Origin of the sequence: Acholeplasma granularum ATCC 19168 (assembly GCF_000526235.1) — a bacterium.
In the GTDB taxonomy this organism is placed as follows: Bacteria; Bacillota_I; Bacilli_A; order Acholeplasmatales; family Acholeplasmataceae; genus Acholeplasma; species Acholeplasma granularum.
In genome coordinates, this window is the sequence record NZ_JAFR01000006.1 from 1 (window position 1) to 57,671 (window position 57,671).

General features: G+C 30.1%; 41 protein-coding genes (1 of these 41 running past the window's edge). 36 read left to right on the top strand and 5 right to left on the bottom strand.

Annotated elements, in window-relative coordinates; genetic code table 11:
- The first annotated feature begins 308 nt into the window (after positions 1-308).
- On the top strand, positions 309-812 hold the full coding sequence (locus tag G324_RS0100525) for a transposase (RefSeq protein WP_156921259.1): 504 nt from the start codon (positions 309-311) through the stop codon (positions 810-812).
- A gap of 615 nt (positions 813-1,427) precedes the next feature.
- Here G324_RS0100525 and G324_RS0100535 read toward each other — a convergent pair.
- Complete coding sequence (locus G324_RS0100535) at positions 1,428-3,428, bottom strand: beta-propeller domain-containing protein (RefSeq protein WP_025724443.1); 2,001 nt, start codon at positions 3,426-3,428, stop codon at positions 1,428-1,430.
- Position 3,429: 1 nt separating this feature from the next.
- On the bottom strand, positions 3,430-3,930 hold the full coding sequence (locus G324_RS07535; RefSeq protein ID WP_025724444.1) for a LytTR family DNA-binding domain-containing protein: 501 nt from the start codon (positions 3,928-3,930) through the stop codon (positions 3,430-3,432).
- Positions 3,931-4,116: 186 nt separating this feature from the next.
- On the opposite strand from G324_RS07535, the gene priA reads away from it, so the two are divergent.
- The 17 genes from priA (at position 4,117) to G324_RS07540 (ending at position 34,011) form a co-directional block, all read left to right on the top strand.
- The gene (gene priA / locus G324_RS0100545) at positions 4,117-6,387 is read left to right on the top strand and encodes a replication restart helicase PriA (protein WP_025724445.1); all 2,271 of its coding nucleotides are present in this window, start codon (positions 4,117-4,119) and stop codon (positions 6,385-6,387) included.
- A gap of 155 nt (positions 6,388-6,542) precedes the next feature.
- The gene (gene fmt, locus G324_RS0100550) at positions 6,543-7,457 is read left to right on the top strand and encodes a methionyl-tRNA formyltransferase (RefSeq protein WP_035357008.1); all 915 of its coding nucleotides are present in this window, start codon (positions 6,543-6,545) and stop codon (positions 7,455-7,457) included.
- Positions 7,450-8,028: a phosphatidylglycerophosphatase A family protein gene (locus G324_RS06985; protein ID WP_051457506.1), complete on the top strand. Its 579-nt coding sequence runs from the start codon at positions 7,450-7,452 to the stop codon at positions 8,026-8,028. Before fmt ends, G324_RS06985 begins: the two co-directional genes overlap by 8 nt.
- A gap of 6 nt (positions 8,029-8,034) precedes the next feature.
- The gene (locus G324_RS0100560) at positions 8,035-9,354 is read left to right on the top strand and encodes an HD-GYP domain-containing protein (protein ID WP_025724448.1); all 1,320 of its coding nucleotides are present in this window, start codon (positions 8,035-8,037) and stop codon (positions 9,352-9,354) included.
- A gap of 234 nt (positions 9,355-9,588) precedes the next feature.
- On the top strand, positions 9,589-10,749 hold the full coding sequence (gene metK / locus G324_RS0100565; RefSeq protein ID WP_025724449.1) for a methionine adenosyltransferase: 1,161 nt from the start codon (positions 9,589-9,591) through the stop codon (positions 10,747-10,749).
- 51 nt (positions 10,750-10,800) lie between these two features.
- Positions 10,801-11,340 carry a LemA family protein gene (locus tag G324_RS0100570; protein WP_025724450.1) on the top strand — a complete coding sequence of 180 codons (540 nt, stop codon included), beginning with the start codon at positions 10,801-10,803 and terminating at the stop codon, positions 11,338-11,340.
- A gap of 251 nt (positions 11,341-11,591) precedes the next feature.
- A complete protein-coding gene (gene secA / locus G324_RS0100575; RefSeq protein ID WP_035357009.1) occupies positions 11,592-14,057 on the top strand; it encodes a preprotein translocase subunit SecA in 2,466 nt (821 codons plus the stop codon).
- Between the two features lie 2 nt (positions 14,058-14,059).
- Positions 14,060-15,157, top strand: coding sequence for a peptide chain release factor 2 (gene prfB, locus G324_RS0100580; RefSeq protein WP_025724452.1), 1,098 nt, complete (start codon positions 14,060-14,062; stop codon positions 15,155-15,157).
- Positions 15,150-16,019: a YitT family protein gene (locus G324_RS0100585; RefSeq protein ID WP_162146764.1), complete on the top strand. Its 870-nt coding sequence runs from the start codon at positions 15,150-15,152 to the stop codon at positions 16,017-16,019. The genes prfB and G324_RS0100585 overlap by 8 nt, the downstream gene beginning before the upstream one ends.
- Positions 16,016-16,582 carry a regulatory protein RecX gene (locus G324_RS0100590; RefSeq protein ID WP_025724454.1) on the top strand — a complete coding sequence of 189 codons (567 nt, stop codon included), beginning with the start codon at positions 16,016-16,018 and terminating at the stop codon, positions 16,580-16,582. The genes G324_RS0100585 and G324_RS0100590 overlap by 4 nt, the downstream gene beginning before the upstream one ends.
- Before the next feature lie 143 nt (positions 16,583-16,725).
- Complete coding sequence (locus tag G324_RS0100595) at positions 16,726-17,283, top strand: helix-turn-helix domain-containing protein (RefSeq protein ID WP_162146765.1); 558 nt, start codon at positions 16,726-16,728, stop codon at positions 17,281-17,283.
- 82 nt (positions 17,284-17,365) lie between these two features.
- A complete protein-coding gene (locus tag G324_RS0100600) occupies positions 17,366-18,475 on the top strand; it encodes an ABC transporter ATP-binding protein (RefSeq protein ID WP_025724456.1) in 1,110 nt (369 codons plus the stop codon).
- A gap of 30 nt (positions 18,476-18,505) precedes the next feature.
- The gene (locus G324_RS0100605; RefSeq protein WP_025724457.1) at positions 18,506-19,606 is read left to right on the top strand and encodes a mandelate racemase/muconate lactonizing enzyme family protein; all 1,101 of its coding nucleotides are present in this window, start codon (positions 18,506-18,508) and stop codon (positions 19,604-19,606) included.
- Positions 19,607-19,636: 30 nt separating this feature from the next.
- Positions 19,637-20,596, top strand: a complete 960-nt coding sequence (locus G324_RS0100610; RefSeq protein WP_025724458.1) for an aldose epimerase family protein — start codon at positions 19,637-19,639, stop codon at positions 20,594-20,596.
- Between the two features lie 206 nt (positions 20,597-20,802).
- Positions 20,803-25,491, top strand: a complete 4,689-nt coding sequence (locus G324_RS0100615) for an InlB B-repeat-containing protein (RefSeq protein ID WP_025724459.1) — start codon at positions 20,803-20,805, stop codon at positions 25,489-25,491.
- Positions 25,492-25,601: 110 nt separating this feature from the next.
- Positions 25,602-29,105, top strand: a complete 3,504-nt coding sequence (locus G324_RS0100620; RefSeq protein WP_025724460.1) for a pectinesterase family protein — start codon at positions 25,602-25,604, stop codon at positions 29,103-29,105.
- Between the two features lie 172 nt (positions 29,106-29,277).
- Positions 29,278-34,011, top strand: a complete 4,734-nt coding sequence (locus tag G324_RS07540) for an InlB B-repeat-containing protein (protein WP_025724461.1) — start codon at positions 29,278-29,280, stop codon at positions 34,009-34,011.
- A 45-nt stretch (positions 34,012-34,056) separates the two neighbouring features.
- Here the strand turns inward: G324_RS07540 and G324_RS0100630 are convergent, their stop codons facing one another.
- Entirely contained in the window at positions 34,057-35,193 is a 1,137-nt protein-coding gene (locus tag G324_RS0100630) for a glycoside hydrolase family 88/105 protein (protein ID WP_025724462.1), read from the bottom strand.
- 155 nt (positions 35,194-35,348) lie between these two features.
- On the opposite strand from G324_RS0100630, the gene G324_RS0100635 reads away from it, so the two are divergent.
- Together G324_RS0100635 and G324_RS0100640 are read left to right on the top strand one after the other, a co-directional pair.
- Positions 35,349-38,735, top strand: a complete 3,387-nt coding sequence (locus tag G324_RS0100635; protein WP_025724463.1) for an immunoglobulin-like domain-containing protein — start codon at positions 35,349-35,351, stop codon at positions 38,733-38,735.
- 70 nt (positions 38,736-38,805) lie between these two features.
- Positions 38,806-40,209 (top strand): MATE family efflux transporter, encoded by a 1,404-nt coding sequence (locus tag G324_RS0100640; protein ID WP_025724464.1) that lies wholly within the window; start codon positions 38,806-38,808, stop codon positions 40,207-40,209.
- Positions 40,210-40,337: 128 nt separating this feature from the next.
- On the opposite strand, the gene G324_RS06995 is transcribed toward G324_RS0100640, so the two are convergent.
- Complete coding sequence (locus tag G324_RS06995; RefSeq protein ID WP_162146766.1) at positions 40,338-41,210, bottom strand: pectinesterase family protein; 873 nt, start codon at positions 41,208-41,210, stop codon at positions 40,338-40,340.
- 80 nt (positions 41,211-41,290) lie between these two features.
- On the opposite strand from G324_RS06995, the gene G324_RS0100650 reads away from it, so the two are divergent.
- From G324_RS0100650 to kduD, 16 genes are all read left to right on the top strand, one after another.
- Positions 41,291-41,851 (top strand): hypothetical protein, encoded by a 561-nt coding sequence (locus G324_RS0100650; RefSeq protein ID WP_162146767.1) that lies wholly within the window; start codon positions 41,291-41,293, stop codon positions 41,849-41,851.
- On the top strand, positions 41,848-42,936 hold the full coding sequence (locus tag G324_RS0100655) for an ABC transporter permease (RefSeq protein ID WP_025724467.1): 1,089 nt from the start codon (positions 41,848-41,850) through the stop codon (positions 42,934-42,936). Before G324_RS0100650 ends, G324_RS0100655 begins: the two co-directional genes overlap by 4 nt.
- A 9-nt stretch (positions 42,937-42,945) precedes the next feature.
- Positions 42,946-43,815 carry a carbohydrate ABC transporter permease gene (locus G324_RS0100660; RefSeq protein ID WP_025724468.1) on the top strand — a complete coding sequence of 290 codons (870 nt, stop codon included), beginning with the start codon at positions 42,946-42,948 and terminating at the stop codon, positions 43,813-43,815.
- 31 nt (positions 43,816-43,846) lie between these two features.
- Positions 43,847-45,976, top strand: a complete 2,130-nt coding sequence (locus tag G324_RS0100665; RefSeq protein ID WP_025724469.1) for a type 2 periplasmic-binding domain-containing protein — start codon at positions 43,847-43,849, stop codon at positions 45,974-45,976.
- A 75-nt stretch (positions 45,977-46,051) separates the two neighbouring features.
- Positions 46,052-47,611 (top strand): hypothetical protein, encoded by a 1,560-nt coding sequence (locus tag G324_RS0100670; RefSeq protein WP_025724470.1) that lies wholly within the window; start codon positions 46,052-46,054, stop codon positions 47,609-47,611.
- Between the two features lies 1 nt (position 47,612).
- A complete protein-coding gene (locus tag G324_RS0100675) occupies positions 47,613-48,743 on the top strand; it encodes an ABC transporter ATP-binding protein (protein WP_025724471.1) in 1,131 nt (376 codons plus the stop codon).
- A complete protein-coding gene (locus G324_RS0100680) occupies positions 48,727-49,533 on the top strand; it encodes a hypothetical protein (RefSeq protein ID WP_025724472.1) in 807 nt (268 codons plus the stop codon). Before G324_RS0100675 ends, G324_RS0100680 begins: the two co-directional genes overlap by 17 nt.
- Positions 49,523-50,056: a hypothetical protein gene (locus tag G324_RS0100685; protein ID WP_025724473.1), complete on the top strand. Its 534-nt coding sequence runs from the start codon at positions 49,523-49,525 to the stop codon at positions 50,054-50,056. Before G324_RS0100680 ends, G324_RS0100685 begins: the two co-directional genes overlap by 11 nt.
- 2 nt (positions 50,057-50,058) lie before the next feature.
- Entirely contained in the window at positions 50,059-51,597 is a 1,539-nt protein-coding gene (locus G324_RS0100690; RefSeq protein WP_025724474.1) for a glycoside hydrolase family 28 protein, read from the top strand.
- A 100-nt stretch (positions 51,598-51,697) separates the two neighbouring features.
- Positions 51,698-52,339: a bifunctional 2-keto-4-hydroxyglutarate aldolase/2-keto-3-deoxy-6-phosphogluconate aldolase gene (locus G324_RS0100695; protein WP_025724475.1), complete on the top strand. Its 642-nt coding sequence runs from the start codon at positions 51,698-51,700 to the stop codon at positions 52,337-52,339.
- Position 52,340: 1 nt separating this feature from the next.
- Positions 52,341-53,336 (top strand): sugar kinase, encoded by a 996-nt coding sequence (locus G324_RS0100700; RefSeq protein ID WP_025724476.1) that lies wholly within the window; start codon positions 52,341-52,343, stop codon positions 53,334-53,336.
- Between the two features lie 34 nt (positions 53,337-53,370).
- The gene (locus G324_RS0100705) at positions 53,371-54,393 is read left to right on the top strand and encodes a sugar kinase (RefSeq protein WP_035357054.1); all 1,023 of its coding nucleotides are present in this window, start codon (positions 53,371-53,373) and stop codon (positions 54,391-54,393) included.
- Positions 54,390-55,091 carry a helix-turn-helix domain-containing protein gene (locus G324_RS07545; RefSeq protein ID WP_025724478.1) on the top strand — a complete coding sequence of 234 codons (702 nt, stop codon included), beginning with the start codon at positions 54,390-54,392 and terminating at the stop codon, positions 55,089-55,091. The genes G324_RS0100705 and G324_RS07545 overlap by 4 nt, the downstream gene beginning before the upstream one ends.
- The gene (locus G324_RS0100715; protein WP_162146768.1) at positions 55,078-55,905 is read left to right on the top strand and encodes a sugar phosphate isomerase/epimerase family protein; all 828 of its coding nucleotides are present in this window, start codon (positions 55,078-55,080) and stop codon (positions 55,903-55,905) included. The genes G324_RS07545 and G324_RS0100715 overlap by 14 nt, the downstream gene beginning before the upstream one ends.
- Before the next feature lie 4 nt (positions 55,906-55,909).
- Positions 55,910-56,746, top strand: a complete 837-nt coding sequence (kduI, locus tag G324_RS0100720; protein WP_025724480.1) for a 5-dehydro-4-deoxy-D-glucuronate isomerase — start codon at positions 55,910-55,912, stop codon at positions 56,744-56,746.
- A 17-nt stretch (positions 56,747-56,763) separates the two neighbouring features.
- The gene (kduD, locus tag G324_RS0100725) at positions 56,764-57,537 is read left to right on the top strand and encodes a 2-dehydro-3-deoxy-D-gluconate 5-dehydrogenase KduD (RefSeq protein ID WP_025724481.1); all 774 of its coding nucleotides are present in this window, start codon (positions 56,764-56,766) and stop codon (positions 57,535-57,537) included.
- 106 nt (positions 57,538-57,643) lie between these two features.
- On the opposite strand, the gene G324_RS0100730 is transcribed toward kduD, so the two are convergent.
- Positions 57,644-57,671: the final stretch of an HAD family hydrolase gene (locus tag G324_RS0100730; protein WP_025724482.1), read on the bottom strand. It continues 785 nt past the right edge of the window; 28 of the gene's 813 nt are visible here — the last part of the coding sequence; its start codon lies off the right edge, out of view; its stop codon occupies positions 57,644-57,646.

A 57,671-nucleotide genomic window follows, 5' to 3' on the forward strand; every position in this document is an offset into this window, starting at 1 on the left:
CGAGGTTATCGCATATAATTCAATGTTTAAGTATAGTTATGATCATGAAAAAATTATAAATATAAGAGATACTTATTCCCCAAAAGAATTTGAAGATTTTATTTTAAAATGGAAAACTAAATAAAATGCATTAGCCACATGTGAAGAACCACATGATTTAAGCAAGTTGTCCGGAAAAAGCTTAGTATTCCTATGTGCATAACGTGGCTATACTAAGCCTAAGTTATCGCTTACTGAACTGTGTCTAAAAGTTGACTTGTTGGCTCTATGAAGATGATTTATTTTAAAAATACGGACTAGATATAATTATGCTGGGTTACAGGCACATGACTCCAGTGATGTATATTGATAGGGACGGAAACTTTGCAATTTCAATTTTCATAGCAGGCTTTATAATTGGTGGCATATTAGGTGGTTATACAAGAGTTCAAAACGGAGCTGAAGTTTGGAGTGAGGATTTTTGGATAGGCGTAGGAACAGGAGCATTAATTGGTGCAGCGGTTGGAACAGTCGCTGGCCTAGGCGTTGCATATTTAATGGGTGGATTGGCTTCTGTCGGAAACAAATTAATTTCAGATGTCACATCCTCAGTTTTCTATGGAACTAACAATTTTGGTTCATGGGAAGATTATGCTGTGGCATTTGTTATTGGGGGACTCATTAAAGGTAGGCGTATATCAAATGGTCCTATTGAATCTACAAACTCTAAAATAAAGACAATTATTAAAGCTTCTAATGGTATTAGAAACTTCAGAAGATTACGCAATAAATTTATGTATTCTATTAATAAAGATACACCACTAAAAAACTAAAAATAATAATAAGTATATCGTTATGGCTAAAGAAAAAGGAGGTACCACCACATTTTAGAAAGGTGGGGTGTACCTCCAAATTTTTTATAGCCCTACACGGATTAAACCTCCAAATTATTTAAAGGGCCATTTTTTTAACCTAAAACCATGAAAATACATCGGATATGTTTGACAGAGTGGACAACTTATATTATCTTTTAGTAACTTTAGATGAAGTGTAAGTACTTCACCCATCTATTGTGGTATCAAGTGATTCTATTATTGAATTTATGTTTTCTAATTTATATAGTTTTGTGATATTATCATACATGAAGAACTCCTTTGTTTTTTTAGTTACGACTAACTATATTATAAAAGGTGTTCTTCATTTTTTATATATTTATTTCTGTCTTTAAAAAAGATGGTGTACTACCACCACCTAATTGAAAGGTGTTTTTTTACACCAACTATTTTAAATACCTAGAAAATTAAGCAAATACTGCTTCATTAACTATTTGGTCCTTTTTCTTTATCTATAGTTTAAAAATATAAATAGATAAATTGTAAAAAATAAAAAAAGGGCCTTACCTTAGTAATAAATACTTTGATAAAGCCCTTTTTGGTGTTAAATGAATATTAATTTAGTACATTATTTAAGGTGATTGTTTGTGTAACTGTATCATAAATAACTATTGAACTTGAAGAGAATGTATAAACTTTTCCATTAATATATATACCACGGTCTATTTGATTTTCATAAAGTGTTGTATCATGACTAATTAATATTGGATCAGTTATAATTGGGTCTTTTGTAAAGTCAATATAAAACAGATAGAAGAAACTATTAAATTCATAATTACCAGTAATATTATTATAATTAGAACGATTTACTGCAAACCCTACAAAACCATGACTTGGTGAGATTAAGATTGCTTTATGATTGTTTAATGCCTCACTATAATTCCAACTATAATTTTCACCTCCATTATTTGGTTTACTAACATTATAAGTTTCAAGTGGTAAATTCGTATCAATGGTAGAATAAACTGATAATTTTACGCCAAAGTTTTCATCGTAACCAAGACCAAGTAAATGATTATTACCCCATACATGTAGGTAAGTATTGTAACCCGGTTCTTCAATTTCATTAATAATTATAGGATTACTTGGATTGGATAAATCAATTGTATAAAGTGGATCGATTTGTCTAAAGGTTACAATATAAACCTCATCTTCATTAAATCTAACACTTGTTACGCGTTCTTCAGGTTTACCAATACCTTCATCTAATAAGCCTATCATATCAAATGTGTCATTTTCACTATTTTCTTTTAGAATATATAATCTATTTTTATCTGACATATTCCATGATCTTGATGTGACAACACGTAAGTAACCATCATATTCGTCTAGCCAAAATTGATTTTCAACACGACCTTCTAATTTAATAGAAGCACTATAATTAATTGTGGATTTTTCATGATTCAAACTGAATTTTATAATGTGTGTACCACTTACTGTTGTATTAAAGAATGGATAGTAATTAAAACTACCAAATGTGTATATTGCATCATGTGTGACATAAATAGATGATGCAACACCTACAGCAGATTCAGAATAACTTAATTTTGATTCAATATTGATTGCTGTTACTGTAATCATTTGGTAGGCTGGAACATTATTAAAGTAGATAATCTTATCATAATCCACATAATTAGTTAGTGTTGTACCATCAATTGTTTCTTCAAATTTAGGTCTTAAATCTTCTATGCTTACTCGATTATAAGAAACCATATAAAACATATCATCAATTAAGCGGTGTGTTTCTATATTACCTTCTGTTACTAATTCATATTCAAGTTCTAAATTAATACGATCATAAATTCTTATCGTGCCACTATATTGAGTATAAATATAATAAGGAATATATAAAGCATCCACATCATCTCTATAGAAATTTTCGGATTTCATTGTTTTAAGGGTATAACCTACTACAACTAATCGATCATCTGTTAAATAAAATGAAGAAACGATAAAATCATCAAATTCTAGTGTATCTACTAAAGTTAAATCACCATCTAAATCAACATCAAACTTATATATTTTATTAGAATGGTATCGTGGTGTGTAAAAGACATTATATCCATCTGTTTTAACAATATCTCCTTCATCAACACCTTCTACTTGTAGATTCGTACCTACAACATCTGGGTTTTTTGGCTCACCAAAAGCATCTTCTAAACCAGCATCAGGCATAGCATTCATATCATCTTGGCTAGCACTAAAAAAAGGAAAGAAGTTTGAAAAACTAAAACCATCACCAATATTTAATTTAACTTTTAAGTCTTGATAACTATTTGCAGTTCTAGCATTTAATAATGTTTTATCATTAAATATTTCAGGTAGACTAAATATACCAGTTGCAACTATTACAAACACAGATACCGCAGCAGTTAGAAGTGTAAGTACACGTCTAAAGTTAACAACAACTCTTTTAGTGTTAAAAGTTCTAATATTATGTTTGGACTGATATGTATTCAAACGTTTATTCCAAACATAATCTCTAATTAATTGGACTAATATAAATACAAATATAAGTCCTAATAAAGAAATAATAATTATTCCAGGTGTTTTCATATTAACCTCCTATGCCTAAGGCATTTTTAAAGGATTTTACATAACTGCGAGTCACATCTAATTTTAAGCCACCAATAAGCTCTAATTCTAGTTTGGCATTAAGCTTTGTTTTTATATAGACGACCTTAGATAAATTGACCAAAAAAGATTTTCCGATTCGAATAATATGATAAGGATTTAATAATTCTTCGAGTTGATATAATGTATGTTTTACTAGAACTTTCCCATCATATAATGTATGTATGATAATATCAGTCCCAAATGATTCTATATATAAGATATGACCAATATTTAACTTAACCCAACCATCACTTGTTTGAAAAAGATAATTCTTTTTATTTATCTGTATCTTTTTTAGAATCAATTCTAAAGCATTATAACTATTTTCATCTAATACTAGTGCAACCTCATTATCGTTTAAATTAGAGACTAAAATATTGGATGATTTTATGTCTTCATCGATAATTGATAAGTCGTCTTTATTTAGTATGACCTTAATCACAATTACTTTCCCCCTATATCTAGAGTTTAATATAAATATTTTTTTAATAAAGTAAATTCAAATAACTTACATGTTATGAGCAATAACTTACAGCAATGTTTTTTATAGCCTCATTTTACCAAACAAACCTTGAATTTACTTCATATATCATATGAAAATGCTATAATATTTATGGAAGGTGAATAAATGATTGCATCTGTCATTATAGATATTAAACACCAAAATATTAATCGTCAATTTGATTACTTTGTTTTAGATGAAGATAAACACAGAATTAAAAAAGGAATGAGAGTTTTAGTACCTTTTGGTGAAGGTAACCATTTAAGACTTGGTTTTGTCTATGAAATTAAAAATGATTCAGTTACGGCAACAAAGCATGTTGCTGAAATACTAGATATAGAACCAATCTTCAATGAAGAACTTTTTTTGCTTATGGAGCACTTAAGTTTTAATCCAAATACAATCATAGCTCAAGCATTTGAAACACTATTACCTAAAACTTTATTGATGTTTTATGAAAAAGAAGTAACACTACATAAAAAAGATGAAATCGATGAATCATTAAAACCATTTTTTAAAAATGGAAAATGGATATTAAAGAAAAAAGATGAAAAATATTATTCTAAACTTAAAACATACGAAAAAAATCAAATTGTAAAAATTGCTACAATACTAAAACCTAGAAATAAAAAAAGATACCTTAATTATGTAAGAATCAACAATCCAAATTATGAAGGTACATTAAAACAACAAGATGCCCTACTTTTATTAAAAGATCATGGACAAATGTTAAAAAGTGAGCTAGTCTTACAAACAAGTAGTCATATTGTAAATTACCTAATAAAAAAAGATGTCATTGAATCGTTTGAAGTTGAGGATAAATTAGTTAATAAATATGACTATCTTCATTTAAATTTTCAGAATTTAAATGAAGATTTAAAAGACTATTTAAATGAAATATCAAATACAAATCATGATCATACTTTTGTAATTGATCAAAAAAATAGTGATGTAGATTTATTACTTTTCCATGTCATTTTAGAAAAGATTAAAAATAATCAACAAGTATTAATTATGGTACCAGAGACATTTATGATTCCTAGATATAAGAAGATGTTTGAACAAAAATTCATTAATGAAATGGTTATTTCTTTAGAATCCAGTCAAACAGATAAATCTTTATATATGGCTTACGAAGCTATTTTAAGTGGTGAATCTAAAATAGTTATAGGTGCTAGAAAAAGTATTTTTACACAGTTTAATAATCTAGGACTCATACTTATTTATGATTCAAATGATTCAAGTTATCAATCATTTGAAGGTATATACTATGATGCGGTTTTATTAAGTCAAATACGTTCTAAGTTCTTAAATATACCTAGAATATTAGTGGATAGTTCAAAATCACTTATGAATCAAAAACTTACTTTAGAAAATAAAGTTACATATTTAGAATTAGATAATCATAATAATGATAAAATAATTGAAATCATAGATATGAAAGAAGAACTTAAAAAAGGTAATACAAAACTTATTTCACTAAAGCTTAAAGAAACACTTGATGATTATTTAAATAAGGGTAAGAAAGTATTACTTATATTAAATCAAAAGGGCTATGCACCTTTTGTAATGTGTAGAACTTGTTCATATGTACCACTAGATCCTGAGACAAATATACCATTAAGGTATGATGAAAAACAGGGTATTCTAAAGTCTAATCAAACAAAATATGAGGAGTTTTTCACTAAAGTTTGTCCAAAGTGTGGCAGTCATACTGTTAAATCTGTGGGAAGTGGAATTGACCAACTCATTACTTATTTGCATAAAGTATATCCTAAAAAAGAAATATTAAAAGTTGATAAGGATTCTATAACAAATAAAAAATTATATGAATCTTTTGATGATTTAGAAGATATACAATTAATTGTAGGTACTAAAATGGCTTTAAAATCGATTTTAAAAGATAAAGTTTCTCTAGTAGCGATATTAATGATTGATCAATGGCTTAAACTACCTATTTATAATGCCCATGAAGAAACTTATGAAATATTAAATCAAGCTAAATCAATTACAAAAGAAAGTTTATTTATACAAAGTTATGATCCAAGCCACTATGTTTTACAATCAGTTAAAGAAAACAATGATATGTATTATAAAAAAGAGTTATCAATTAGAAAACAAGCTAAACTACCACCATACTATAAAATTTTGCAGTTAAAAATTGAAGGTAGTAGTTACTTAAAAACGTATCAGTTTGCACAAAACTTAAAAATCGAACTAGAAAACCATGGACTCATTACATTAGGTCCAACACCATCTGTTGTATTAGTTGAAAATAACCAATATAGATTATTACTATTAATTAAGTATCAAAAGATTTCAAATGAAGTAAGAAATTTACTTCAAAACACGAAGGATATAAAAATATATATGAACCCATCGATGATGTGGTATTAGTGATTTAAAAATAGGAACTGTGGTAAGAAAATTCATATGTTGTCAAGCGAAAAATATGAAACAAATACACACTACCTATTAAAATTAAAAAATGAATGAAAGGAAGTTATATTCAATATCAATCAAATGCTACATATTGAATATACAAGTAAATTATGATTGTATTCATGGGAACACCTGAATTTTCAGTACCAATATTAAAGATGTTAATTGAAGAAAAATATAATGTAGGTTTGGTTGTAACACAACCCGATAGACTTGTTGGTAGAAAAAAGATCTTAACGCCATCTTTGGTTAAACAAGTCGCACTAGAAAATAATATAGAAGTTTTTCAACCGGAAAATTTAAGAAGGAATTATCAGTATATTATAGATTTAAAACCGTCTTTAATTATTACTGCAAGTTATGGACAAATTTTGCCTAAAGAATTACTTGAGAAGATACCAGCTGTTAATATACATGGTTCTTTATTACCTAAATATAGAGGTGGTGCACCTATTCAGTATGCACTTTTCAATGGAGATGATAAAACAGGCATTACATTAATGGAAATGGTTTATAAGATGGATGCTGGTGATATGATTGAAAAATCAGAAATCGAAATTGATTCAAATGATGATTATGGTTCACTATCAGAAAAATTATCTATTGTAGGATCTAATTTACTTAAGAAAAGATTACCAGATATTTTAAGTAATAATTATACTAAAACACCACAAAATGAAGAAGAAGTAACATTTGCTTTCACATTAAAATATAGTGATGAAGCACTAGATTTTAATCAAACAAGCAAATGGAATCATCAAAGAATTAAAGGATTAAGTCCAAATATCGGTGCACATCTCATAATAGATAATGTTGTAGTTAAGGTGTTTAAATCACAATTGAGTGATATAATAGATATCAAACCACATGAAATTAAAATTGAAAACAAAAGATTATTTATTGGATGTAGTGATAAAGCAATAGAAATTTTAGAATTACAACAAGCTGGTAAAAAAAGACTTTCAACAAAAGATTACTTAAATGGACAAAATTTATTCATTAACGGGGGTATGACAAATGAGTAAACCAAAATTATTATATAACAGAGATGAGATGTTAAAACTTAACATCGAAGTCTTAAAGAATCGTTGTGATGTAACAGTATTAGATATTGCTAAAATTGCTCAACAACAGCAATCTAAGTATTATCCTAATATTGATATTAACTTATGTATTGAATCCGTTGAAAAGATTTTAACATTTAGAGATGTTTTTCATCATATTCAATTTTCAGCAGAAGTTGATAGACTAGCACAAGAAAAAATGTTTAAAGGACCAATCCAAGATATTTTATATTACGATTTAGGCTTATTTGGTTTGGATGAAACATTAGGACTTGATGTTGCTAGAAATTATGGTGCAATTGGCCAAACAAACTTTGGTGATATTGATGTAAATAAACATGGTATTGTAAAAAGACTAAATGATGCAGGCAAATCTGGCGGTATGGTACATACAATGATGGATGATATTGTCGGTGCAATTGCTGCTGCAGCATCTACACGTGTTGCACAAGTTATGAATGAAGATTTAGCTCTTGAAAATCCAACTTACCAAAAAATTAGTTTGTTTGATGTTAAAAAAAGGAAAAGATAATTTATTATGGGATTAAATAACCAAAAAAGGAAAATAAAGAGCTTCGGCAAAAAGCTTTTTTCAAAATATTTTGGTTTTGAAACAGGTATCGATATCACAAATGATGTCGCTGTTTTGTATAGAAGAAATGTAGTTATTAAAAATATCGTATTTATATCAAACCTTCTATATTCTTTAGTGTTTTTCGTATTAGGATTTAGTGTTGCAAATCCAACTACTGACTGGATATTTGCTATTGCTGCTTTACCTATTACTTATACAGTAGGTAAATTACAATCTAAGCTTATAGATTTAGACCATAATGATCTTACAAAACAGCAAATAGCAATGTATGTTTCAAGTTTTTGGATATTTATTTCTGCAGTCTTAGTCTATATTAGAATTTATGCTGTTGGACAAAATGCACCTTTTGAAACAGCAAGTTACGTATTAATATATTATGCACTTGTTCAAATTTCTCTTTACCAAGATAAAAGATTATTATCAAATTCATTTGTATCATTATTAGGTTTTATTACATTAATTCATATTGCTGTGACATATAATTTCTTTACCCTTGGATTAACCTGGCAAGAATTTGCAAGTCAACTATTTAAAGACCCAATACTTGCTACACAAATTGGTGATTTAGCATTAAGAACAGTCATTTTCGCTTTATTTTATTTAGTTAATTATATTATTGTTTCAATCGGACAATCTATTCAAGAAGAAAGAAAAAGTGAATTATCTAAAAGACGTGAAGTTCAAAAAGATTTTTCACATATCGTACGTTCTTTATTTAATGTTGTTTTTCAATCTGCAAACACTTTATTAGATGCTAAACACGCTTATAGAGTTGCAAGTGTTGCAAATAGAATTGCTACTTATTACCATCTAAATGAAACAGATAAACTTGAAATGGAAAAGTATGCGTTATTACATTTAAGATTTGATGAAATTAAAGATTTAATGGTTGAAACTGAAAATTATGATGAACAAACTTATGAAATATTAAAACAAAAAACAGATTTAGGTTCAAAAATTGGTAAAAGAATACAACTTGCTCAAAAATGTAATGATATTATTAGAGCACATTACGAAGGTAATGCAGATGAACAATTTATTGAACAAATGGTAAATATCCAAAAAGAAATTCCAAACCAAATTATATTACTTGCAGATTGTTATGTTTCTTTAAGGAGTTTATCTACATATTATCATCCGAATAATCATCCTCAAACTCTTAATATATTTAAAAAAGAATTAACTCCTTATTTTGACTATGACTTACGAGAAACATTCTTAAAGTATAATACAGAAATTGATCAACTTTATCACGATTTATAACATAATTTCGCATCTTAGTTTACAAATAAAAGAAAATAGGTTACTATAGTTAAGCAATTAAATAAAAACTTATTCAGAGCAGGCGAGGTGATCAGTCTTATGACCCTGCAGCAACCTACTTAAATTAGGTGCTTTACTGACAGGGGAAAAGTCCCACCAATAAGGAAACTATTTTATGCACTTCCTTGTTGGGAAGTGTTTTTATTTAAAATATATTTATAAGAGGTAAAAATAATGAGTTATATATTTTCAAGCGAAAGTGTCTCTAAAGGACATCCTGATAAAGTATCTGATTATATTGCAGATTCTATTTTAGACTACATATTATCAAAAGATAAAAATGCACGTAGTGCTGTGGAGGTTGCGCTTGCACATACTACAGTATATATATTTGGAGAAGTATCCATAAACTTTGAATTGAATGAAAAAGAAATTATTAATGTTGCAAAAGATGCAATTAAATTTTGTGGATATAATGATCCAGTCTTTATCTTTAATGCAGATACAGCAACATATCATGTAAACTTGCATAAACAAAGTTCTGATATTGCATTAGGTGTTGATGAAACAGAAAATAAAGAACAAGGTGCAGGTGACCAAGGTATTATGTTTGGCTATGCAAAAGATGATACAGATGCACTCATGCCATTACCCATACACTTAGCACATGAGCTAACATCAAAACTTGCGCTTGTAAGAGAAAACAAAACTGTACAAGGTTTAGGACCAGATGGAAAATCTCAAGTATCTGTTTTATATGATGAAAACAATCAACCTGTTGAGGTTACTGCAATTGTTTTATCAACTCAACATCTTGAAGAAAAATCCCTAGAATCTGTTAAAAAAGATGTACTTGAATACGTCATTAAACCTGTAATACCTGAAAAACTATTAACCGAAAACACAAAATACTTTATTAACCCAACAGGGCGATTTGTTATTGGTGGACCTGTAGGTGATAGTGGCTTAACAGGAAGAAAAATCATAGTTGATACATATGGTGGTTTTGCAAGGCATGGTGGTGGTGCATTCAGTGGTAAAGATGCTTCTAAAGTGGACAGATCTGCATCGTATATGGCAAGATATTTAGCAAAACAAGTTGTAGGTAGTGGTATTGCAAAGACCTGTGAGATTCAACTTGCTTATGCAATTGGTGTTGCTAAACCAGTAAGTTTATATGTTAATACATTTAATACATCTAAAGTGTCTGATGAATTAATCAAACAAACCATCGAAGAAAATTTTGATTTAAGACCAAAGGCAATTATAGAAAAACTAGGATTAAAGCGACCAATTTTCAAATATACGACACATAATGGTCATTTAGGGAAGCTAGATCCTATCTTTACATGGGAACAACTAGATTCAATTGAAATATTTAAGAAATTAATATAAAATACATTAGAAGCCAATTTTTAAATTGCACACGAAGGAGTGATTTTCTAGATGGAAAAATTATTATGGTTATGGATTATATTAGGTGTTGTAGTATTGTTTTTTCTAATTAGTATTATTTATTTAATCCTTTCAAATAGCTACTACAAAAAAATAAATACAAAAATTAAAGAAACCTTAATAGATTTAGATTCATTGTTAGCAAAAAAATATGAAATTCACAAAAATTATGTAGAACAAACAAAAAGACATTTCCCAAATGAAGCTAAAAACTATGAAGAAATTGAATCACTTGATCCACCACAAGGACTAGTTTCAATTAAAGAAAAGCAAATCATATCCACAAAGATAGATTTAAATATACTTCTAATGAACTCATTTATCAATTCAGATGATTACTTTAGAGAAAAACAAGATATTATTGATTTAATGAATCACTTTACTGAAACCAAAGAAAATTTTGAATCGGTACGCCGAATATATAATGCATATACTTCGCTTTATAATCAAAAAATAGTGGTTTTTCCTTCAAATATCATAGCAAGCATAAAAAAATATTCAAAAAAAGAGTTCTTTGAATCAACTTACTAAGTTAAATAAAAGATTATTATAATGAGCAGAAAACTAATAAATCGTTTTCTGCTTTTTATATGAAATAACCCGAAATTCTTGGAGATTATACACAAAATATGGTATCATGTGGTGATATCATCTATAGATGATGTTAAATTCTACTTAAAAAAAATATTAAATATACCCAATATAAATGATTTGGTTATGAAACCAAATCATTTTAAGATATAAAAATTCAATATAAAAACTTAAAAAAGGAAGTGATGCATATGTTAGGATTGTTTGATTCCACTAAAAAAGCATTAAAAAAATATAAAAAAATAGCTGAAAAAATAATGTTACTTGAAGATGAAATGAAAAAATTATCAGATCTTGAACTAAAAAGTAAAACTGAAATATTTAAAGAACGCATTCAAAATGGAGAAACTTTAGATGATTTATTAGTTGAAGCTTTTGCTGTTGTAAGAGAAGCATCAACAAGAGTTACAGGACTTACTCCATATTTTGTTCAATTACTTGGAGGTATGGCAATACACGAAGGTAATATTGCTGAAATGAAAACTGGTGAAGGTAAAACTTTAACAGCTGTTTTACCTGCGTATTTAAATGCTTTAAGTGGTAAAGGTGTGCATATTGTCACAGTTAACGAATACCTTGCAAAACGTGAGGCTGAAGGGGAAATTGGATCACTATTTAGATTTTTAGGATTAACTGTTGGTTTAAACTTAAGAGATTTAGACCGTGAACAAAAAAAGGAAGCTTATGCATGTGATATCATGTATTCAACAAATGCTGAGTTAGGATTTGATTACCTAAGAGATCACATGGTCTTATACCATAAAGATATGGTTGCTCAAAGAGGATATCCTTATGCAATTATTGATGAGGTTGACTCAATTTTAATTGATGAGGCTAGAACACCTTTAATCATTTCAGGTCCAGCAAAGCAAACCCAAAATTTATATCAACAATCAGACCGATTCGTTAAATCATTAAATGATCATGAATACGAACTTGATTTAGAAGCAAATACAGTCGAACTTACACCAGAAGGTATAACAAAGGCTGAAAGTTTATTTGGTATTGATAACTTATATGATTTAAAACATGTATCATTACTACATCATATTAACAACGCCTTAAAAGCTAATTTTACGATGTTTAAAGATAAAGAGTATATGGTTGTTGAAGGAGAAGTTTTAATTATCGACCAGTTTACAGGTCGTGTATTAAAGGGACGTCAATTTAGTGAAGGACTACACCAAGCATTAGAAGCTAAAGAAAATGTCGAAATTAAAAAAGAAACTGTTACAGTAGCAACAATTACTTACCAAAACTTTTTTAGAATGTATCAAAAACTATCAGGTATGACAGGGACTGCAAAAACTGAAGAAGATGAATTTGTAGAAATATATAATATGAGTGTTATAGAAATTCCTACAAATAAACCAGTTATTAGACAAGATGCTAAAGATTATTTTTTTGTAACATCCGAACAAAAATATGATGCATTATTAGAAGAAATTAAAGAAAGACATACAAAAGGTCAACCACTATTAATTGGTACAATTGCAGTAGAAACATCCGAACACTTAAGTTTTTTACTAAGAAAAAACAGAATCAATCATGAGGTATTAAACGCAAAAAATCATGAAAGAGAAGCTGAAATTATTGCAAAAGCCGGACAGGTTGGTGCAGTAACGATTGCAACCAATATGGCTGGTCGTGGTACTGACATAAAATTAGGACCTGGTGTTGTAGAATTGGGTGGATTAGCAGTATTAGGATCTGAAAAACATGATGCAAGACGTATTGATAATCAGCTAAGAGGACGCTCAGGACGTCAAGGTGATCCTGGATTTTCTAGATTTTATTTATCTGCAGAAGATGAATTAATGGTACGCCGTGGTGGAGATAGATTTAAAACGATTATTTCAACACTAGAAAAAGCTCAAGATTCTAACAAACCTGTTACATCTAAAATGATATCAAATCTAATTACAGGCGCTCAAAAACGTAGCGAAGGTGTTAACTCTGAAATTAGAAAGAACGTTTTAAGATATGACGATGTTTTAAGACTACAAAGAGAAATCATTTATGCAGAACGTACAATGATTTTAACTAAAGATTCAGTAGAAGAAGAAATTATTAAATTCATTCATGATATTGTAGAATCCGAAATTGAAGAATTTATTATACCTGTAGGAAAAAATAAATTTGAAATAAAAGATGAAGCAATTATTCATCATTTTGAAAGTTTCTTAATTCCAAAAGGGTTAATAAAACTTTCAGAAATTGAAAATTTAGATGAAGATGAAATTATTAATCACTATAAAAATATAGCAACAAAACTTTTGACTGATAAGAAAAATGAAGTACCAATTGAAGTTTATAATGAATTCTTAAAAGTTATTATGTTACGTGTAATTGATACTTATTGGATGCGTCATATTGATGTGATGAGTGAATTAAGACAAGGTGTTAGACTACAATCATACGGTCAACAAAACCCACTTATCACATATCAAAGAGAAGGTAAACGTATGTTTGATGAAATGCGTTATAACATTTCAAAAGATATTTCACGTTATGCAACACTTGGTAGAATTCAATTAAATGTTAGTCGTGAAGCGGTTGTAAAAAATACGAATACAAACCAAGGTGAAGAGGTATCTAAAAAGAAAAAATCACCTAAACGTATACATGCAAATCAGTTACCTTGGAATCGAAGATAATTATGGAAAAATATGAAGTAAATAAAGTTTTAGAAAGTTTTGGAACTAAAATTGAAGACTTAGAAAATGCATTAGATATTAACTATATTGAAAATAGACTTAAAGAGTTAGTTCCTATTATGGGAGATCCTAATTTTTGGAATGATTCCAATCATGCAAAAAAAATAAGTTTAGAATCAAATCAACTCACCGATAAACTATCAAGAATCCGTGCGATGAGAAATCAGTATGAAGATCTACTTATTTGGCTTGAAGATGCAAAAGAAGGCACTGAAAGCTGGGTCATTTTAGAAGATGAGATCAAAGACTTAGATGAAAAAATATCTGAATTTGAAATTGAAGTATTATTAAATGGTGAATATGACCAAAATAATGCAATCATCGAATTACATCCTGGTGCAGGTGGTACTGAGTCAATGGACTGGTGCAGTATTTTAATGCGTATGTATCAACGTTATGCAAATAGAAAAAACTACAAAGTGGAAATACTAAACTATTTAGCAGGTGAAGAAGCAGGTGTTAAATCTGTAACATTAAAGATTAGTGGACCCTTTGCTTATGGTAATTTAAAATCTGAGCGTGGTGTACATAGACTAGTAAGAATATCACCTTTTGATTCAAACAAACGTCGTCATACATCTTTTGTATCTTGTGATGTAGCACCTGAAATACTTGATCAAACAGATATAGAAATTAAAGATGAAGATATTAGAACAGATACATTTCAATCATCTGGTGCAGGTGGTCAATCTGTAAATACAACATACTCTGCAGTAAGAATTACACATATACCTTCAGGAATTGTTGTAAGTATTCAAAACGAACGTAGCCAAATTAAGAATAAAGAAGCTGCTATAAATATTTTAAAATCAAAACTCATTCAATTAAAACTTGAAGAAAAACAAAGAGAATTAGATGCCCTTAAGGGAGAAAAAAGTGATATCGGATGGGGTAGTCAGATTAGATCTTATGTGTTCCAACCCTATCAAATGGTAAAAGACCATCGTACAAACTATGAAGTTGGAAATATCCAATCTGTTATGGACGGTGAAATAGATGGTTTTATAAATGCCTATTTAAAGAGTAAAGCATATGAATAAAAATTTTATTAAATCCTATTTATGGATTACAATTGGTGTAATTATATTTAACTTCGCATTCTATTTCTTTTTAAAACCAATGAATTTAATAACAGGTGGAATGTTAGGTTTTAGTTTATTTTTAGAACCATTCATACCAATTACTGTAGGTCTTGCATATTTTATTTTAAATATGATTACATTACTTATAGGTGCAATTTTGTTAGGAAAAGACTTTTTAATAAAGACAGTTTATGCAAGTATTATCTCACCACTTATTGTTACATTACTAGAATTATTACATATTAGTGATATGTTAGTATTAAGTCAAATTGATGCACACTATCAGATGCTTGTTGCATCCATTGCTGCAGGCGTATTATCGGGTTTAGGTATTGGTATTGTCTTAAGATACAATGCAACAACTGGTGGCATGGATATAGTTCAAAAAATAATTAACAAATACTTGAAAGTACCTTTTTCTGTTGCAGTTTATTTAACGGACGGATTAGTTATTTTACTGGGTGCTTATATAAGTATTCAAAGTGGATTATTTGCAACACTAGCAATGCTTTTAACTGCATACATGATAGAAAAAATTGCAGTTTTTGGAAGAAGTTCATTTGCGCTTATGATTATTACACAAAAACACGAAGAAATTAAAAACGAAATATATAAAAGTATCAACCGTGGTGTGACAAGACTTCGTGCTGTTGGTGGCTATTCGGGTATTGAAAAAGAACTTATTTTAACAACCGTAACAAGACAACAACTATATAGCGCAAAAGACCTAATTACAAAGGTTGATCCCAATGCATTTACTTTGATTATTTCAACTAAAGAAGTTTTAGGTCAAGGTTTTCACAGGGATGATTTTTCATGAAAGTAAAAACTATCGAAAAAAGTAAGGGTAATTATAAAGTCACATTTGATAATAATTTTTGCTTATTTGTAGATGAAGATACACTTGTAAAATTTAAACTCATACCCAATCAGGAAATAGAATCACTTGATCCTATTTATAAGTCTATTGAAATGATAAAAATATATAAAAAAGCAGAACGCTTTGCTCTATATGGGAAGTCAGAAAATCAAGTTATCAAATATTTAAATGACTTAGGTGTAGAAAATACATATGACATGATTATCAAATTAAGAAAAAATCATATTCTAAATGATTTTCGTATGATACGAAATCTTCAAAATAAAGGTTATTCGTATTTAAAATTAGAAGAAAAACTTAAATTTTACCAGTTTGATCAAAAAGATATTGATCAAGCACTGATAAATTATGATGAACAAATACCCCTATATAAAGAGTTTAAGACTGCTTTAAAAAAGTATGAAAAAGAAGAATATAAAAAGAAACAACAAAAAATATATAGATATTTAGTATCTAAAGGGTTTAATGAAGACAAAGTAATGTCTTTAATGAATATAAATTAGATTTCAATAGACAGTTTTCTAACTACCAAAGAACTGTCTATTTTTTTATTAAAATTGTATTAAAAACGTAAAGAATTTAATAATGGTATGGACAATACCAAAACCTTAAAGTATAATGTCTATATAGGAGTCTATATATGCGTATGGCGTTTATAATTATAGAAACTAAAGAAAATATTCAAAATAATAAAAATATTATCTTAGATATATTATCTAAGTCTTTAAGTATGAGATTAGTTGAGGAAACTAATAATACACTAATTATTCAAACTGATTCAGTAGATAAAGTAGATAAAGAAGTTTTTTTAGGCATAGCCTCTGAAATATATGCGGATTTAAGAGTTTATATCAGTAGTGAAACACCTAGGTTTAATCTACAAACAATTGAAACTTGGTTTAAAATGATTCCGTTTAATCAAACAGTTGTTTACACTGATCAAACAATATTGTTAAAAAGAATTGAGTTTCCTATAAATAATGAACTAAAGAAAATCGTATTAAAAACTGTTTATGAAGATAATGATTTACTTCATACAATTAAAATATATTTAGAAAATAATCAAAATACATCTCAAGCAAGTAAAGTTTTATATCTACATAGAAATACACTTATACAACGACTAGATAAATTTTATAGTAGAACTGGTCTTGATTGCAGAAGTTTTATTGATGCATTTATTGTATATGCAATCATCAAATAATAAATGTGTGCATTTTGCATATACATTTAAACCATACGAAGATTTATAATTGAATCAGTAACAAGTTGGGAGACACTTTATTATGGCAGTATTAAAATTAGACAAAATAAATAAAATCTATCCAAATGGCGTACAAGCTGTATTTGATTTCAATCTAGAAATTAAAGACAGAGAGTTTATTGTACTTGTAGGACCATCTGGATGTGGTAAATCAACAACACTACGTATGATTGCAGGATTAGAAGAAATCACTGCAGGTGATTTTTATATTGATGGTGTTCGAGTTAATGAAAAAGCACCTAAAGAACGTGATGTTGCGATGGTGTTTCAATCTTATGCACTATATCCACATATGACAGTTTATGACAATATTGGTTATGGGTTAAAATTACGTGGTATGGAACCAGAAGAGATAGAAGAAAAGGTAACGGAAGTTGCTGATATTCTAGAACTTACACCATATCTACATAGAAAACCTAAATCACTATCAGGTGGACAAAGACAACGTGTAGCTTTAGGTAGAGCAATTGTTCGAGAAGCAAAAGTGTTTTTATTAGATGAGCCACTTTCAAACCTAGATGCAAAATTAAGAGTTCAAATGCGAACGGAACTTATAAAAATTCACGAAAAGATTTCTGAGAAATTCGATACATCTACTATTTATGTTACGCACGATCAAATTGAAGCGATGACGATGGGAGACCGTATTGTTGTAATGCGTGATGGATATATTCAACAAGTTGCATCACCTAAAGAAATTTATAATGAACCTGTAAATATGTTTGTTGCAGGATTTATGGGAACACCTCCAATGAACTTTATTAAAGGTTCAGTAGATAAAGATGGTTGGTTTTGCTTTGGGGACCACAAATTACAAGTACCTCTAGGTAAAATTAAAGTTTTAAAAGAAAAAGGTTATATTGATCAAGCAATATTTTTAGGTATTAGACCAGAAGATATTCATAATGATCCTGTTGTTTGTGAAACATATCCAAACTCTAGCTTAAATATTAAAGTAGATTTGGTTGAATTATTAGGTTCTGAAACAAACCTATACTTCACACTAGATGAGCAAACTGCAGTTGCAAGTATACCAACTCAAAAAATTGAGAGAAATCAAGAACTTAAACTTGCATTTGATATGAATCAGTGTCATTTCTTTGATACTGTAACAGAACTAGCTATTAAATAATTTATTAATCAAAAAAGAAGGAGAATTATCATGTCAAAAATTAAAGACGTTATTGTAGAATTTTATCGCATCCCACTTCCTGAATTGGTAAGTGATGCTAAGCACGGTGTGCATACACACTTTGAAGTACCTATTGTTAGAATCTTAACAGATGATGGTAGAGAAGGTGTAGGTTATACTTACACAGGTGGATTTGGTGGTAGAAGTATTTCTAAATTAATCCAAGTTGAACTTAGAAACGTATTATTAGGAAAAGATCCTGCATGTGTTGAAGATTTATGGGAACAAATGCAAACAGGTGTACACTATGTAGGACATGGTGGATTAGCTTCTTTTGCAATCTCAGCATGTGATATTGCATTATGGGACTTACGTGCGAAAAAAGCTGGAGAACCATTATGGAAGTTACTAGGTGGTCACAATAAAGAAGTTAAAGCTTATGGTGGAGCAATTGACCTTGCATTCCCATTAGAAAAACTATTAAAACACCACAAAAATTATTTAGATATGGGATTATCTGCAATTAAAATCAAATTAGGTCAAAAAACCTTAGATGAAGATATTGCACGTGTTAAAGCTTTAAGAGAATTAATCGGACCAGATGTTGAGTTTATGGTTGATGCTAATATGGGTTGGACTGTTGCTGAATCTATTCGTGCTGCTCGCGAATTATTAAAATATGATATTTTATTCTTAGAAGAACCAATTGATCCAAATAACTATGAAGGTCATAGAATCATTGCTGATAGAAGTGGAATGGCGATTGCTGCAGGTGAAAACTTACGTAACGTTAAAGAATTCTATAAGATTATGACAGAAGGTAAAATTGATTATCCACAACCAGATGCTTCAAACGTTGGTGGTATTACTGGATTCATGAAGGTTGCAAACCTTGCTCAAGTACTTGACTTAAAAGTGTCAACTCACGGTATGCAAGAATTACACGTTTCATTATTAGCTGCGTTACCAAACGCAGGTTATTTAGAAGTTCACTCATTCCCAATTGATCAATATACTAAACGTCCTTTAGTGATCAATAAAGAAACTGCACGTGCAGTTGCACCAGATACAATTGGTATTGGTGTAGAGTTTGACTTTGAAAAACTAGCACCACATAAAATGGATTTTTAATAAAATCTAAATATAAAGGTAACAAGAATGATGAAAATCTATGAAATTAAAAATGATTATCATCAATTGAAACTATTAGAACATGGAGCCACAATTTATGAGTGGCTCTGTTTTTCTAACAAAACTTCAATTGTATTAAATAATCAAGATATGAACATCTATAAAGATTCAACAAAAGGATACTTCGGATCAACAATTGGTAGAGTAGCAAACCGTATAAAAAATGGAAAGTTTAAATTAAATGATACAGATTATCAATTACCACTAAACTATTTAAACAAACATACATTGCATGGAGGACCATTAAGTTTTAATACAAAAACTTTTGAAGTCGTAGAACATAATGATTTATCAATTAAGTTTAAATATATTTCAAATCATTTAGAAAATAATTTTCCAGGAGATTTGATTGTTTATGTAACATATACTTTAGAAAATGAATCTATGATCATGTCATATGATGCAATTTCTAATCAAGATACAATCGTAAATCTTACAAATCATGCACACTTTAATTTGGGTGATGAGACAATATTAGAACATGAACTTCAAATGAATGCAGACCGTTATTTAGAAGTAGACAGTGAGTTAATACCGACAGGAAAAATCGTAAAAATGGATATTGAACCGTTAAACTTTATAACAAAAAAGAAACTTAAAGAAGGTATTATACCCCTACAAACAGCTCAAACTAAGGGTATTGACCATGCTTACTTATTCCATAATGATTTACCAAGAGAACTTACTTTATCTTTTAAGAATAGACAACTTAAAATTGAAACATCTTATCCTGGGTTACAAGTATATACAGTTAATAGAAAATTTGAACAATTAACAAAGGATGGTAAAGATATACCACTTCATGGGGCAGTAGCATTTGAGTGTCAAATAGAACCGGATGCTATTAATCACGAAAACTTTAATTCAGTAATTTTAAGAAAAGACGAAAAATATCATCACTTTATAAAATATACGATTAAAGAATCATAATATAAAATTAAAATAGACCGATCACTTTCATGTGATGGGTCTTTTTACTTAAATACTTCAGTAAATAAGTCAATATAAGCCAATCCGTCTATAGTTACATACACAAATATAGTTAAATTGCACATACTTAAAAATGCCTAAATTTTATATAATATAATTGAATAAAACGCTTACAAATGCGTAAATATAATCGGAGGGGAAAAATAATGCAAAAAAGACGAATGTTATTGTTTGTTTTAGGTTTATTATTGACATTTTTAGTAGTAGCTTGTACACCAGATGCAACACAGTATAAAGTTACCTTTAATAGTCATGGTGGACCAAGTGTAGCAAGTCAAACAGTTGACAAAGATGGTTTAGTAACAGAACCATCAATTACTCGTGATGGTTACACTTTAGATGGTTGGTTTAAAGAATCAACATATGATACGAAATGGATATTTACAACAAATAAAGTAACAAGTGATATGACACTCCATGCAAAATGGACAGAAAATGCTCAGACAACTTATACAATTACATTTAATACAGATGGAGGACAGGCTGTAGCAAATCAAACCAGAACTGCAGGTCAAACATTTGGTAGTTTACCAGAACCTACAAAAGCAAATCATACATTTGCTGGTTGGTTTTTAGATCAAAATAAAACTCAAGCAGTCGTACCATCTGGTTTAGTCACATCAAATGTGACTTTATATGCTAAATGGAATATAATAATTGAAAGTTTTACTGTTACGTTTGATGCAGGACCTGGTGCAGATGTTGAACCAGGAACAAGACAAGTAGCATCAGGTACAAAAGTGTTAGCACCTAATACAGATTATCCAAATTATGAATTAATTGGATGGTTTAAGGAAGCAGGTTTTGTTAATGAATGGGATTTTGATGTAGATGTAGTGACATCAAGTATTACATTATATGCAAAATGGGAGCTCATTCCAGAAGGATTAGCTATTCATACTCCTGATGAATTTTATAACTTAGTTAATGGTACATCAACCTATGAAGCAGGTCAGAAGTTCTATTTAAGAAATAACTTAGATTTTACTAATTTTAATTGGGATGGTACAAAGTTTAATGAAACAGACATTGCACCACATACATTTAATTTAAATGGAAATGGTAAAACAATTTCAAATCTTTCATTTGTATCAGCAGGTCAAGCTGGTATTATACCTAGAATGGCTGGTGGATCTGTATTTGGATTAACACTAGATAATGTTCATGTAGAAGGCACTTCACAAGGTGGTATTTTAGTAGGTAGAGTTATGAATAGTTCTACAGTAACCTTCTCTGAAATCACAATTAAAAACTCATCTGTAAAAGGTGCATCAGCTGGTGTTGGTGGACTAATTGGTCATATACAAGGTGCGGCTGGTTTATCTACTGTTTTAGTTGAAAAAGTAGCAATGCTTAATGTTGAAATCAATAGTATTCAAAATGGTGTTGGTGGATTAGTTGGTGATGTTGAATCATCTAAATTAACTATTAATGATGCCTTAGTAGATGTAGTAATTCACACAACAGGTGAACGTATTGGTGGGTTAGTTGGTGAAGCTAGAAGAAATTCAGGTACACAAACATTACCAGAGGTTATCGTAGACCGTGCAGTTATCTACACAAATTTAAATGGTAGTCGCTATTTTGGAGGAGTTTTTGGTCGTACAGATAATAATTTACATAATTTGGAAGTAGCCACACATGGCTCAGAATCAAAACAATTACCAGGATCCATTTCAAATGTAATCGTAATTGGCAATTATAATGGTACAAATACAAGTCCTGCATCTTATGGGCATTTAGTTTATGCTAAAGATATTGGCTATAGTGCTATTACAAATGCTTATGCTGTTGCATTTAACTTTAATGTTGCATCATTAGGTGCGGTTAATGTATTAGAAGCAAATAATTTAAGTGAAGTTGAAGATTTACCAATTCAAGCTTTTGAAGGATTCACAAGCTATTGGAAGACTGAAGCTGGAAAATTACCAGAATTTAGTAACGGTACAGCTATTACTTTAGGTCATAAAGTAACTATTCAATTAAATGAAACAGAATCACAAGTACAGTATGTAAGAAATAATCAAGAAATTAGTGATATTTACTTTGCATCTGAATTAGGACAGTTTATAAAATGGACTTCAGATGTATCTGGGGCTACAGAATTATCTCAAATTAGTCAAGCAACAAATGCGTACCCACAATTTAAAGATGTATTTGTTGTAACATTTAATACAAATGGAGGAGCAACAATTCCTGTACAAAATGTGTTAGATGGTGAAAAAGTAATTATGCCTAGTGAACCAACAAGATTTGGATACTTATTTAAAGGTTGGTATACTGATGAAGCATTGACAATCGTATTTGATGCTGAAACTTTAATTACAAGTAACTTAACATTATATGCAAGCTGGGAAGCAGTCGTTTTAGAAGAATTTGAAGTTACATTTGAAACAAATGGCGGTAATAGTATTGCGACACAAACTGTATTAGAAGGTGCATTACTACAATTACCTCAACTACCAACAAAAGATGGGTTTATCTTTGATGGTTGGTTTATAGATATAGAACTAAACACACAATTTGTATCATCAAATCCAATCACTCAAGACTTAACTTTATATGCTAAATGGGTAGAAGATCAAGGTGGAGAAGTTCCAACGGGTATCGCAGTTCAAACAGCTCAAGAATTCTATGATATGGCAACAGGATCAAATGGTGCATCATTATTAGAAACATATTATCTTGCTAACGATATTGATTTTACAGGCTTTACTTGGGTTGGTGTTTCTAGTACTTTTAGTGGTGAATTAAATGGTAATGGTAAAACATTAAGTAATTTAACTTATAATGTTGATCAAACAACTGTATTTAATGGTTTATTCCATAATTTAAATGGGGCCAAAGTTCATAATTTTGAAATTGAAAACTTTAATTTTACATCTTCTGTAGCAACTACTCGATCAGCATTTATCGCTGGTCAAGTACAAGGTACAGATGCAAGTATAATTGAAAACATTCTAATTAGAAACTCAAGTATATCAGCAGAACAATATGTAGCAGCAATTGTTGGTCGTGCAACAGGAACAAATGCACAAGTACATATATCAAATATCAAACTTGATGGCGTTACAATTAAAGGTCATTATGTTGCTGGTATTATTGCTGACTTAGATGCTGGATCATCTGGATCAACCGTTTCAGATATTCAAGCAAAAGTAACAATTTCAGGTAGAGAAAGCACAAATACAACTGAACGTATGGGTGGTATTGTTGGACGTGCAAGAAGTACAACAGCATCAACTATTTCAAGAGTATATATGGATATTACTTCTACAACAGATAAATGGGGTGCTGGCATTGCAGGTGATGCTGCAGTTAATGCATTAGTTATTAATGATGTCTTTGTTACTGGTTCTATAACTACTACAACAAATTCAGGTCCTGGCATTGTTGGTAATGGTTTTGCAAATGCTGTTGTAACAAATGCATTTGTATATCAATTCACAGGTACTGGTACAGGTGGTCTTCGAGGTACTTTAGTAGAAACTAAACCTGATCAAGCATGGTGGAATACAAACTTAACATCATTTACACAATCATTATTATGGAATTTCAATGAAACAACCGGAATGTATGAGTTGGTTTTATTTAATACCGGAAACGAAGTTGTAAATCCAGAATCATTTACAGTATCATTTGATACCGATAATGCGGGTACAATTGCTGATCAATCAGTATTAAGTGGTCAAATGGCTACAATGCCTACAAATCCAACAAAAGAAGGTTTTACATTTGTTGGTTGGTTTGCAAGTTTAGAAGCTACAACTCCATTTAATTTTGCAACACCAATTGCAAATGATTTAACACTTTATGCTAAATGGGAAGCCGCTTCTTCATTTGAAGGATTTATAGCAATCACAACAGCAGAAGAATTTAAAACTGCAGTATCAGCAAGCAATGTTGATAAAAAATTCTATGTTGCAAATGATTTAGATTTTACTGGAGTAACATGGATTCAATCTGGTGGTGGATCAAACTTTGGTGGTTACTTAGATGGAAATAATAAAACACTATCTAATATCACTATAACCTCAGAAGGTTCAGGTGTACGTGGAGGTATATTCCAAAAAGCAAGTGGTGCAACAATTAAAAACATGATTATTGATAATACAAACATTACCATTAGCAATGGTCGTGCAGGTATTTTAATCGGTGGTAGTGATACTTCAGGAGTCGGCGCAACTGTTGATAATATTACAATATTAAATTCAAATGTAAGTGGTACAGTTAATGAGGGTACTGGTATTGTATTAGGTCACTCAGCAGGTGGTACATGGAGTTTTACTAATATTAGAATTGATAATACTCATGCAACAACAAGTGTTAAAAATACAGGTTTATTAATAGGTAGAGTTGATGGTTTAGTTACTATTGAAAATATCTATATTTCAAACTCTTCTGCTACAAGTGCTGGAACGAGTACAGATTCTGGTGTTGGTGGATTGGTTGGATACTTAAATCTTGAAACAGCTTCATTAGATATTGATACAGTGTTACTAGATAATGTTAGATTAGCTGGTCGTGGGGCAGGATTTATTGTAGGTTATAACAATAAATCTGCAGCAATAACTGTTGATAATATGTATGCTTTTGTAACATATGAATACTCAGGTACAGATGGTCAACACGGAATGATTGGTAGAAGATCATCAACTGGATCTAATCAAGTAGTTACCAATGTATTTGCATACATGGTAGATGCTCAATTAACAGGTGCTGAACAGTTAGATGCTTCTAATATTCTTTCATCAGAATATACAAATGCTGATTTCCAAACAAACCTACCAGTAATATTTAACAATCAATTATTTGCATCACATTTTATAGCTTAATAAAAAAGAATGGTTTCCTCCATTCTAAAATGTATAGATTAGAGCCAATATAAACCCTTGGCTCTTTTCTAAACAGAATAATATACATATAGGGATAAAAATATATAATTATGAATAAAAAAATATTAACTTTTATTATTATGATGATTTCTTTGATATTAGTTTCTTGTAACGATAAAGATACTAGAATTTTTACAGTAACATTTGAACCTAATAATGGTGATGCGATATTTACTGAAGAAGTTGAGAAAAATTACAAAGTAACTGAACCAATGAATATTGTAAAAAGTAACTTCATACTTGAAAGATGGTATAGAGATATTGAGTTTACAAAACCATGGGATTTTAATATTGACTTCGTAGAAAGTGATATTACACTTTATGCTAAATGGAAGCCATTAGTTCCTACCTTTTATGAAATCAGTTTTGAATCAAATGGTGGTAGTAAACTACTACCAATTATGACTACACCTAATACAAACCTTATAGATTTTACAAACTCAACACCCTTACGTGATAGTTATAACTTTATTGGATGGTTTAAAGATCAAGCAACAACTATACCAGTTACTGAATCTGATAAAGTAACAAGTAACATCACACTTTATGCCAAATGGGAACTTATAATTAATTACTATAAAGTTACGTTTGAATCAAATGGTGGAACATTAGTTGAAGATTTAAATGTTGCAGAATCGACTTTAATTGATGAACCTCAAGTAACAAGAGTAGGTAATTATCAATTTGATGGATGGTATAAAGAATCCACATTTAATACAAAGTGGCACTTCACAACTGATCAAGTAACTGAAAATATAAAACTTTATGCTAAGTGGTTAAATGTCTATTCAGTCACATTTAATACTCAAGGTGGTACGTTAGTTGAAAATCAGTTAATAGCTGATGGTGGATTAGTAAATATTCCTTCAGCACCTAATAGACCTGGTTATGTATTTAAAGGCTGGTCAACTTTAGCTGATAGCTTATCAGTTTATGACTTTGAACTTCCAGTAAAGAAGAATACAATTCTTTATGCAATTTGGGAAGTTGGATCACCAATAGAAATAAAGACAGAAGCAGAGTTTATTAATCTAATAAACAATCCTGATGGGGGTAATTATATCTTAACTAAGGATTTAGATTTTGATGGACAAAAAATTGATGTTTTAAGTACCACTAGAACTTTTTCAGGCATTTTAGATGGAAATGGTTTTAAAATTAAAAACATTGATGCATCAAGTAGTTCAAATAAACAAGGTGTTTTATTTAAGCATCTAACAGGTACAATAAAAAACTTAACCATTGAAAATTCAAAATTTCAAGGTGGTGGTGAAGCTAGTGGATTTATTGCAGCACATATCCATGGTGGTGCTGTTGTTGATAACATAGAATTTATTAATGTTTCGGTAACAAATACAGGAAATTACACTGCACTTATCGCAGGAGATGATGCAAATAATTTTAACCCTAGTGTGCCAATAACAATTTCAAACATTATTGTTAGAAATTATGGAGATTCCATAGTTTCTGGAAATGAACATACAGCAGGACTTATTGGTTATTTAAGAGTTTCAAATGTAGTAGTTAATGTATCAAATATATATTTTGAAGGTAATATTAAGTCAACGGGTGCAACTGCGGCATTTATTGTAGGTAGATTTGGTACAGCAAATATAAGTCTAAATGTTAATAACGCCGTAATGAGAGGGAATTTAACTGCAACAAAACAAGTTGCATCATTAGTAGGACAATCCATATCAGGTGTTAATATTACTGCAAATAAAGTATATTTTTCAAATACAAAATTCACAACAAATGAAACTACCAACAACTCATTTGTAGGAAACTCACAAGGAACAATTACACTTACCAATGCATTTTATGCAAGTGAAACATCAGTGTTTTTTAGAGATTATGAAGGTGGAAGTAATATTAGTCCTAACCAAGGTAGTCCAAAATTAAGTGCTGAAATCACACAAAATTGGTTTAACGAATTAACATTTAATGAATTATTTAAATATGAAAATAATGATATTATACTAAACCGTACCATTACAGTAGAACCATATGGTTTAATATTTGATTTAACAAATATGAAACCACTTTATATAGTAGGTGATCTATTTGATATAGAAAACTTAATTATTAAACTACTTTATACCAATGGTCAAGTAGAAGAAATTGAGCATTCTAATCCTAATTTAATAATCGATCAACAAGTACTGGATATGAATCATTCAGGAAATTATGAAGTGACTGTATCTTATTTAGGATTTGAAAGAATCTTAGATGTACATGTTGTTGAAATTGAATCAATTTATACCTATGAAACAGATTTTGTAAGTCTATATACACCTAATCAAAATCTAGATCTTACAAATATACATGTTTTTGCTAAATTAAGTAATGATGAATCAATTAGAATATCACAATCAAATTTAGAAATTCTAACAGATTATGATAAAACTACTCCGGGTAATTATGAAGTATCGTTTAAATACTTAGAGTTTGAAACACTAAAACTTAATATAACTTTATTAAATGGTGTATTAATACCTACAGGAGATAAAGTAATTATAGAAGTTGATCAAAGTATGATAAAAAGCTCATTTAATGCTTCAAATCCACAGTTTAAAACTGTAAAAGAAGCACTACTTGCGCTTAAAAAATCAAACTTAGGTCAAGTTGAAAAAATCATATATATTAAAAATGGTAGTTATTATGAAAAATTAACCATAGACATGCCAAATGTTAGAATCATTGGTGAGTCACAAACCCAAACCATTCTATATTATGATCAAGCAGCTGGTTTTGAAAAACCAGAAGGTGGTATTTGGGGTACACAAGGATCTGCATCTGTTGCAGTTAAATCAAATGCAACAAACTTTATGATGGCTAACTTAACAGTTAAAAATACATATGATTATTATAATAACTTAATTACTGCATCTCAAGGCGTTGCTCTAGTTAGTGAAGCAGATCAAGCTATTTATTATAAAGTATCATTTTATGGTGTACAAGATACACTATATGCAAAATCAGGTAGACAGTGGTATCTAGATACATACATTGAAGGAGCAGTTGATTACATCTTTGGTAATGGTGGTCCGGTTTTCATAGAAAACTCAACCATTCATACATTACACCGCTCAAACGCTGATGCAGTAATTACAGCTTATAAAGGATTTAATGGAAATAGTTCGGCAGATGGATTATTAAGTTATGGAGTATTATTTTATAATAATACATTAACAGCTGAAGATAAGACACCATCAAGAAAAGTGTTTTTTGGCCGTCCTTGGGCTCAAGAGGCTAATGTTGCATTCATAGAAAATAAAATTATGTTTGATAATTTAGATCCGAATCACTGGACAAGCATGAGTGGGAATATACCAGAACTAGCAAGTTTCTTTGAATTTGAGAATAAAAATAGTAGTGATGAAATACTTGCTTATGCACCAAGTCAAATTGCTCAAGTTTTAACCCTAGCAGAAAAAAATAATTGGATAAATAAAGATGTATTCTTTAACATTAATAATGGTGATTTAAGTTTTGTAGGTACATTTAATTATGATGAAAACATTCAACATCTAATAAGTTTACTTACAAATTAATTAATTGAAGTTTTTTCTCCTTGATGTTTTTATAACATCAAAATAAGGGCTCTTATTCTCATCAAGTAGGAGCCCTTTCACATAAAAATATATGCAACCTATATATAGGTATAAAAATTTTTTAGTGTAAAATCTATATTAGAAAATAAGTATAAGAATAGAGGATAAAGGATTGAAAAAAGTATTTACATTAATGATTACACTATTGTCGCTTTTTGTATTGTTTGCATGTGACAATGTTAATCAAGATGATTTAAATAAACTAAAAACATATGCAGATAATTTTACGTTTGATACAAGTTTAACAAACGATAAATTAAACATACCAAATGTAGCAACAATTACAGATTTAGGAGAAATTCAAATACTATTTGAATCCTCTAATAAAAGTGTTATTGATGAAACTGGTACAGTAAAGAGAACTCAAAATGATGAAGAAGTAACAATTACTGTTTATTTTAAATATTCTAAATTACAAGAAATAAGAACATTTATAATAACTGTAAATAAACAAACAAACAATTTGATAAAATATACGATTACATTTAACTCAGATGGTGGAACAATTATAGATGAACTAACCATAGATTCAGGAACTAAAGTTATAAAACCTATAGATCCGGAAAAATCTGGTTATAATTTTTTAGGCTGGTTCTTAAACGATTTAGAGTTTAACTTTGATACAATAATCCATTCAAATATTGAATTAATCGCAAAATGGGAACAACAAAACGAAATCAAATATAAATTAACTTTTGAAACAAATGGCGCAACATCTATCAGTGATCAACTTGTTTTAGAAAATGAAAAGTTTATAGAACCACAAACGCCAACAAAAGATAATTTCACTTTTAATGGATGGTACTTAGAACCATCATTTAACACCTTATATGATTTTAATTTAAAAGCTACTAAAGACTTAACACTTTATGCAAAATTTACACCAATAAATCAAACAGATTCAAATGTTATATATGAACACAACTTTACAACTTTAGGTAAAGATTCATCATTTTTAACATTTGATGATAAAAATTCAACATCAACAAATTATGAAACATATGATTATAAAGGTAATACACTTGAACAAGGATACAAGATGGATTCAAGTGGTAAAATCACATTTACAACTACTGAAGAAAATACAAAATTAATACTTGTTTTAGGACGAAGAAAAACTGGTGAGAATAATACACTAGTAGGACAATCAGAAGTTAAAATTAATGATTTTACACATATATTTACTGAACAGTATATTGAACTAGAAATCACCTTAACAAATATATCAACATATGTCATTCAAAGAAATAGTAGTACTTCAAAAGAGTTTGGTATACTGTTTTTTGGATTATATAAAAACGAAAAAGATACTCAAAAAATACAAGTTACATTTGATACACAAGGTGGAACACAATTAGATAATAAAACTATTGAAATTGGTGATTTATTATCACCACCAATTGATCCGGAAAAACCTAATTTTGACTTTTTAGGATGGTCAATGAATAAAGATATATATATACCCTTTAACTTTGAATCACAGATTACTGAAAATATAACCTTATATGCACACTGGGCTATTTTAGAAACATACAAAGTAACCATAGATGGTATTATTTATGAAGTAAAGGAAGGTAAAGTATTACCTCCGTTATCAGAACCAGTAATTGAAGGTAAAGTATTTTTAGGTTATTTACTTGATGGTGTAACATTTGATTTAGATACACCAATTACTAGTGATATTACACTTACATTAGAATATAGAGATGCACTTGTTTATGAACTACAACTTGAATTAAATGGTGGTAATATTACAGGTGAAACAACATTTAACTTATATGAAAATGAATTACTAAAGTTACCTCATATAACTAAGACAGGGTTTATTTTTGTAGGATGGTTTATAAACCCAGAATTAACATTACCTTTCACACAAACCAAGTTAAATGCAGATACTACACTTTATGCTAAATTTATTAATGAAAATGACGCTGAAGCGCAAATTCTTCATGGTTCATATTTTGAAGCGATTTATGCTACATGGTTAGATAATGATGCATCAAATGCAGAGGTCTTATATAAAGAATCTAATCATTCAACATGGATGAGCGTTGATAAAGAATTAATTAGACAAATTAATGCTACAACTGCAAGAGTTGATGTTGTAGGTATAAAAGAAGGATACTATGATATAAAAATAACGACTTCTAATCAAACCGAACTAAATATTACTCAAATTTATACGAATAGACAAGATAGATCTGGGTATGCACACTTTAATTACACAGAAGGTATTGGCGCTTATAATGATGATGGATTATTAAAAGAAAATGCAATAGTAATTTATGTCACAGAACAAAACAAAAATAATATTACAATTCCTGGTATTGGACAAACAGGGCTGGGTTGGATATTAAATAATAATCAATATTTTAGTAGTTCATCAAATACACATAGTACACAAAACCAATTAACCTCACTTGCATATTTTAACCAACCAATCGTATTTAGAATGATTGGTAAAATTACTGCACCTGAAGGACTAACCATATATAACTCTACAAACCAAGGTGGTTCTATTGGTGATAATGGCTCCATGGCAAGAATTAGAAATGCAAACCATATAACAATAGAAGGTATTGGAGAAGATGCAGAAATTTATGGTTGGGGTATACACTTTATGGCTATGAACGCAGGACGTGGTATAGGTTTTGAAGCTAAGAACTTAACATTTAGACACTATCCAGAAGATGCGATTGGTCTTGAAGGTGTTCAATCAGGTACCACACTTACATCCCCTGTTCAAAGAGGATGGATACATCATGTAACATTCTATGAAGGATATCATCCAAATCCTGCTGAAAGCGATAAAGCAAATGGTGATGGATCATTAGATATTAAACGTGGTGAATACTTTACTATTAGCTATAATCAGTTTTTAGGTGCTCATAAAACAAACCTTGTAGGATCTAGTGATTCATCACTACAATATCATATTACATATCATCATAATCATTGGCAAAACAATGCATCACGTATACCACTTGCAAGAAATGCTAATATTCATATGTACAATAACATATTTGAAACTACAGATGATAATCAAAACGAAGCAAGTTATGCTCAAAACACTCGAGTTAATGCCTACATATTTAGTGAAGCTAACTACTTTATTGCAACAAAAAATCCATCAAGAGTAGATAGTGGTGCAATTAAATCATTTAATGAAATTAAATATTCAACATATGGTACAGATGGTGCAACCATAGTAAATGATCGCAGTCAAAATGTAGTATCAGGAAATAAGTTTGAAAACTTTGATACAAATCCTAATGTATTTTATTATGATGAAGTAAACAAAAAATCAAATGTTGAACATCTTACCGATGCAGTTACTGCAAGAAGTGAGGTTATGATCTATGCAGGACACTTTAAAACTTATCAAGCACCAACCCTACAAAAAATAACACATATAGAACCAATAATTATAAATGATTCTATTTCACAATCTAGTACAAAAATATTAAAAGGCCAACCACTTATTGTATTTAAAATATTAGTACCTGCAGAAGTAGAAATAATTTCTTCTAACACCTCAATACCTCCTGTACTCGTAACAATTTATGGTGAGGTATTAATTACAGGTAGTGGGAAGTTAAATATAGCTCCTGGAACATATGTGATTGAATCTAGTCAAGCACATGGTGCATCTAAAGGAACATCACAAGCTAAAGAATCTAATGCAGGCTATGTCATTACAATAGATTCAGAAGAACAAAAACAAGCACGAATTGATCATACAAATGAACTCATTAATTCATTACCAAGTGAACTGATTTACTCAAAAACACATGAAGAATTAATAAATGATGCAAAAAATGCATATGATAATTTACTTGATGATGAAAAGTTATTAGTAAATCATACATTACTAACACAAAAAATAAATGCATTTAACGCACTTGGAAAAACTTTTATCGAGAGCCTAATTAACCAAATTGGTGATGTAAATGAAGAATCATTTGCTCAAATTAATATAGCAAGAAAGTATTATGATGAAGCAAATGTTACAATTAAAGCTTTAATTGATAACTATCAAGTACTTATAAATTCTGAAGAATTATTTGAGACATTTAAAATAGATGCATTAATTTCAAGCATTGATGACCTACCTAATTTAAATGAAGTTGGATTAGAAGATCTTGTTCAAATTAAAGATTTAATTATTACTTATGAATCATTATTATCGGCATATAATTTATTATCAGAAAACGATAAAAACTTAATTACTAATATTGATAAACTTCATGAAGGACTAGAAGAACTTAATGAAATGAGACTAGCCCATGATATAAAGTTATTTATTGAAAACTTAAATATTTTAGAAATAACAAGACAAAACTCATCTAACTTTGTTTATTATTATCAAAGTTATCAAACACTTCATACAAAATATCTAGTATTATTTACCCAAAATCATATTGATAAACTTCATGAAGGATGGAGTATCTACGAAGAACTCCAAGGAAATAGTTATAAGTATATTATGGATTCATCAACAAATACAGACAATTATTTCACCTTTATAGGTGATGGAGCTGTTGATATGACAACATCAGTTAACATCTATGGAAATGAAATAAGATATACATCCAAACTAAATTCATCCGCATCATTTACCTTTACTACCAAAACTACAAACTCTACACTAATAATTGTAGTAAGAACCCGTAGTATTCAAAGTGGCGGTAGATTAGATATTGATGGTGTAATATATAATTTAGATGAACTTTATAGCGAAGATGGACTTGCATATATTGAAGTTACGCTAACCGATGCAAAAACTTATACAATCAAACGTGATAACCGTGAACTTGTTGTATATTATATTGAAGTGATTGAATAAATAGTAAGAAAAAAGGATAGAATTATTAAATTCTATCCTTTTCATTTACTTTTTCAAATTATGCTTAATAATTTCAGTATAAGCCATGATCATTGGACCAACACCTTTAGCATCATTTTCAACAACTGGTTCTGATAGGTAATATGCCATTGTACCATCTCTACGTAAGTTATCCTCAGGACCTAATCCAGACACTAATACAATACCCTTTAATACAATCTTACCATCTTCATATGTAAGTCTGTTTTTTATTGTTGAATCAAATATATCTTTACCAATATTGTAGTAAGAATAATCTAATAAACCTTCATTTACAGCTTTTAAAATACCATAAGCAATAAGTAAACTACCGGATGTTTCTAAGTAATTACCGGGATAGTCTTTTTTATCTACAATATTATAAAACATTTTAGTTTCTTCATCTTGATATTGTAGTAAACCATCAATAGTTTCTTTCAATAAATTACTCAGTTCTTTTTTGTAGTCGGTACGATTCATATAAGTTGCTACATCAGCAAAAGCTGCAACTAACCAACCTATAGCACGTAACCAGTAGTGACTGGATAATCCTGTTTCTTTATTTGCCCAAAAAAGCGATTTAGATTCATCATAACAATGATAATAAAGTTTATCAGTTTCATTAAACATTATTTTACGAACCATTCTAAATTGGTTTATGATATCATCATAGTTTTTTTCGTTATTAAAATCATTTTCAAACCTAGTATAAAATACTTGCATCATATATAAGCCATCTAGCCAAATTTGATCATGATAAATTTGTTTATGCCAGAAATTATTAGACTGAGTTCTTGGCTGTCCTTCAATTTGACTATAACTATGATAGATTGCTTTAAGGTATTTATCCTCTTTAGTAATGTTATATAAATCAAATAAAATTCTTGACTGACTGACATCATCTGTAGAATAATGTGTTGGATCATACCCTTTAATGGTACCATCATCATTCACATAATAATCAGCAAATTCCGTAACAAAATTTAGATATTTTTTGTTATTTGTAGCATGATATAAAGCAATTAATGAAGATGTAAAACAACCATCGATATAATTCCATCGATTGGCTTTTCCTTGTCTTTTAACCTCGATATTCCATGCGGGTTTATCAGGAGTTGATTCAGAAATTAAATGATCAATATACTTTTCAATATGTTTATACATAAATATTCACCTCATATAAGATATTATAACGATTTTAAATGATAATCATATATGCAAATTATACACATCACACAATTATATGTGCAATTGTAACATTTACAAAAAACATGTGAAAAGTTAAAATGAAAATAGTCTGAGTTTAGGGGAGGATTTTTATGATAAAAAAATTAACAATAATAATTATGATAATATTATTTGCAGGTATATTGGTTGCTTGTGATAATAATGCAACACCCAAAATAGGTGATCAAACATTTGAAGAAATATTTGAGGAAATTAAACCAGTTTCAGAAACAAGTAGTAATCTAGAATTAATTACACAATCTACAAAATACCCTGATGCAACAATTACATGGCGTAGTAGCCAAATGAGCATCATTACAAACCAAGGTGAAGTTAGAAGACCTGATGAAAATACATCAGTTGAAATGATAGCAACTGTTACGTTAGAAGGTATTTTTAAAACAAAACGTTTTCCTGTAAATGTTTTATCTGTTGATAGTGTGATATTTGATTTAAACGCTTATAAATCTGATTACGGATTTGCATCTTTAGCAATTTCTAACAGAGCAAGCTTAGCAGAACAAGTCGTAGAAGTATCAACACCTGTTGAGTTTTTAGATGCGATGGCTAATAAATCGATTAAAGTAATAAAAATTACCAATGATTTAAACATGGGTTATGAAAATGTAGTAAAACAACTACTTTTAGAAGGTAAAACACAAGAAGAAATAGACTCACATTATACGAACGGTTCATTTTATAGAATGAATGCCAATGTACCATCACTTCATCCAACATTAATTAAAGAAGGTGTTGGACAATTAATCATTCAAGATAGAAATGAAGGATTAATGATTTATTCAGAAAATGGTGCAAAAATATCTCACTTAACGACTATTATAAAAACATCTAAAGATATCGTTATTAGAAACCTACACTTAACAGGTATCTGGGAGTGGGATGATGATATGGCAGCAAACTATGATGACCAAGACTGGGACTATTTTACTATTGAAACAACAAATGGTGTTTGGTTAGATCATCTAAAGTTTGATCAATCATATGATGGACTTGTCGATGTCAAAGGTGGTACATCTAATTTTACGATTTCATATTTAGATTTAAACTTTCAAGTAAATGATTTTATTAGAGAACAAATTAATTACTTAGAAGAAAACTATATGTCAAATGAAAATAAAACATCTGCAAATTCCAGATATGTTCGATTAAGAGAATACTTAAATCCCGAACAAATCATGGAGTACACCTCCATGCAGAAAAAAGGATTTAACTTAGGTAATACAACAATGGGCCTTGGATTTGACACAATTACTGTTACAATCCATCACTCAAGATTTATTAATTTAGCAGATAGATTACCTAGACTTCGTCAAGGTGATGTCCATGTTTATAACGTTTTACAAGACAATACTGGATTAGAACGTGTAAGAGGGTTAATTAGTGGTACAGGAATGAGTTTACCTAACCAAGGAATGGTTCCTACTGAAGAAGCTGCAATATTATATGAAAATAATAAATTAATAAATGTTGCTGAACCAATAAAAACGCATCAAGATAGTAACACAGATCCTAAATATACTGGACGTTATAAAGTAGAAAACTCAATATTAATTAACGGTAGTAACTATTATTTAGGTAGTTCAAATGAAGGTGAACAAGGAGATGATCCATTTACACCTTGGCGTCAAAGTAACTCTAATATGCCAAGAATACCATTCTTCTTTAGAAATTATCAAGAAGTACCTTATCAATACAAAGGAAATCCCGATTTAAACTATTTTGTAAGTCCAGAATCTATTGGGAAAGTATTAAATGATAATTATGTAGGACCAGGTGAAATTCCGGGACTTAACTGGTTAGAAATTAGACGTATTTTATCAAATCCAATTTCTCCTGTAGCGGTTAGGGGACATAAAATTGATCCTGCATCAATCATAATTGAAGATGATTTAATTGAAATAAATCAAGAGTTTACACCACAAAACCCTAGAGTTACGAACTTCTATAAGGGTGGAACTCAATATGTTTTAGATAGAGACTATACACTAAGTATCGATACATCTAACTTGAATAATCAAGTTGAAGGTGAATATAAAGTCATTTATACATTTAAGAATACGCATAATGATTGGGATGAATTTATTTGGGAACAAAACGTTTTAGTTTATGATGCGAATAAAGCAAACGAAATTTACCGTTATAATGCATCTAGAGAATTTAACGGCATGATTAACATAGACTATAGTGTATATAAAAACTCTGGAACAATTTATTATTTATTTAGTGATAATCCAAATCTAAATATTAGCGATTTAAAAGCATCTAATAATTTAAATTCAGCTGTAATTGAAAATGTAAATGGTAGATTAAATAATCTTTCAACATCAAGATTACCTTATATATATTTATTTACTCAAAGAGAAGATTTAACATCTGAGGTGATTAGAATAGATATAATAAATGAGGTTATTATAGAAATATCTACAGTTAATCAATTAAATGCAATGATTACATCATTTGATTCAATAGGTAAATATTATATATTAGTAAATGACATAGATATATCTACAGGCAGACTAGACCAACTTTCAACAGCAAACGTATTTGGTGGTGTATTTGATGGTAATGGTTATACATTAAAAAATTATTCTGCACAAGTATTACGTGGTGGATTATTTATGACAATAAATGGTGGAATGATTAAAAATCTAACACTAGATAATATCAATTATAATGTTACATCATTATATCAGCCATCCTCTGATGATCCAAATGTTATGGTTGAAACAAAACCAAGTGATGATGCAGGAATTCTTGCAACATATGTTTATGGAAGTGCAATTTTTGAAAATATTACAATTAAGAATTCTAGCCTAACAACTGTTAAAAACTATGCAGGTACATTACTTGGGCGTATACGTACAGGTGAGGCAACATTTAATAATATTAAAGTACTAAATGTTGATATTAACGCTACTGTAACAGCTGCTAAATATACGGGCGGTCTCATTGGTGGTATTGAAACAAATACTAAACTTTATATGAATGATATTTATGTTAATGGTCTTGACATTAAACATACCCAATCAGATATGATTGGTGTGGTTGTAGGGCGTATTCGTTCTCATGCAGAATTTAACAGAGTTGTTTTACTAGATGTGAATGTGACAGGACGTCATAACTTAGGTATTTTAATAGGAAAAGAAGATAATACAACAACAAGTGTGACTGCAAGTAATTTATTAGCCGATGTATCATTTGAATTCCAACCGGATGTTAGTGGAGTATATTCTGATTACTATGGATATGTTGTAGGAAATGCTGATGCTGGAAAAGTTGTTGTATCTAACTATTATGTTGTAGAATCACCTAACTTTATAAATTCAAAAGGATTAAATTCACAAACAGGATTTATTGTACTAAGTGAATTAAATCAAACGTGGTTTGAAGCAAATTTAGGATCGATTGTAAATAGTCAATTATGGACGATCGAATCTAATATGCTAAAATTAAACTAATATTAAAAAAAACATAAAGTTGTGGTATTTGATTACCACAACTTTTATGACAATTAGAATAAGGAAAAAAATGCAATTATTAAACAAACAAGATGAAGCAAGAAGAAGACAAATAACTACAGGTAATTTATGGAAGACGATACTAATTCTTTCAATACCACTGGCCATATACGAGACATTTAATTATCTATATGCATTTATTGACCTTTGGTTAATATCAGGAATTAATACAAACTTTGTCACATCAGTTATTTTTATTGATGAATTAAGACTAGCTGTAACGGCTTTTGGTGGTTCAATTGCAGCTGCAGGATCAGTGATAGTTGCAAAGCACTTTGGTTCGAATGATATTGATCTTGCCAAAAGATCTGCTGCACAAGCAATTTTATTGGCTGTTATCGTATCTTTTGGTATTGTACTTGTCATGGTAAGTTTTGGTACAATTATTTTACAGTTTTTTGGAGCAACTCCTGAAATTATTGATTCTGGACTTTCTTATTATAATATCCAAATGATTACAACTGGATTAGTAGCCTTTAACTCGGTATTTATAGGTATCGAGAAAGCCAAGGGTAATACTAAAATTATACTTTATGCCAATATCATTGTAATGGCAATCAAACTGATATTATCTGCTGTATGGGTTAAAGTATTCGGTGGTGGTTTATTTGAGTTATCATTATCAAGTATGTTGGCTCAATTGATGTTAACCTTTATTGGAGTATATATTCTACTTTTCTATAAAAAGAATTCACTCAAACTAAATTTAAGTAGTTTTAAAATAGAAAATAGTTTTATGAAAGAAATATTCATACTGGCAATTCCTGTATTTTTAGGTAAGTTTTTATTTAATATGGGGAAGGTTTTCATTAATGGTATTGCATTAATGTACCATTACTATGTGGTAGCGGCATTAGGTATTAGTGGAAAAATATTTGGATTTTTTGCATCGGTTGCAAACGTATTTCATGAAACCGAAATGGCAGTTATTTCACAAAACATAGGATATAGAAGGTTGGACCGTGCAATAAAGTCATTTTATATAGCAATTACTTATGCAGCGGTTGTTTCAGTTGTAGGATTAATAATAAGTTGGTTTATTAAGGATTCAATGTTAAATTTATTAGGTAATTTTGACAGTGAACAACGTTATGTTATATTAGAAATTTATAATTATGAACAATTTAGTTTAGTATTTAGTGCACTAATATCAGCAATATCCGGATTATTTATTGGCTTTAAGAAGACAAAAGTAGTTTTTTGGATTAATATCATCAGGGTGGTTTTCTTAAGGCTTCCAGTGCTTTGGTTAATGTATACCTTCTTACCGGGTAAGAACTTTAGGGATGTTGGCTTTGTAATGTTTTTTTCTAACAGCCTAACAACTATCATTGCAGGTATTATAGCGATACGTTTTATATACACTCTAAAAACGTACGGATACCAAGATTTAAACTATCTAAAAATCGAATAAAATGTAAAAAAAAATAAATGTCAAATAACTTCTTATGAAAGCGTTGACATTTATTTTTTTATATGATAGAATATCCGTGTATTATAAACAGCGTTTATCATGATAGACGATACAATATAAAGTCCTTATCACCTAAAGAATAAATCGGTAATGCGTTGTTTGAATAAATCATCTAACGGTTTGTTAAGTTGATCATTAATATATGGAAACTCTCTAAATTCAAAATGAGACTTATCCCAAGTATGATATCTATCCTTTATATTTAAATCTATAAAGTTAGTGTGAATAAAAGTTGTTTTTCCAAATTCACGCCAAGGTCTTGCTAGAACAATATTAAAATGAGGGTCCAATGATTTTATAATACAATGATAGAAAACAAAACCAATACCATTTTCATAAGTTGAAGGTGCAGCCAGATACCCATCGTTATTAAAAATCAATGTACATTCTTTAAATAGACAATTACCACTACCAAATATAAAATCTACGTTACCGGTAATTGTGGAATTAGATATAGTGGTTTTAGTAGAAGATGTCAGTCGTTCATCCAAAGGAAGTATATGTGCATAGCGTATAGATAAGTCTTCTGGTAAAGGACCGATAAATAAAGTGTCTTGATTGCCTAAAATTTTACAGTTTAAAACACTATTGTGGTTACCGTAAATTGAAAGTGCAATAGCCTGTCCAATTCTTGGACCATGACCTGCATCATTAACAATTGTTAAATGTTTCAATACATTATTAGAACCTGTAATTGTAAAAGTTGATGTTCTAAATGTGTTATGAAGTAGACCATCTGAATGCAGTTTATAACTGTAATCATCATATACAATGATTGTATTATCTACATCTTCACCAATTAAGGTTACATTAGATGATGAAAGTTTAAGTTTTTGCCTATAAGTACCTTTAGATAAATAAATTGTATGAAAAAAATTAGGATCTAATTGATCAAATAAAAGTTGAAGATCAGTTTGGGGTGTAACGTAGTGTTGTTTCATTTGTTTGCCTCCTAAAAATAAAAGTTATATATTAATTATAAACGGAGTATAAGAAATTGACAATTAAGAAGTTTATGTGGATGGATATCTTAATCTTAACAGTATGGGGCATACTAATGGATGTTATTGCATATTTTATAACAAGCTGGATTGCAACCTCCTCATTAGAATTACCGATTACAGAATCCGTATTCATTGCTCCAAGTTTTGTAATTATATATTTAATTTATCATCGGTGGAAAGAAAAAGGATTTCTTATTAATGGAGTTTTCCTAGTATTGCATTTGATATTGTATCGTAGTCAAATATTTAGAAGTTATGAATTTGTATTAATGGTTATAATCTCTTATGCAATATTCTTACTTACAATATTTACCACTAAATATATTGAAAAGATTAAACTTGGTGGATGGCTCTATCATTTAATAGCGTTCAATATATTATATATACTCATGTTTACATCAGAATATCTTGTAGGTAGTATTTTAGGTGTTCAAGTATCCTTACTAGGTATAACAATCAGACATTTAATCAATCTAATATTATGTTCACTCATTATAATCATTATGGCAGTACAAAAAAATCTAATTATTGATATGAAAACACATTTAATTAATAGTAAAGCAGAGGAAGACATATGAATCTAACAAACAATCAATCAATTATATCTTATCAAGAGCTTGAGGCTTTAAGAGAAGAGTCCATTTATAAAGAAATGGAGGAGTCTAAGTTACATAGATACTGGTTAACAATTAAAAGACAATGGCCAATCTTTGTAATGCTCATCCCAGTACTCGTATTTTTCTTACTATTTAGATATCGTCCGATTTTAGAACTTATCATCGGGTTTAAATCATATGATGCAAACATTACAAGTAATACATTTGAATCCCCTTGGATTGGTTTTTATGCCCTAAGGGAGTTAATGTTTGGAACAAGAGAGTATACTGTATTATTCTGGAGAGCATTTAGAAATACATTTACAATCTCAATGTATGGTTTACTATTTGGGTTTCCTATCCCAATTATTCTAGCGCTTTTATTTAGTGAAATTAAAAGTGATGGATTTAGATCAATTACTCAAATCTTAACCTATTTACCTAAATTTATTAGTACTGTTGTTATTACATCATTATTATTCTTAATGTTAAGACCAGGTCAAGCAGATGCTAATATTCAACCAGGTGTAATAAACAGTTTCCTAGTCTGGTTGGGGGCAGTTCCAAACGAAACCAATCTATTAGGGAATCCTGCTTACTTCAGATCAATATTTATATTATCTGATATATGGGAGGGTGCAGGATATGGTTCAATTGTATATTTTGCAGCAATCATGTCTATTTCACCTACTTCATATGAAGCAGCTAAAATAGATGGAGCAAACAAATTAGACCAAATCAGATATGTCACATTACCGGGTATGGCACCAACATTAACAATTATGTTAATCTTACGTATTGGTGGTATATTATCGGTCGGTTATGAAAAAATCATTTTAATGACTGAAAACGAAGTGCATTGGGTTCTAGACTCAGCAGACGTATTATCAACATTTATTCTTAGATTAGGAAACGTTTATGGTTCAAGTGCAGGGTTATCTGTACCACCAGATCTAATACGTGCATTCTCAACATCTGCTGACTTATTTAACTCATTCATTGCTATGTTTCTAGTACTGGGCGCTAACTTCATTTCACGCCGTGTGTCAGATACATCATTATTTTAGGAGTCCAACATGAAAAGATTAGATACTAGTGAAATTATATTTAAAATATTAGCTTACGTACTTGTTACATTATTTGCACTTGCAACTTTATATCCCTTTATATACACAATATCTGCATCAATCTCATCAAAAAATGCGATGGATGCAGGAGCGGTTGTATTTTGGCCAGTAGAACCAGATTTTCTAGCAATCAAAGCATTCTTCCAAGAACCTGCACAAGGTGTACGTTTATGGAGAAGTTACACGAATACACTGTTCTACACATTCTACGGTACATTATTTTCAATGGTTGTATCAATATTTGCTGGATACGCATTATCAAAAAGTAATTTATTATTTAAACGCCAAATTGCATTCTTTATTATCTTTACAATGTGGTTTAGTGCAGGGTTAATGCCTACATACTATAACTACCAAGCATTACTCGTCTCAAACCGTTGGGGTATTATCTACGGTTTTGGGGTTCAAGCTTTCAATATTATACTATTAAGAAACTATTTCCAAGGTATTTCAAAAGAAATTGAAGAAGCAGCAGTTGTTGATGGAGCAAATGAATTACAATTATTAACCTCCATTTACATACCAATGAGTAAATCAGCCATAGCAACAGTAACATTATTCTATGCGCTATCACGTTGGAATGGGTATTTCTGGAACAGAATTTTAGTTTCAAATGCAAATGAACACCCATTACAAGTAATATTAAGATCAATTGTTTCAGAATCAGGTGATTCGGAAACTGGATTTGATTACCCATACTCATTAAGATCGCTTGCTTATGCAGCTATTGTATTGTCTGTTATTCCAATCATCATTATATATCCTTACTTGCAAAAATATTTTGCTAGAGGGGTTAATGTTGGTGGAGTCAAAGAATAATAAAAAAAGAAAAAGGAAAAGGAGATTTGTAATGAAAAAAATATTTTCATTATTAGCGTTAACACTAGCTTCTCTTGCTTTAATCGCTTGTACACCAAAAGAATACAAGCCAGATTTTAGTAAAGAAGTTGAATTAAACGTTGCAATTAACTATACAACTTCAGGACAGTTATATAGTATAAGTTATCAAAGGGAAGATTCATATAGCCCAGTGATGAAACCAGGTAAAACATATGTTAAAGGTGATTTATTACCAGCTTGGGAAAAAATCGGTGAATTAACTAATACAAAATTCGTCGATAAAGCTTTAGTATCTGATAAAAGTACAAATGATCAGTTTAGTAGATTATTAGATGTTGGTTTCCCTGACATTGACTTAGTTAATGGTACAGGTGCATTAATTGGGGATGCAGGTGTTCAAGGATCATTTGTTGATTTAGGTAAACACTTAGATAAAATGCCAAATATTTCAGCATTCTTTGAAGCAAACCCAGCAGTTAAACAATCAATTACATCAGGTGATGGTGGTATCTACTTTACTCCTTACTTTGATGGTATCAATGAGCTTGAACATATGTTCTTAGCACGTATTGACTGGATTAAAGATATCTTAGATGCAGAAAATACAAATGCATTTGATACTGATGTTTATGCTTTAGGTACAAATTATCAAAAAGAAACTCCAGCATCAGCAACATATACTGTAAAAGTTGCAAACGCTGATGGAACAACTCGTAATGTTACAAAAACAAGAACAACAAACGTAATTGATGTATTACGTGCTGTTGAAGTTAAATCAGGTAAAAACTTAGCTGATGCATTCCGTGGATATATTAGCCAAGTTTATGGTTCAGCTCATGGCTACGCTAAATTATCAGATATATTTGCTGGAACTGATGCATCTTATGATATTGATGAATTAGTTGCATTAATGTATGTAATTGATGCAAACCCTAAATATATCTTACGCCAAGTTCCTGCTGGTACAATCGGATCAATTGAAATGTATTTCCCACGTGAAAAAGGTGGAAACCGTGTACGTCAAATGTTTAGAGGCTTAGAAATGTTTGGTATTCGTGGAGCATCATCAAGAAACGAATGGTTATACATTGGTGAAGATGGTAAAATCCATGAAGCAAGAGCTGGAGAACAAGTTGATAAATTCATCTCTTCAGTAAATCAATTATCTAATTTAGTTAAAGATGGTTTAATTCCAAACGTATCAGGTTTTGCAACTACAAACTTACGTCAAGAATTATTAAGTGGTGCTGCACCAGCTCCATCTGAAACAAACCCAAATCCAACTGGACGTTTTGGATTCTTAACATATGATTATAATGCATCATCTACTACTACAGGTTTAATTGACAACGGTGGTAAGAAATTAGATGATGATATGGAATTCCAAGCAATTTTACCTCCAGTAATTAACTGGAAAGGTGGAAATGATTACTTCCATTTCTCAGAATCTAACCGTTCAGTTAAGAATGAAGCTTGGGGTATTCCAGCATCAATCTTAGAAAAAGATCCTTCAGTATTAGACAGAGCATTAGCAATCGTTGATGGTATGTATGATTACTCAGAAGCAGAATCATTAGGAAATATCCACCTATATGGACCAGTTGAGTGGAGAAGTGGTACAGTTCTAGACTATAATGGCGAAGCTGTATATCAATTACACCAAACTCAAGTATTAGGTTCATCAGGTGAAATTGCAACTAAAGCTAATGGTAACCACATTAACTACTTACGTTGGTTCATTGGAGCAACAATGCCAATTGGTCACGTACGTTCATTAGGTTTAGAGTATCAAACGTTAAGTGGTGATGGTATTGTAGGTATTGAAAGAATTAATACAGCTGTACAAGCTGGAGTTCTAAAAATCGCTGGTCACCAAAATGCTAACGATTTAGGAAACTTTGGTAAATTAGTTCCTACATTCTTACCATACAATGCTATCGAAATTGATGCACGTGCAAATACAACATTTAGAAATCATACAGCTGATGGTGTGTTACTTGCATTAATGAATAATGGATTCTCAGGTACACAAGATACAATTTCAGCAGCAGCATACAAAGCTTTATTAGTAACAGAAAATTATGAAACTGCATATTTAACAGCAGTTAGAGCAGCATACGCTCGTTCTTTAGGTAATTAAATTAATATTGGTTATGGTGGGAGTATTACCTCCCACCATATAACCAAAAAAAATGTTTGAGTAAGGATGTTAACTATGACAACAACGAATACAACTTTTAAAACTAAATTAGTAGATAATCTACTAAAAAACTGGAAAAAATATATATTCTATTTGATTGTATTGTTTTCTATTGTGTTATTTATTTATGCATTAGGTTTTGCAACATCTTGGGCTAGAACAGAGGTCCTTGGTAAAACCTTTAGAGCTACACAACCGCTATTTGATTTAGCAAAACAAACTAATGATATTATTGCATTATTAGCAGTAATTGGACTAGTTGGTTCCGTACTTAACTTAATGGTAGGTACGCACATTAGAAAAAAATACTATTGGACAAACTATGTTTTAATTTGGGTTGTCGTTGTATTTTCATTAGCAACTGGCGTTTACATTTTTGTTGGATCTGCTGTCCTAAAAAATGAATTTGCAAATTCATTTGCAAATTTCCAGGATGAATGGAATTATTTAATCCAACTTTCATTCCAAAGTAACGATATTAGACCGAGTATAATCGAGGCACTAAATGGTGCACTGCCATTTTTACTGATTGGTTTAATTAATGCAGGTTTAGGTATTTGGTTATTTGTTGATGAAAGATTAAAACATCAAAGTTACTTAGATAGAGAAGTTTGGGTAAATGAAACCTTAGCTAAAGTTGAAAAAGGTGAAATTAAAGTTAGTGAAAAAGTTATGAATCAAATTCCTACAGTGGATGAAGAAATTATTGACTTTACAGAAAAAGAAGTATTGGCTTATGAACATAAAGATATAGGTAAGTTTTATGAAAATCATAAACTACTTATCAATGCATCATATATTTGGACATTGTTAGTTACTGTTTTAATGATTGGGTTACCTGTCATATCAACAATAGTGGATGCACTAAATCATTATGGAATTATTGATTTTAATACGGCATCCATTGTAAATCTACATTCAAGTTTAATCGGATTTGCAACTTTAATACTATTACTTATTGGTTTAATTAATCTTGGTTCACTAAAAGTGATTCGTCAAATTAAAACAGAAGAAGTTGTTAGACAAACATTAATTGGTCATTCTATATACTTAATATTTACAACTATTTTTGGTGGATTACTATTATTACCAATCGCACTTAAAGTTCCTACAGCTAAAAATGAAGTAGATCGCATGCGTTATCAAAATAACTCTACTGGTTACACTTTAACATTTGGTGGATTAATATTCTTTATTTGGAGTCTGTTTACATCAATTAACTACTCATTATTTACTGGACTTGCTGATGAAGTTAGAGTAAAACCGGATTTTAATGTGGGTCTTGATATAACAATTTCAATTGTACTGATATTAGTTATATTCTTATCAGCAGAAAAAGTAAAAGCATACTCAATAAAATGGTCTTATGGTTTAATGGTTATTTCAGCAATTAACATTGCAAGAATATTCTATGTTCCACTATTATCATTTAATAGTAATCAAATTCCAATGGACATATTTGTACAAATTGCAATTGCACATAGTATTTCAGCAATCCTTACACTTGTTGCAGGATTTGTATCTTTAAACAAGTCTAAGAAACTAAAAGCATATTTGACTCAAGGAGGAAAATAATATGGCAACCATGAAGTTAGAAAACATTAATAAAATTTATCCTTCTGGTGTACAAGCAGTTTTCGATTTTAATATAGATATAAAAGATGGAGAGTTTATAGTTTTAGTCGGTCCATCAGGTTGTGGAAAATCCACAACACTTAGAATGATTGCAGGACTTGAAGAAATATCATCAGGCTTACTTACTCTAGATGATAAAAAAATCAACGATTTAGCACCAAAAGATCGTGATATTTCAATGGTATTTCAAAACTATGCATTATATGCACACATGACTGTGTATCATAATATGGCATTTTCACTTGTTTTAAGAAAAGAAAAAGCAGAAATTATACATGAACGTGTGATGTGGGCTGCTGATATTCTAGGATTAACCCCTTATTTAAATAGAAAACCTGCAAACCTATCTGGTGGTCAACGCCAAAGAGTTGCTGTAGGACGTTCGATTGTAAGAAATCCTAAAGTATTCTTATTTGATGAACCTTTATCGAATCTTGATGCTAAATTACGTGGTATTATGCGTAAGGAATTAAAATTACTTCATACTAGATTAGGTTCAACAATGATTTATGTAACGCATGATCAAATTGAAGCTTTAACACTTGCTGATAGAATTGTTGTCATGAGTCAAGGTTACATTCAACAAATAGGTTCTCCAACAGAGATTTATACGGATCCAAAAAATTTATTTGTGGCAAACTTTATTGGAACACCTCCTATGAATATTTTTAGAACCAAATTAAATGATGATTTATCATTTGATTTAGAAGGTACTGTAGTTGATGTTTCAAAGGTAAGTATAGCTGATAATTTAGTTAACTTTAAAAATAAAGAAGTCGTTATTGGAATACGCCCAGAACATGTTATGATAGAAGCTGATAATGGTAAAAATAAAGGTGTACCTTCAGTTGTAACAAACTATGAGTTACTTGGAGCATCTGCACTTGTTCACTTTACAATTGGTGGACAAAAAGTTATTTCAAAAGTAGATGAACGTGTTGTATTTAAGAAAGGCGATAAGATTGTATTTAACTTTAGTTTAGATAATACTTATTTCTTTGATAATGAAACAGAAAATAGAATTTATGCAATAAATCACGATAAAGGAGCGCAAGATGAATCAAGAGACTAATAAAAAACTCCCACTAAGTACATATTTTGCTATTGCGACTACTGTGATTTGGAGTATAATTACAATTTTATCACCGAATATTAAAGCGGTTGGAACCTTTATAGGTGTATTTGGTGCAATTTTAGCCCTAGCATCAGGTATGGGCGTTATTGAACTATTTTCAGAACATAAAAAAGGTTATAAAAAGTCCGTATTAAAAAACTGGGGAATATTCTTTCTTGTATTTGGGTTTGTTGTAACGGGTATATTACTGTTAAATGATTCAAGTAAATTACCAGATGAAACCTTATCATTTAAAAAACCATTTACATGGAAACGTTGGTATAAATTTAACAAGCAAAGAATACCTCTATTTTTAACAATTATTGCAGTATTATTAATTACTGGGTTAGTTGACTTTAGAGTCAATGAAATTAGATTCGAATTAAAATCACATTTTGATGCAATCAATAATCTATATTCAAATAATCTAAAATCTATGGCTACATTTATGGTTTTTGCTTTAAATTTACTTTCTATAATTCAAATATTTAATTCAGTAAGTTATTCTAAAACCAGAGCACCTTTTAATGTGATTATTTCTACCGCATTAACAGCAATCATGACTGCTGCTTATGGAGCTTATGCATATGTATTTATTATTGAACCAACTGTATCTGCAAACTATACTTATGGGTCATCAGTATACTTTTCATTAATCGTATTTGGACTAGGAATATTATTTAGTATTGCATCTACAGTATTCTCATGGAAATATATAGATTGGAAATATGTAAAAATTGAAGAATAAAAATAAAGACAATAGAATAGGCAAGCCCTATTTTATTGATAAATTCAGCACAATTAAAGCGAGTACAAAGATAGGGTTTTTAAAGTTTTGGGTAGCCGGAGTCAGTTATTTTCTTGCATTCATGACAACAGAATCCGCACTTAGATCAGATATATATGACCAATTATTTATAATGTTTTTATTAATTGGGTTATTAACGGAATATGTAACAAATAAAATTATTTATCATATGGATCGACCTGACCAATTAACACTACAATATTTACCTTTTAAAGCTAATAAAGATCGTAAGAAGTTAGTGTCATTACTACTGTCATTACTTTATGCTGCAATTATGATAGGTGAAGCACTCATACTTCACACAATTGTTGTTGAAGTATTCCAATTCATTGGCATACCAACATTAGGTGAAATATTATTAGGTGTAAAAAGTGGAATGGATCCAATAAGTTTTGGGTTATATATTTTACTACTTGATATGATTTGGTATAAAGGCAGAAAAGTTATAATTAAGGAGAAGTAAATATGCAAATTGTATTTAAATCGGCAACATCAGTAACAATAGAACTACTAAATAATGACGTTTATTATGCGAAAGAAGCTTATAATGTATTATTAGATGGCAAGTTAAAATTAGAAAATGTAAAAACAAATGTATTTTCTATTTATGGATTAAGTCCAGATACAAACTATGAAGTATCTGTAAATGAAAAAAAAATATCTGTTAGAACAGACACATATTCAAAGTTTATGGATGTAAAAGATTATGGAATAATATCAGATGGTATATTTGATAATACTTTAGCAATTCAAAAGTTGCTTGATGAAACGCCAAAAGATGCTTATATTTACTTTGGACCGGGAACTTATTTTACAGCACCAATATTTTTAAGAAGTAATTTAACAATTGAACTTGCTAAGGGTGCAACCATTTTAGGTGAAACTGATCGTAATAAATACCCAATATTAAAAGCTCAAATTATTAGAGAAGATGGTTCAATTTTTGAACAATCAAGTTGGGAAGGAACACCTGCTGATACCTTTGCATCACTTATTACCGGTATAGAGGTTCATAATGTAAAAATCATTGGTGAAGGTATTATTGATGAAAATGCTCAAAATTCTGACTGGTGGGTAAATCATAAAGTTATGCGCGGTGGCGCATGGCGACCAAAGGGTGTGTTCTTAAGTCATTGTACGCATATAGGACTTCAAGGAATTACAGTTAAAAACACACCATCTTGGAATATACATCCATACTTCAGTAGTCACCTAGATTTTATTGATATTAAATTAGAATCTCCTTCTGATTCACCAAACACTGATGGATGTAATCCTGAAAGTAGTGACCATGTAAATTTAATTGGAATTAAATTTTCTGTAGGTGATGATTGTATTGCAATTAAGTCGGGTAAGTATGAAATGGGAATGAAATACCGTAAACCTACTGAAAAGATGATTGTAAGAAACTGTTTTATGGAACATGGACATGGTGCTGTTGTATTAGGTAGTGAGTGTTCAGGTGGTATTAGAGATTTAACTGTTGAAAAATGTTATTTCTACAAGACAGACCGTGGTTTGAGAATAAAAACAAGACGTGGTCGTGGAGAATCAATGGTTATTGATGGTGTAACATTTAATAACATTTTAATGGATGAGGTACGTACACCACTTGTAGCAAATATGTACTATTTCTGTGATGATGATGGCAAAACAGAGTATGTTTGGAGTAAAGAAGCGCTTAAAGTAGATGAAAGAACACCATTTTTAGGATCATTTACATTTAAAAATATCGTTGCTAAAAATACACATGCAGCTGCTGGATTCTTTTATGGATTAAAAGAAAAACCTATCAAATCTATCACATTAGATAATATAGAAGTTACTTACAGTGATAATCCTGAGCCCTTCGCTCCAGCTATGATGAGTTTTTTAGAACCTCAAGTCAAACAAGGGTTTCAGTTTAGAAATGTAGATGAAGTGATTATAAATAATGTTAGAATTAGTGGTCAAGATGGAGAAGATTATCTTTTCGAGAATGTCCCTAAAATTGTAAAGAAATAGTAAATATATTAAAAAAATTAGATTATTACTTAATTTTAAGTTATAATCTAATTGTATGTACAAAATGATAAACAGTGTATGATAAAGGAGATAATCGTTTATGAGTAATCAAAATGTTTTACAAAGAATTAAGGAAGTTGGCGTGGTTGCAGTAATACGTGCAAACACAGCTGATGAAGCTATTAAAGTTTCTAAAGCAGTACTAGCTGGCGGTATACCAGCAATTGAGTTAACATTTACTGTGCCTGGCGCTGTAAGTGTATTAGAAGAACTATCTAAAACTTTTAAACCTGAGGAGTTAATCTTAGGTGCGGGTACTGTACTTGATGCTGTAACAGCAAGATTAGCAATACTTGCTGGTGCTACATATATTGTATCACCTGGATTTGATCAAGCTACTGCTGAAGTATGTAACTTATATGGTGTACCATATATGCCTGGATGTTTAACAATTACCGAAATGTTAAATGCTCAAAGAGCAGGTGCACAAATAGTAAAACTATTCCCAGGATCAGCATTTGGACCATCTTATGTAAAAGCTATTCGTGGACCACTTCCAGATATTCAAATCATGCCGACAGGCGGGGTTTCTTTAAGTAACGTTAAAGAATGGGTTAACAATGGTGTTGTAGCTGTAGGTGTTGGTGGTGAATTAACTGCACCAGCTAAAAATGGAGATTATGAAGGCGTAAAACAAAATGCTATTGCATTTGTTAATGCTGTTAAAGAAGCTAGAAAGTAATATGAATAAAAAAATAGTAACCTTTGGTGAGATTATGCTAAGGCTTACGCCACCTAATTATGGAATCATTGAGGATGCTCATGATTTTATGGCAACATATGGTGGAACAGAAGCAAATGTTGCAATTTCACTTGCTCAATTTGGACATTATACAAGTTTTGTATCTAAACTTCCTAAAAATCAACTAGGAGAAGCTGCTATTAAATTCTTAAATGCAAATAAAGTAGATACAAATTTTGTTCAAATGAAGGGTGATAACATTGGTATATATTTTTTAGAAACAGGCTTTGGTATTAGACCTTCTAAAGTTTTATATAACCGTAAATCTTCTGCGATGACAACTTTAAAAGTGGAAGATATAAATATTGATGCATTAATTAAAGATGCAGGATGGTTTCACTTTAGCGGAATTACACTTTCATTATCAGAAGATGTTAGAAAAACTGTTTTAGCAGTTATTAAAAAAGCAAAACAAAATGGAGTATTTATATCCTTTGATAGTAATTATAGGAAATCATTATGGCCAATTGAGATTGCAAAAAAAGCATATATGGAAGTTGCTCCATATATAGATTTATTTTTTGCAACACCTTTTGATGCCCATAATTTATTTGGGATTGATGAAACATATGAGGGTAGTTATGCATTAAAGCAACTACTTGAAAAAACAAATGCAACCTATGTATTTGGATATGAAAGAAATGTTTACCAAGCAAACGAAAATGAATTAAAAGCTTATGTAGTAAAAAAAGATTTAGTACTTCAAACTAAACCAATAAGATTTCAAATATATGATCGTATTGGTGGTGGTGATGCATTTGCTGCAGGAATAATTCACAGTTTAATAAAAACAGAACATGACAATTTAGAATTTGTACTTGATTTTGGATTATCAACGTCTGTATTAAAACATACCCTATGGGGAGATGCATTTAAACTAAGTGAGTTAGATGTATTAAATTTTATGAAGAATCAAAGTAAAGAAGTCGTTAGATAATTAAAAAAAATATGAATTTTAAGGAGTAATTTTTATGGCTAAAATTGTAACACTTGGAGAAATTATGTTAAGACTGTCTACACCAGGAGTTTCTAGATTTGTACAATCAGAAAGTTTTGATGTAGTTTATGGTGGTGGTGAAGCAAACGTTGCTGTGTCTGTTGCGAATTATGGACATGATGCATATTTTGTAACTAAACTTCCAGATCATGAAATTGGTCAAAGCGCAATTAATGCACTTAGACGTTATGGTGTGGATACATCATATGTTGTTCGTGGTGGTGAAAGAGTAGGTATTTATTATTTAGAAACTGGTGCTTCAATGCGTCCATCAAAAGTAATTTATGACCGTGCAAATTCAAGTATTGCTACTGCAAAATATAGTGAATTTGATTGGGAAGGAATTTTTAAAGATGCAAAATGGTTCCACTTTTCAGGAATTACACCAGCTTTATCAGATGATGCAGCAGAACTAACAAAAGTTGCTCTACAACAAGCTAAAAAATTTGGCGTTACAACCTCTGTTGACCTAAACTATCGTAAAAAATTATGGACTCCAGAAAAAGCACAAAGCATCATGAGACCTTTAATGCAGTATGTTGACGTATGTATTGGTAATGAAGAAGATGCAGAATTAGTTTTAGGATTTAAACCTAAAGGTGTTGATGTACATTCAGGAAAACTAGATATTAAAGGATACCATACAATATTTAAAGAAATGAAAGAAGCGTTTGGTTTTAAAATGATTGCAACTTCATTAAGAGAATCATACTCTGCAAACCATAATGGTTGGAGAATATTACTATATGATGGTAATGATTTCTTCGAATCAAAACGTTATGAAATTAACCCAATTGTTGACCGTGTTGGTGGTGGAGATTCATTCTCAGGTGGTTTAATCCATGGATTATTAACAAGAGGAAATCAAGAAGCATGTGAATTTGCTGCAGCGGCAAGTGCGCTAAAACATACAATTCCAGGAGATTTCAACCAAGTTTCTGAACAAGAAGTTATGACATTATTAAAAGGGGACGCATCTGGAAGAGTTCAGCGATGAAAGAAAACAGAAGTGTTAACAGAATCTTATCAATCTTAGAATTAATCGCTGCACATCCTGAAGGTTTAACCCTCGGTCAAATATATCGTGAACTAGATATGCCTAAAGCAACAGCATATGATTTTTTACAAACGCTTTATAAAGCGGATGCAATATACTATAAAGATCCAAGATTAAAAAATTATGTGATTGGATCTAAGATGTTTGCTATTGGCTCTGTTTATACTAAAAACTCTAGTTTAATTGAGGCATCTGTTTATGATTTAAGAAACTTTGCTAATGAATATGGAAAAACAGTATTTATTACAAAAGAAACAGATGATCATTATGTTCATATCTTTAAATATCAACCAACAAATTCATTAATATTTATTAATGAGGAAATCGGTTTTGTTTCACACGATTATGAAATTTCACCTATTGGACGTGCATTTAGAATATTTACTTCAAAACGTAGTGAATTAAATGAAGAAGAAAAACAAGAATATGATCAAAAATTTGTATTAAGTAATAGTCAACAAGGTCATATTTCACAAATTTGTATACCTGTAAAAAACTTTGAAAACAGAGTTGTTGGTATGATTAGTGTTTCAGATTTATGGCAAGATATTCCAGAAAAACCAGAAGTGATTCAAACCCTATTAAACATCTGTAGATCTATTTCAAAAAGATTAGGATATTTAGGTGGGGACATATAAAATTGGTGTGCGCGCCCATGATATTGGTAAATTAAGCGCACACGATTTAGCAAACGCTGTAAAATCATTTGGGTTTGATGGTGTACAGTTAGTTTTTCCAAAAGCACTTGGTAAAAATGTATTAGATGTAAACTTATATGAAGTTAAAAGTTCCTTTAATGATTCTATTATGTTACTTGGTGCATATTTTAATATGATTCATCCTGATAGTAGTGAAATTCATAAGGGTATTGATAATTTCATTAACAATATACATGCCGCTAATAAACTCAATGTTAAGTATGTTGCAACTGAAACAGGTTCACTCATGGGAAGTCCGTGGGGTTATGTTCCTGAAAATCATAGTGACGAATCTTTTAATAAAGTTAAAGTAGTTACAAAAAAACTATTAGAAGTTGCTGAAGAATATAATGTTAATGTATTAATAGAAGGAGCTTTTGCTCACACAATTTATAGTCCACAAAGACTACATCAACTAGTAACTGAATTAAATCATCCGAATTTAGATGTGATTATAGATGTATATAACTTTTTAAATATTGATAACCACTTATCACATGTTGAAATCTTAAAGGATTCATTAAAACTATTAAAGGATCATATTAAAGTTATCCATTTAAAAGACTACATTGTAGAAGATAATAAACTTAAACAAGTAGGTCTTGGTAAAGGAATTATGAATTATAAAAAAACATTTGAATTGTTGGAAGAATGCCATAATTCACCCTATTTGGTCTTCGAAGGTGTAAATAAAGAGGACCTAACCTCGAGTTTAGCGTTCATAAATGATATAATAAAAAAAGAAGGAGAATGATAATATGAAAATAGATGTAAGATATAATAATCATCCGGAAGATTCAAAAAAATATGACACTCAAAAATTAAGAGAAAGATATTTAATTGAAAAAATATTCGTTCAAGATGATTTAACATTAACATATTCACATCATGACAGAATTATTGCTGGAGGAGCTTTCCCAGTAAATAAAGAAGTGAAATTAGGTTTAACTAAAGAATTAGGTACTGAGTACTTCTTAGAGCGCCGTGAAATGGGTATTATTAACGTTGGCGGAGACGGCTATATTTTAGTTGATGGTAAGAAATATGATATGGTACACAAAGATGGTTTATATATTTCAAAAGGAATAAAAGAAGTTGTCTTTGGTTCAAATGATAAATCTAAACCTGCTAAATTTTATATTAATTCAGCACCTGCACATAAAGTACTTCCAATCGTTCATATTCCATTTAAAAATGCGAATCCAAGAAAAGTTGGAGACAATAAAAATTTAAATAGTAGAACAATCTACCAATATTTAAATCCTGCTGTATTAGAAACTTGTGCATTACAAATGGGATTAACTGAACTTGAACCAGGTAATGCTTGGAATACAATGCCAGCACATACACATGACAGAAGAATGGAAGTATATTTCTACTTTAATTTATCTGATGATGACATCGTGTTTCACTTAATGGGTCAACCACAAGAAACAAGACATATCGTTTTAAGAAACGAACAAGCAGTAATATCTCCATCATGGAGTATACATGCTGGTTTTGCAACATCAAACTATACCTTTATTTGGGGTATGACAGGTGAAAACCAAACATATGATGATATGGACTTCATCAAAACTACAGATTTAAAATAATATAAGGAGAATAAAATATGGCATATATTGATAAATTTTCATTAAATGGAAAAGTTGCATTAATAACTGGAACATCCACAGGTCTTGGACAAGGTATCACACTTGCTTATGTACAAGCTGGAGCTAAAGTTGTTGGTGTAGACTACATGGCTACTCAAGAAGACACAGTAAATAAAGTTAAAGCTTTAGGCGGTGAATTCACACCTGTTCAAAGAGATTTAATTAAAGCAACTCCAGAAGATCTTAAAGAACTTGTAAAATTAGTTGTTGAAACATACGGTAAATTAGATATTGTTGTAAATAACGCAGGTATTATTTTACGTGAAGACTTAGTAAACTTCTCACAAGATTACTGGGACCGTGTTATGGCAATTAACTTAGATACAGTATTCTTCTTATCTCAAGCAGCTGCTAACCAATTCATCAAACAAGGTGAAGGTGGTAAAATCATTAATATCGCAAGTATGTTATCATTCCAAGGCGGAATCCGCGTACCATCTTATACAGCATCTAAATCAGCTGTAAAAGGTATAACAATGGCATTCGCTAACGAATTAGCTAAACATAATATCAATGTTAATGCAATCGCTCCAGGATATATGGCAACAAATAACACACAAGCATTACGTGAAGATGAAACACGTGCTGGTCAAATTCTAGAAAGAATTCCTGCAGGTCGTTGGGGAACTCCAGACGATGTTGCTGGTCCAGCAGTATTCTTAGCAAGTGAAGCAGGTTCATACATTAACGGATTTACATTAGCTGTTGATGGTGGCTGGTTAGCTAGATAATTTTTAAATAGAATTATAAAAAAATGGAGGCACCGCACCAAATAGATGTGGTATTGCCTCCATTTTTATTTATATAAAAATTAAACTTTAACAAAAAACTTAAAAATTATAAACTAAAATAGTTTTCTAAGAAC

What these genes read in the sequence shown, in the direction of transcription:
- G324_RS0100630 (WP_025724462.1), bottom strand. Translation starts at nt 35,193, where the DNA reads ATGTATAAACATATTGAAAAGTATATTGATCATTTAATTTCTGAATCA.
- G324_RS0100570 (WP_025724450.1), top strand. Translation starts at nt 10,801, where the DNA reads ATGGAAAAATTATTATGGTTATGGATTATATTAGGTGTTGTAGTATTG.
- G324_RS06995 (WP_162146766.1), bottom strand. Translation starts at nt 41,210, where the DNA reads ATGAAACAACACTACGTTACACCCCAAACTGATCTTCAACTTTTATTT.
- G324_RS0100595 (WP_162146765.1), top strand. Translation starts at nt 16,726, where the DNA reads ATGGCGTTTATAATTATAGAAACTAAAGAAAATATTCAAAATAATAAA.
- G324_RS0100615 (WP_025724459.1), top strand. Translation starts at nt 20,803, where the DNA reads ATGCAAAAAAGACGAATGTTATTGTTTGTTTTAGGTTTATTATTGACA.
- G324_RS0100675 (WP_025724471.1), top strand. Translation starts at nt 47,613, where the DNA reads ATGGCAACCATGAAGTTAGAAAACATTAATAAAATTTATCCTTCTGGT.
- G324_RS0100650 (WP_162146767.1), top strand. Translation starts at nt 41,291, where the DNA reads ATGGATATCTTAATCTTAACAGTATGGGGCATACTAATGGATGTTATT.
- G324_RS0100655 (WP_025724467.1), top strand. Translation starts at nt 41,848, where the DNA reads ATGAATCTAACAAACAATCAATCAATTATATCTTATCAAGAGCTTGAG.
- G324_RS0100635 (WP_025724463.1), top strand. Translation starts at nt 35,349, where the DNA reads ATGATAAAAAAATTAACAATAATAATTATGATAATATTATTTGCAGGT.
- G324_RS0100690 (WP_025724474.1), top strand. Translation starts at nt 50,059, where the DNA reads ATGCAAATTGTATTTAAATCGGCAACATCAGTAACAATAGAACTACTA.
- G324_RS0100660 (WP_025724468.1), top strand. Translation starts at nt 42,946, where the DNA reads ATGAAAAGATTAGATACTAGTGAAATTATATTTAAAATATTAGCTTAC.
- metK (WP_025724449.1), top strand. Translation starts at nt 9,589, where the DNA reads ATGAGTTATATATTTTCAAGCGAAAGTGTCTCTAAAGGACATCCTGAT.
- prfB (WP_025724452.1), top strand. Translation starts at nt 14,060, where the DNA reads ATGGAAAAATATGAAGTAAATAAAGTTTTAGAAAGTTTTGGAACTAAA.
- G324_RS0100705 (WP_035357054.1), top strand. Translation starts at nt 53,371, where the DNA reads ATGGCTAAAATTGTAACACTTGGAGAAATTATGTTAAGACTGTCTACA.
- G324_RS0100700 (WP_025724476.1), top strand. Translation starts at nt 52,341, where the DNA reads ATGAATAAAAAAATAGTAACCTTTGGTGAGATTATGCTAAGGCTTACG.
- secA (WP_035357009.1), top strand. Translation starts at nt 11,592, where the DNA reads ATGTTAGGATTGTTTGATTCCACTAAAAAAGCATTAAAAAAATATAAA.
- G324_RS0100585 (WP_162146764.1), top strand. Translation starts at nt 15,150, where the DNA reads ATGAATAAAAATTTTATTAAATCCTATTTATGGATTACAATTGGTGTA.
- G324_RS0100665 (WP_025724469.1), top strand. Translation starts at nt 43,847, where the DNA reads ATGAAAAAAATATTTTCATTATTAGCGTTAACACTAGCTTCTCTTGCT.
- G324_RS0100605 (WP_025724457.1), top strand. Translation starts at nt 18,506, where the DNA reads ATGTCAAAAATTAAAGACGTTATTGTAGAATTTTATCGCATCCCACTT.
- priA (WP_025724445.1), top strand. Translation starts at nt 4,117, where the DNA reads ATGATTGCATCTGTCATTATAGATATTAAACACCAAAATATTAATCGT.
- G324_RS0100620 (WP_025724460.1), top strand. Translation starts at nt 25,602, where the DNA reads ATGAATAAAAAAATATTAACTTTTATTATTATGATGATTTCTTTGATA.
- kduD (WP_025724481.1), top strand. Translation starts at nt 56,764, where the DNA reads ATGGCATATATTGATAAATTTTCATTAAATGGAAAAGTTGCATTAATA.
- G324_RS0100680 (WP_025724472.1), top strand. Translation starts at nt 48,727, where the DNA reads ATGAATCAAGAGACTAATAAAAAACTCCCACTAAGTACATATTTTGCT.
- G324_RS07545 (WP_025724478.1), top strand. Translation starts at nt 54,390, where the DNA reads ATGAAAGAAAACAGAAGTGTTAACAGAATCTTATCAATCTTAGAATTA.
- fmt (WP_035357008.1), top strand. Translation starts at nt 6,543, where the DNA reads ATGATTGTATTCATGGGAACACCTGAATTTTCAGTACCAATATTAAAG.
- G324_RS0100600 (WP_025724456.1), top strand. Translation starts at nt 17,366, where the DNA reads ATGGCAGTATTAAAATTAGACAAAATAAATAAAATCTATCCAAATGGC.
- G324_RS0100695 (WP_025724475.1), top strand. Translation starts at nt 51,698, where the DNA reads ATGAGTAATCAAAATGTTTTACAAAGAATTAAGGAAGTTGGCGTGGTT.
- G324_RS06985 (WP_051457506.1), top strand. Translation starts at nt 7,450, where the DNA reads ATGAGTAAACCAAAATTATTATATAACAGAGATGAGATGTTAAAACTT.
- kduI (WP_025724480.1), top strand. Translation starts at nt 55,910, where the DNA reads ATGAAAATAGATGTAAGATATAATAATCATCCGGAAGATTCAAAAAAA.
- G324_RS0100640 (WP_025724464.1), top strand. Translation starts at nt 38,806, where the DNA reads ATGCAATTATTAAACAAACAAGATGAAGCAAGAAGAAGACAAATAACT.
- G324_RS0100670 (WP_025724470.1), top strand. Translation starts at nt 46,052, where the DNA reads ATGACAACAACGAATACAACTTTTAAAACTAAATTAGTAGATAATCTA.
- G324_RS0100535 (WP_025724443.1), bottom strand. Translation starts at nt 3,428, where the DNA reads ATGAAAACACCTGGAATAATTATTATTTCTTTATTAGGACTTATATTT.
- G324_RS0100590 (WP_025724454.1), top strand. Translation starts at nt 16,016, where the DNA reads ATGAAAGTAAAAACTATCGAAAAAAGTAAGGGTAATTATAAAGTCACA.
- G324_RS0100525 (WP_156921259.1), top strand. Translation starts at nt 309, where the DNA reads ATGCTGGGTTACAGGCACATGACTCCAGTGATGTATATTGATAGGGAC.
- G324_RS0100560 (WP_025724448.1), top strand. Translation starts at nt 8,035, where the DNA reads ATGGGATTAAATAACCAAAAAAGGAAAATAAAGAGCTTCGGCAAAAAG.
- G324_RS0100610 (WP_025724458.1), top strand. Translation starts at nt 19,637, where the DNA reads ATGAAAATCTATGAAATTAAAAATGATTATCATCAATTGAAACTATTA.